This window comes from Kosakonia sp. S42 (assembly GCF_016624785.1).
GTDB classification, from domain to species: domain Bacteria; phylum Pseudomonadota; class Gammaproteobacteria; order Enterobacterales; family Enterobacteriaceae; genus Kosakonia; species Kosakonia cowanii.
Genome location: NZ_JACVTW010000013.1, coordinates 56901 through 109786 on the forward strand (window position 1 = coordinate 56901; position 52886 = coordinate 109786).

At 56.7% G+C, this 52886-nt stretch carries 46 protein-coding genes and 7 tRNA genes (1 of these 53 only partly in view); 10 read left to right on the forward strand and 43 right to left on the reverse strand.

What is annotated here, in order from left to right; translation table 11 throughout:
- The 11 genes from dacA to leuS all read right to left on the reverse strand — a co-directional run.
- A protein-coding gene (gene dacA / locus IAE50_RS15680; RefSeq protein ID WP_023479926.1) for a D-alanyl-D-alanine carboxypeptidase DacA crosses the window boundary here: on the reverse strand, positions 1-160 show its beginning. The gene continues 1052 nt to the left of window position 1, outside the view; the window shows 160 of its 1212 coding nt (coding positions 1-160); it begins with the start codon at positions 158-160; the stop codon falls past the left edge of the window.
- Positions 161-298: 138 nt separating this feature from the next.
- A complete protein-coding gene (rlpA, locus tag IAE50_RS15685) occupies positions 299-1525 on the reverse strand; it encodes an endolytic peptidoglycan transglycosylase RlpA (protein WP_200135149.1) in 1227 nt (408 codons plus the stop codon).
- A gap of 10 nt (positions 1526-1535) precedes the next feature.
- A complete protein-coding gene (gene mrdB, locus IAE50_RS15690; protein ID WP_023479966.1) occupies positions 1536-2648 on the reverse strand; it encodes a peptidoglycan glycosyltransferase MrdB in 1113 nt (370 codons plus the stop codon).
- A gap of 2 nt (positions 2649-2650) precedes the next feature.
- On the reverse strand, positions 2651-4552 hold the full coding sequence (gene mrdA / locus IAE50_RS15695) for a peptidoglycan DD-transpeptidase MrdA (RefSeq protein WP_200135150.1): 1902 nt from the start codon (positions 4550-4552) through the stop codon (positions 2651-2653).
- Positions 4553-4578: 26 nt separating this feature from the next.
- The gene (gene rlmH, locus IAE50_RS15700) at positions 4579-5046 is read right to left on the reverse strand and encodes a 23S rRNA (pseudouridine(1915)-N(3))-methyltransferase RlmH (RefSeq protein WP_200135151.1); all 468 of its coding nucleotides are present in this window, start codon (positions 5044-5046) and stop codon (positions 4579-4581) included.
- A gap of 3 nt (positions 5047-5049) precedes the next feature.
- Entirely contained in the window at positions 5050-5367 is a 318-nt protein-coding gene (gene rsfS / locus IAE50_RS15705; protein ID WP_023479923.1) for a ribosome silencing factor, read from the reverse strand.
- 244 nt (positions 5368-5611) lie between these two features.
- On the reverse strand, positions 5612-6229 hold the full coding sequence (locus IAE50_RS15710; protein ID WP_200580674.1) for an adenosylcobalamin/alpha-ribazole phosphatase: 618 nt from the start codon (positions 6227-6229) through the stop codon (positions 5612-5614).
- Between the two features lie 25 nt (positions 6230-6254).
- Complete coding sequence (gene nadD, locus IAE50_RS15715) at positions 6255-6905, reverse strand: nicotinate-nucleotide adenylyltransferase (RefSeq protein WP_200580675.1); 651 nt, start codon at positions 6903-6905, stop codon at positions 6255-6257.
- Positions 6898-7929 (reverse strand): DNA polymerase III subunit delta, encoded by a 1032-nt coding sequence (holA, locus tag IAE50_RS15720; RefSeq protein ID WP_094420483.1) that lies wholly within the window; start codon positions 7927-7929, stop codon positions 6898-6900. The genes nadD and holA overlap by 8 nt, the downstream gene beginning before the upstream one ends.
- On the reverse strand, positions 7929-8498 hold the full coding sequence (lptE, locus tag IAE50_RS15725) for an LPS assembly lipoprotein LptE (protein WP_200135154.1): 570 nt from the start codon (positions 8496-8498) through the stop codon (positions 7929-7931). Before lptE ends, holA begins: the two co-directional genes overlap by 1 nt.
- Before the next feature lie 14 nt (positions 8499-8512).
- Positions 8513-11095 carry a leucine--tRNA ligase gene (gene leuS, locus IAE50_RS15730; RefSeq protein ID WP_200580676.1) on the reverse strand — a complete coding sequence of 861 codons (2583 nt, stop codon included), beginning with the start codon at positions 11093-11095 and terminating at the stop codon, positions 8513-8515.
- 233 nt (positions 11096-11328) lie between these two features.
- Between leuS and IAE50_RS15735 the strand changes: the two genes are divergently transcribed.
- On the forward strand, positions 11329-11811 hold the full coding sequence (locus IAE50_RS15735; protein ID WP_054804213.1) for a zinc ribbon-containing protein: 483 nt from the start codon (positions 11329-11331) through the stop codon (positions 11809-11811).
- A 42-nt stretch (positions 11812-11853) separates the two neighbouring features.
- On the opposite strand, the gene IAE50_RS15740 is transcribed toward IAE50_RS15735, so the two are convergent.
- The 9 genes from IAE50_RS15740 to miaB form a co-directional block, all read right to left on the reverse strand.
- The gene (locus tag IAE50_RS15740; protein ID WP_023479949.1) at positions 11854-12579 is read right to left on the reverse strand and encodes an amino acid ABC transporter ATP-binding protein; all 726 of its coding nucleotides are present in this window, start codon (positions 12577-12579) and stop codon (positions 11854-11856) included.
- Complete coding sequence (gene gltK / locus IAE50_RS15745; RefSeq protein WP_097407169.1) at positions 12579-13253, reverse strand: glutamate/aspartate ABC transporter permease GltK; 675 nt, start codon at positions 13251-13253, stop codon at positions 12579-12581. The genes IAE50_RS15740 and gltK overlap by 1 nt, the downstream gene beginning before the upstream one ends.
- A gap of 2 nt (positions 13254-13255) precedes the next feature.
- Entirely contained in the window at positions 13256-13996 is a 741-nt protein-coding gene (locus IAE50_RS15750) for an amino acid ABC transporter permease (RefSeq protein WP_200580677.1), read from the reverse strand.
- A 158-nt stretch (positions 13997-14154) separates the two neighbouring features.
- On the reverse strand, positions 14155-15075 hold the full coding sequence (locus IAE50_RS15755; RefSeq protein WP_200580678.1) for an amino acid ABC transporter substrate-binding protein: 921 nt from the start codon (positions 15073-15075) through the stop codon (positions 14155-14157).
- Positions 15076-15679: 604 nt separating this feature from the next.
- Entirely contained in the window at positions 15680-17218 is a 1539-nt protein-coding gene (gene lnt / locus IAE50_RS15760; protein ID WP_200580679.1) for an apolipoprotein N-acyltransferase, read from the reverse strand.
- A 5-nt stretch (positions 17219-17223) separates the two neighbouring features.
- Positions 17224-18102, reverse strand: coding sequence for a CNNM family magnesium/cobalt transport protein CorC (corC, locus tag IAE50_RS15765; RefSeq protein ID WP_023479952.1), 879 nt, complete (start codon positions 18100-18102; stop codon positions 17224-17226).
- A gap of 103 nt (positions 18103-18205) precedes the next feature.
- A complete protein-coding gene (gene ybeY, locus IAE50_RS15770; RefSeq protein ID WP_094420479.1) occupies positions 18206-18673 on the reverse strand; it encodes an rRNA maturation RNase YbeY in 468 nt (155 codons plus the stop codon).
- Positions 18670-19716, reverse strand: a complete 1047-nt coding sequence (locus IAE50_RS15775; protein ID WP_023479981.1) for a PhoH family protein — start codon at positions 19714-19716, stop codon at positions 18670-18672. The genes ybeY and IAE50_RS15775 overlap by 4 nt, the downstream gene beginning before the upstream one ends.
- Positions 19717-19857: 141 nt before the next feature.
- Positions 19858-21282 carry a tRNA (N6-isopentenyl adenosine(37)-C2)-methylthiotransferase MiaB gene (miaB, locus tag IAE50_RS15780; RefSeq protein ID WP_200580680.1) on the reverse strand — a complete coding sequence of 475 codons (1425 nt, stop codon included), beginning with the start codon at positions 21280-21282 and terminating at the stop codon, positions 19858-19860.
- Positions 21283-21455: 173 nt separating this feature from the next.
- Between miaB and ubiF the strand changes: the two genes are divergently transcribed.
- Complete coding sequence (gene ubiF / locus IAE50_RS15785) at positions 21456-22628, forward strand: 3-demethoxyubiquinol 3-hydroxylase (RefSeq protein WP_200580681.1); 1173 nt, start codon at positions 21456-21458, stop codon at positions 22626-22628.
- A 34-nt stretch (positions 22629-22662) separates the two neighbouring features.
- Here ubiF and IAE50_RS15790 read toward each other — a convergent pair whose 3' ends face one another.
- The 13 genes from IAE50_RS15790 to nagB form a co-directional block, all read right to left on the reverse strand.
- Positions 22663-23247, reverse strand: a complete 585-nt coding sequence (locus IAE50_RS15790; protein WP_200135158.1) for a hypothetical protein — start codon at positions 23245-23247, stop codon at positions 22663-22665.
- Between the two features lie 121 nt (positions 23248-23368).
- Positions 23369-23443 (reverse strand) — tRNA-Gln (locus IAE50_RS15795).
- A gap of 34 nt (positions 23444-23477) precedes the next feature.
- Positions 23478-23552: transfer RNA gene (locus tag IAE50_RS15800), tRNA-Gln, on the reverse strand.
- A 44-nt stretch (positions 23553-23596) separates the two neighbouring features.
- Positions 23597-23673: transfer RNA gene (locus tag IAE50_RS15805), tRNA-Met, on the reverse strand.
- A 28-nt stretch (positions 23674-23701) separates the two neighbouring features.
- A tRNA-Gln gene (locus tag IAE50_RS15810) sits at positions 23702-23776 on the reverse strand.
- Between the two features lie 38 nt (positions 23777-23814).
- Positions 23815-23889: transfer RNA gene (locus IAE50_RS15815), tRNA-Gln, on the reverse strand.
- Positions 23890-23912: 23 nt separating this feature from the next.
- Positions 23913-23997: transfer RNA gene (locus IAE50_RS15820), tRNA-Leu, on the reverse strand.
- Positions 23998-24006: 9 nt separating this feature from the next.
- Positions 24007-24083 (reverse strand) — tRNA-Met (locus IAE50_RS15825).
- Between the two features lie 220 nt (positions 24084-24303).
- A complete protein-coding gene (asnB, locus tag IAE50_RS15830; protein ID WP_200135159.1) occupies positions 24304-25968 on the reverse strand; it encodes an asparagine synthase B in 1665 nt (554 codons plus the stop codon).
- 257 nt (positions 25969-26225) lie between these two features.
- Entirely contained in the window at positions 26226-26978 is a 753-nt protein-coding gene (locus tag IAE50_RS15835; RefSeq protein ID WP_023479994.1) for an HAD-IIA family hydrolase, read from the reverse strand.
- A 42-nt stretch (positions 26979-27020) separates the two neighbouring features.
- Positions 27021-28241: an N-acetylglucosamine repressor gene (locus tag IAE50_RS15840; protein WP_042713659.1), complete on the reverse strand. Its 1221-nt coding sequence runs from the start codon at positions 28239-28241 to the stop codon at positions 27021-27023.
- Between the two features lie 9 nt (positions 28242-28250).
- Positions 28251-29399: an N-acetylglucosamine-6-phosphate deacetylase gene (gene nagA / locus IAE50_RS15845; RefSeq protein WP_094420475.1), complete on the reverse strand. Its 1149-nt coding sequence runs from the start codon at positions 29397-29399 to the stop codon at positions 28251-28253.
- A gap of 59 nt (positions 29400-29458) precedes the next feature.
- Positions 29459-30259: a glucosamine-6-phosphate deaminase gene (gene nagB, locus IAE50_RS15850; RefSeq protein ID WP_042713656.1), complete on the reverse strand. Its 801-nt coding sequence runs from the start codon at positions 30257-30259 to the stop codon at positions 29459-29461.
- A 327-nt stretch (positions 30260-30586) separates the two neighbouring features.
- Between nagB and nagE the strand changes: the two genes are divergently transcribed.
- The 5 genes from nagE to IAE50_RS15875 all read left to right on the forward strand — a co-directional run bounded on the left by nagE (position 30587) and on the right by IAE50_RS15875 (position 39452).
- The gene (gene nagE / locus IAE50_RS15855) at positions 30587-32614 is read left to right on the forward strand and encodes an N-acetylglucosamine-specific PTS transporter subunit IIBC (protein ID WP_094420474.1); all 2028 of its coding nucleotides are present in this window, start codon (positions 30587-30589) and stop codon (positions 32612-32614) included.
- A gap of 115 nt (positions 32615-32729) precedes the next feature.
- Positions 32730-33161, forward strand: a complete 432-nt coding sequence (locus IAE50_RS15860; protein WP_200135160.1) for a membrane lipoprotein lipid attachment site-containing protein — start codon at positions 32730-32732, stop codon at positions 33159-33161.
- An 83-nt stretch (positions 33162-33244) separates the two neighbouring features.
- Positions 33245-34912: a glutamine--tRNA ligase gene (gene glnS / locus IAE50_RS15865; RefSeq protein ID WP_076769555.1), complete on the forward strand. Its 1668-nt coding sequence runs from the start codon at positions 33245-33247 to the stop codon at positions 34910-34912.
- Positions 34913-35355: 443 nt separating this feature from the next.
- The gene (locus IAE50_RS15870) at positions 35356-36753 is read left to right on the forward strand and encodes an OprD family outer membrane porin (RefSeq protein WP_200580682.1); all 1398 of its coding nucleotides are present in this window, start codon (positions 35356-35358) and stop codon (positions 36751-36753) included.
- Between the two features lie 41 nt (positions 36754-36794).
- On the forward strand, positions 36795-39452 hold the full coding sequence (locus tag IAE50_RS15875) for a beta-N-acetylhexosaminidase (protein ID WP_200580683.1): 2658 nt from the start codon (positions 36795-36797) through the stop codon (positions 39450-39452).
- A 99-nt stretch (positions 39453-39551) separates the two neighbouring features.
- On the opposite strand, the gene fur is transcribed toward IAE50_RS15875, so the two are convergent.
- From fur to ybfF, 4 genes are all read right to left on the reverse strand, one after another.
- The gene (fur, locus tag IAE50_RS15880; protein WP_023479956.1) at positions 39552-39998 is read right to left on the reverse strand and encodes a ferric iron uptake transcriptional regulator; all 447 of its coding nucleotides are present in this window, start codon (positions 39996-39998) and stop codon (positions 39552-39554) included.
- Positions 39999-40287: 289 nt separating this feature from the next.
- On the reverse strand, positions 40288-40818 hold the full coding sequence (gene fldA, locus IAE50_RS15885) for a flavodoxin FldA (RefSeq protein ID WP_023480004.1): 531 nt from the start codon (positions 40816-40818) through the stop codon (positions 40288-40290).
- Positions 40819-40981: 163 nt separating this feature from the next.
- Positions 40982-41263: a LexA regulated protein gene (gene ybfE, locus IAE50_RS15890; RefSeq protein WP_023479957.1), complete on the reverse strand. Its 282-nt coding sequence runs from the start codon at positions 41261-41263 to the stop codon at positions 40982-40984.
- A gap of 138 nt (positions 41264-41401) precedes the next feature.
- Positions 41402-42166, reverse strand: a complete 765-nt coding sequence (gene ybfF, locus IAE50_RS15895) for an esterase (RefSeq protein WP_200580684.1) — start codon at positions 42164-42166, stop codon at positions 41402-41404.
- A 182-nt stretch (positions 42167-42348) separates the two neighbouring features.
- Here ybfF and seqA point away from each other — a divergent pair, with 182 nt between their 5' ends.
- Positions 42349-42903 carry a replication initiation negative regulator SeqA gene (gene seqA / locus IAE50_RS15900; protein ID WP_076769558.1) on the forward strand — a complete coding sequence of 185 codons (555 nt, stop codon included), beginning with the start codon at positions 42349-42351 and terminating at the stop codon, positions 42901-42903.
- Positions 42904-42927: 24 nt separating this feature from the next.
- Positions 42928-44568, forward strand: a complete 1641-nt coding sequence (gene pgm / locus IAE50_RS15905; RefSeq protein ID WP_023479953.1) for a phosphoglucomutase (alpha-D-glucose-1,6-bisphosphate-dependent) — start codon at positions 42928-42930, stop codon at positions 44566-44568.
- Positions 44569-44781: 213 nt separating this feature from the next.
- Here the strand turns inward: pgm and kdpE are convergent, their stop codons facing one another.
- From kdpE to kdpF, 6 genes are read right to left on the reverse strand one after another with little or no spacing between them, the layout of a single operon-like run.
- Positions 44782-45459 carry a two-component system response regulator KdpE gene (gene kdpE, locus IAE50_RS15910; RefSeq protein WP_200580685.1) on the reverse strand — a complete coding sequence of 226 codons (678 nt, stop codon included), beginning with the start codon at positions 45457-45459 and terminating at the stop codon, positions 44782-44784.
- Entirely contained in the window at positions 45456-48143 is a 2688-nt protein-coding gene (gene kdpD / locus IAE50_RS15915; protein WP_200580686.1) for a two-component system sensor histidine kinase KdpD, read from the reverse strand. The genes kdpE and kdpD overlap by 4 nt, the downstream gene beginning before the upstream one ends.
- A gap of 3 nt (positions 48144-48146) precedes the next feature.
- Positions 48147-48722, reverse strand: a complete 576-nt coding sequence (gene kdpC, locus IAE50_RS15920) for a potassium-transporting ATPase subunit KdpC (protein ID WP_139568544.1) — start codon at positions 48720-48722, stop codon at positions 48147-48149.
- Positions 48723-48734: 12 nt separating this feature from the next.
- Positions 48735-50783, reverse strand: coding sequence for a potassium-transporting ATPase subunit KdpB (gene kdpB / locus IAE50_RS15925; protein WP_200580687.1), 2049 nt, complete (start codon positions 50781-50783; stop codon positions 48735-48737).
- Positions 50784-50803: 20 nt separating this feature from the next.
- A complete protein-coding gene (gene kdpA / locus IAE50_RS15930) occupies positions 50804-52480 on the reverse strand; it encodes a potassium-transporting ATPase subunit KdpA (protein ID WP_200580688.1) in 1677 nt (558 codons plus the stop codon).
- The gene (kdpF, locus tag IAE50_RS15935) at positions 52480-52569 is read right to left on the reverse strand and encodes a K(+)-transporting ATPase subunit F (RefSeq protein ID WP_042713160.1); all 90 of its coding nucleotides are present in this window, start codon (positions 52567-52569) and stop codon (positions 52480-52482) included. Before kdpF ends, kdpA begins: the two co-directional genes overlap by 1 nt.
- Before the next feature lie 105 nt (positions 52570-52674).
- Between kdpF and IAE50_RS26040 the strand changes: the two genes are divergently transcribed.
- On the forward strand, positions 52675-52886 hold a 212-nt coding region (locus IAE50_RS26040), incomplete at its 3' end, for a hypothetical protein (RefSeq protein ID WP_234467207.1).

A 52886-nucleotide genomic window follows, 5' to 3' on the forward strand; every position in this document is an offset into this window, starting at 1 on the left:
AATCGATCAGGATATAGGACTCCGCATCGATCTGCGGAACGCCTGGGATCATGGTTTTAATGTTCAGGTCATCGGCATGCGCAGCGGAGAGGGCAGCTGCGGTCAGCGCCGTGGTGAGCGCCAGGCGCTGCACGAAACGAGCGGAAAAAGTGGTCTTCATGGTCGAACAACGACATCCGTGATGGAGTTAAAAAAAGTGCCTTACTATAGCAAAAGCTATACCGGCAGGCATCTGACTTTGCGCGTGAGAGTGTGAATCATACTTACACAAATTGACAAACTCAGACACCTTTCCTGACTACTGGGCGCGGGTTACAAAAGATTGTAACTGCGCTTCGCTCTGCAGACGCTGCTGCAGTGCGCTGGCCTCAGACTTATTGCTGAACGGCCCTAACTGGATACGCCACACCGCACCATTCTGCGTCACGCGGCCCGGCACGGAGAACTGCTGCGCCAGGCGCTGCTGATACTGCTGCGCGCGGGTCTGATCGCTTACTGCGCCAACCTGCACCACATAGCTTCCGCTGGCCGCTGCGGCGGCGGCAGGCGCACTGGCAGCCGGTGCCGCGCTGTGAACGGTGCCCTGCACCGAACCAGGTGCCGTCACCGGGGAGTTACGCGTTGCAGGCGCAGCCGTCTGTGTAACCGGCTCTGTCTGGTTCACCGGCGTAGCGGCAGCAGGCTGGGTGGTGGTGTTCATTGCGGGCTGCGCGGCCTCGCTGCTCTCCAGCACGCCAGAGGCGAGCGGCGTTTGCGCGCCGAGGAAACCGCCGCTGCGCACCGGGGCACCGGTCGCATCATCGCTTTTCAGCGTATCGTTACTGATCGGCTGCACGTTAGCCTGCGTTTCCGCTGGCTGTGCGGCAATCGGCTGCATCGGCTGGGCTTCGTTCGGCTGCGGCGCAGCGCTCATGCCGCCCCCGCTCAAATCCGGGCGCGCGGGCAGGGCGTAGGTCTGCTGCGCCACTTTGGTACAGGCCATCCCCGGGCCAGAGAGCGAGCCATCCTGCGCGACAATAATCGGATCGATGCGCACTTTGGTGTTATTCGAGGTGTTCAGGCGATCGGCAGAGGCGCGCGACAGCGAGATAACGCGATCGCTGCCGTAAGGACCACGGTCGTTGATGCGCACCACAATCATGCGGCCGTTCGCCAGGTTGGTGATACGCGCATAGCTCGGAATTGGCAGCGTCGGGTGCGCGGCAGTAAGCTGCATCGGATCGAACGCTTCACCGGAGGCGGTCAGGTTGCTGCCCGGCTCGGCGTCATAGATGGCGGCAAAGCCCGCCTGGCTGAAGCGGGAGGGATCCTGCACGATGGTGTAGCGTTTACCGTCGCGCTCATAATCCTGATTCGCCGTGGCGTTAGGTGTTTCATAGCGCGGCTCAGCGCCGCTGATCTCCACCACCGGGCCGTTGCAGACCGCAGGCTGTGGCGCAACCATCGTCTGCTGCTGATTATCATTACTCGTACAGGCCGCCAGTAATCCTGCTGCTATACAGATCCCAGGCCAAAGCTTATGCATTGCGCACCTCTTAAACGTTCTTGGACAACATTTTTCTGTGGGTATGGATCGACATCACGATACCAAACCCGGCCATGAGTACGATGAGGGCGGAACCCCCGTAACTGATCAGCGGCAGCGGAACGCCTACCACCGGCAAGATACCGCTTACCATACCAATATTTACGAACACATATACGAACAGAATCAGCATCAAACCGCCAGCCATCACCCGGCCGAAGGTGGTTTGCGCCCGCGCGGCGATCCACAGCCCGCGCATAATCAACAGCAGGTAGAGCGCCAGCAGGATCAATATTCCTACCAGGCCCAGCTCCTCCGCCAGTACGGCGAAGATAAAGTCCGTGTGGCGCTCCGGCAGAAACTCCAGCTGTGACTGGGTGCCGTGCAGCCAACCTTTGCCGCTGAGGCCGCCGGAACCAATGGCGATTTTCGACTGAATAATATGGTAGCCCGCGCCGAGCGGATCGGTTTCCGGATCGAGCAGCATCATCACGCGCTGGCGCTGATAATCATGCATCAGGAAGAACCACATTATCGGAATAAAGGCGGCGACAAGCAGCGCGGCAATGCCGATTAGCCGCCAGCTCAGGCCGGAGAGGAACAGCACAAACAGCCCGGAGAGCACCACCAGAATCGAGGTGCCGAGATCCGGCTGCGCCGCCACCAGCAGGGTAGGGACGAAGATCAGCACCAGCGCAATGCCGGTATTTTTCAGCGATGGCGGGCAGACATCGCGGTTGATAAAGCGCGCCACCATCAGCGGTACGGCGATTTTGGCAATCTCCGAGGGCTGAAAACGCACCACGCCGAGATCGAGCCAGCGCTGCGCGCCTTTGGAGATAGCGCCGAAGGCGTCAACCGCAATCAGCAGGATAACGCAGAAGACATAGAGATATGGTGCCCAGCCTTCATAGACGCGCGGCGGCACCTGCGCCAGCACGACCATGACCACCAGCCCCATAGCGATTTGGCCGATTTTACGTTCGGTCATGCCGATATCCTGGCCGCTGGCGCTCCAGATAACGATCGCGCTGTAAAACAGCAGCGCGAGAATGATCAGCAGCAGCGCTGGGTCGAGATGGATCTTATCCCAGAACGATTTTTTGTTCGGATTATCCGTCATGATTATTGGTCCTCTGCCGCGGCCGTGGAGGGGTTTTCCGCCGGCAATTCGGTGTTGTTGTCGCCAAGCATAATGTGGTCGAGGATCTGCCGCATGATGGTACCCACGGCCGGACCTGCGCCGCCGTTTTCCAGAATCATGGCGACGGCGACCTGCGGATTGTCGTACGGGGCGAAAGCGGTCATCAATTTATGGTCACGCAGACGCTCGGCAATACGGTGGGCGTTATAGGTTTCGTTCGCCTTCAGGCCGAAGACCTGCGCGGTACCCGATTTCGCCGCCGCTTTGTAAGGCGCGTTGGCAAAATATTTGTGACCGGTGCCGTTAGGGCGGTTCGCGACGCCATACATGCCATCTTTGGCAATCTCCCAGTAGCCGGAGTGAATATCACCCACCGGTGGCTGTGTGGGCTGCTTCCACGGCACTTTTTTGCCATCCTCGACGGTGCTCATTAGCAGGTGCGGCACTTTTACGATGCCGTCATTAATCAGCGTCATCATCGCTTTGTTCATCTGGATCGGCGTCGCGGTCCAGTACCCCTGGCCGATGCCGACCGGGATGGTATCGCCCTGATACCAGGGTTTCTTGAAGCGCTTCAGTTTCCATTCGCGGGTTGGCATGTTGCCGGAGCGCTCTTCCGAAAGGTCGATGCCGGTGTAATGACCGTAACCGAACTTGCTCATCCACTCGGAGAGCCGATCGATGCCCATGTCGTAAGCGACCTGGTAGAAGAAGGTATCGGCGGACTCTTCCAGGGATTTGGTGACATTCAGATGCCCGTGTCCCCATTTTTTCCAGTCGCGATACCGTTTTTCGGAACCCGGAAGCTGCCACCAGCCGGGATCGAACAGGCTGGTATTGCGGGTGATCACCCCGGCGCTGAGCGCGGAGACCGCGACATAAGGCTTAACCGTTGACGCTGGCGGGTAGACGCCCTGGGTGGCGCGGTTAATCAGCGGCGTGTTCGGGTCATTGAGCAGCCCGGAGTAATCCTTGCTGGAGATACCATCCACAAACAGGTTCGGGTCGTAACTCGGCGTTGAGACCAGCGCCAGGATACTGCCGGTGCGCGGATCGGTCACCACGACCGCCGCACGGCTGCCAGCGAGCAAGGTTTCAATATACTGCTGTAGCTTAAGATCGAGCGTCAGGTAGATATCGTGTCCCGCCTGCGGCGGCACCTCTTTCAACTGGCGGATCACGCGGCCCCGGTTGTTCACTTCCACTTCTTCATAACCGGTCTGGCCGTGCAGCACATCTTCGTAGTAGCGCTCGATGCCGAGCTTGCCGATATCGTGGGTTGCGGCATAGTTGGCAAGCTTGCCATCTTTATCCAGCCGCTCGACGTCTTTATCGTTGATTTTCGACACGTAGCCGATAACGTGGGTTAACGCAGAACCATAGGGGTAGTAGCGGCGTTTATAGCCTTTTACTTCCACGCCGGGAAAACGGTACTGGTTGACGGCGAAGCGCGCCACCTGCACTTCCGTGAGGTTGGTTTTCACCGGAATCGAGGTAAAGCGGTGCGAGCGCGCGCGCTCCTTTTTGAAGTTGGCGATATCGTCATCGTTCAGATCGACCACATCGCGCAGCGCGTCGAGGGTTTGCTGCACGTTATCGACCTTCTCCGGCATCATCTCCACCTGGTAGATGGTGCGGTTCAGCGCCAGCGGCGTGCCGTTGCGATCGTAAATAATGCCGCGACTGGGCGCGATGGGCACCAGTTTGATGCGGTTTTCGTTGGAGCGGGTTTGATAGTCCGCAAAGCGGACGATTTGCAGGTTATAAAGGTTGGCGATCAGCACGCCGGAAAGCAGCAATATCCCCGTAAAAGCGACTACTGCCCGGCGCACAAACAGCGCGGACTCAGCCGTATAGTCGCGAAAAGAGTTCTGTAATTTCATCCGCTGCTAAATCCGCCTAAGACTCGTTACTCACGGTGATAAGGATGGTTGGTCGTGATACTCCATGCGCGATACAGGCTTTCGGCAACCAGCACACGCACCAGCGGGTGAGGAAGTGTCAACGCAGAGAGCGACCAACTTTGTTCGGCTGCCGCTTTGCAGGCGGGAGATAACCCTTCCGGGCCGCCGATCAGCAGGCTGACATCGCGTCCGTCCTGCTTCCAGCGCTCCAGCTCATATGCCAGCTGCGGCGTATCCCACGGTTTGCCGGGGATATCAAGGGTGACGATGCGGTTTTTGCCGGCGGCGGCCAGCATCAGTTCACCCTCTTTATCGAGGATGCGCTTGATATCCGCGTTCTTGCCGCGCTTGCCGGCGGGAATTTCCACCAGCTCAAACGGCATATCTTTCGGAAAACGGCGCAGATACTCGGTAAAACCTGTCTGTACCCAGTCCGGCATTTTTGTGCCGACGGCGACGAGTTGCAGCTTCACGCATTAACCCCAGAGTTTTTCCAGCTCGTACAGACGACGGCTCTCTTCCTGCATGACATGGACCATCACATCGCCCAGATCAACCACCACCCAATCGGCGGCGCTTTCACCCTCTACGCCCAGTGGCAGCATGCCCGCTGCGCGGGACTCCTGAACCACGTGATCCGCGATAGAAGCAACATGGCGGCTTGAAGTGCCGGTACAGACGATCATGCAATCGGTGATGCTCGATTTGCCCTGAACGTCAATGGCGACGATGTCCTGACCTTTCAGGTCGTCAATTTTGTCGATAACAAAATCCTGGAGTGCTTTACCCTGCAAGTGTTCCCCCTGGGTGAGTAAAAAATGTACTGGTCATAAACAGCCTGACATTATACCTGAAAGACGGCGAATGTCGGGACAAAAGTCCAGGCTTCGCGACATGAAAAGTGGGCTATCATCCCATCCTGGCCGCGCGATTGCATCGCCAATTTTGTAAAACAATTTCTGCGCGCGGAGAATAGCAGCCTGCGGGGTCCTGTCAATCACCGAATCACTACAGCTTAAAAGATGGATGAAAAAGCGGCTACTTATCGTCAGGATGCCAGACCGCACGGCTGTTTAGCACCCGCAGCGTGGCAAAATCGTCGCGCAGATCCACCCGGCTCCAGCAGCCCTGGTCGATATGGAAATGCCACAGCGACGAGGCGGGCATACTCAGTAAACGGGCAATCAGCAGGCTGATAACCCCCTGGTGGCTGGCAATGAGCACATTTTTCTGGGTCTGTTTTAGATCCTGCAATAGCGTCACTACGCGCTCGACCCTGGCCGAAAAATCCTGAAAACCTTCACCATTAGTCGGAACCGCATGCTGCCAGTCGGTACACCATGCGGCGTAGCGCTCGGGATCGTCGTGCGTTAAATCGCGGTGGTGGCGCATCTCCCAGTCGCCAAAAAACATCTCATTAAGCAGGGGTGTGGTGTGAGTGTCGATATCGCGCGATGCCAGCACGCGCGCAGCCGTCTGCCGGGCGCGATCCAGTTCGCTGCAGAGCACATAATCGAAGGGCACGGCGTGGAGCAGGTCGTGAAGGGTTTGCGCCTGCGCTAATCCTTTTGGCGTTAAGGGCGTCGGGGCATGTCCGCTGTAGAGCCCGGCCACGTTCGCTTCAGTCTCGCCGTGGCGTATTAACCAGAGTCGCATACACTTCTCCTGTTGATCGCGCGGTTTAGCGGTAGAGGCCCTGCTGATGGATGTACTCAAGCACGGCAGCAGGCAGCAGATCGTCGCACGGCTCATCGTGCGCCAGCCGCTGGCGAATACGCGTGGCGGAGATATCAAACCACGGCGTTTCGGCAAGATAGATTTTACCGGCGGGCAGAGTGTGCAGATCCTCTACGCGGGTTGTAAGGTGTGCGTCCAGCCAGCGCTGGTGTGCCTCTTCGCGCATCGTGAGGGCATAACCCGGGCGGCGGCAGACAATCAGGTGGCAGTTATCAAGAATGGTGTCGTAGCGATGCCAGCTATGGAAAGTGAGCAGCGAGTCCTGGCCAATAATAAATGCCAGCGGAGCCTGCTCGCCAGACTCCTGCCGCCACGCCTGCAGCGTATCCGCGCTGTAGGAGGGCTCATCGCGCATCAGTTCACGCTCATCAAGGGTGAAGAGCGGTTTATCAGCGATTGCCAGCTCGACCATGGTTTTGCGCTGCTGGCTGTTCGCCTCCGGCTGCGGGCGATGGGGCGGCACATTATTGGGCATGATCGTCACTTTTGACAGGCCAATAAGATTTGCCAGCGCTTCCACCGGTTTCAGGTGACCGTAATGGACAGGATCGAAGGTGCCGCCAAACAGCGCTTGTAACTGTTTCATATCAACCATCAATAAAGATGTCAGCGAGGGCTTTGTGACAGAGTAGCAGAGAGAGCCCCTCCAGCTCCGCCCAGACCGACTGACCGTAATCCTGCTTGACGATCAGCTCAATACGGCTCAGCAGATGCACTGCCTGGCGAAGCTGATCGGCACTCAGCCGGTTCAGCGCCTCCGTGGTGGTGCCGCGGCGGTTTTGCCACACCCGGTGCTTATCAAACAGCGCGCGCAGCGGCATCTGCGTCATCTGGCGTTTCAGCGTGACCAGCAGCAGCAGCTCGCGTTGCACGGTACGCAGCAGGATCACCGGCTCGCACGCCTCCAGCCGCAGCTGGGTCAGAATATGTAACGCGCGCTTGCTCTTACCGGCCAGCAGGGCATCGACCCAGTGAAACGGTGTGAAGTGCGCGGCATCATTAACCGCCTGCTCGACGCGGGGCAGGGTGAGCTTGCCATCGGGCCACAGCAGCGCCAGGCGTTCGAGCGCCTGCGCCAGCGCCAGCAAATTCCCCTCGTAGCAGTAGCAGAGGAGTTGATTGGCGGCGTCGTCCAGCTCCAGTTTGTTCTGTTTTGCCCGTGCTGCCACCCAGCGTGGCAGGTTCGCCTGTTCGGGCGTCTGGCAACTGACCTGCACCACCTGCGTATTAAGCTGGCTAAGCCAGGCAGCGTTCTCCTGCGCTTTGGTAAGCTTATTGCCGCGCACAATCAGGATCAGATCCTCATGCAGCAGGCCAACCAGCTTTGCCAGCTGTTCGTTCATCGCGGCGTTCGGGCCGTTATCCGGCAGCTGTAACAGCAGGGTTTGTCGGCTGGCGAACAGGCTCAGCGCCTGGCAAATAGAGAAGATGGCATCCCAGTCGGTGCTGGCATCAAGCGAAAAGGTGTGGTGTTCCGTGAAGCCTTGCGTAGCGGCAACCTGCCGCACTGCATCCTGGCTCTCTTGCAGCAGTAACGGGTCGTTACCGAGCAGCAGATAGGCCGCGCGCAGCCCTTCATTGAGCTGTGCGCGGAGTTGTTCCGGATAAAGCCTGAGCATTAGCTACCTGGCGTTGCCGGGGCGGGCTTTACGCGTGAGGATGAAGATATCTCATTTTGCGTGTTTTTTTCGTCCGCCGTGCGCACGCTCGGCAACTGGCGAATAAGCTGCTCTGCGGCTTTGTTGTACATCTCCTGAACGATAATTTCCTGCTCGGCCGCTTTTGCCAGCGCCTTCTGCGGGTTATCGAAGAATGACCGGTACACTTTGGTGCTGATCGGATAGATATCGTGACCCGGGATCAGCACCGATGCGGTAACAGTCAGCACCATCTGATACTCTGCAGCCTGACCATTCTGGAACACGGATGCAGTATCATTCCCCATAAACACCGAGCCCAGACGCAGCGACGGCACATCCTGTCGCGTTGTGCTCTCATCCAGCAGCGTGACGCCATTGAGGCGCAGCTGGCTACGGATAGCGCGGCTCAGCGGTCCATTTGGATCGCCGGAGTTAAAGATCATCGTTTTCATTTCCGGCGGCACCTGAGTTGTGTTGCGCAGATGCCAGCCGCATCCGGCGGTGACGAGCACCGCCAGGGTTACGAACAGTGTTGCCAGATATCGCACGCTTCCTCCCGCGCTTAACCAACGACCAGATTGAGCAGTTTGCCCGGTACATAAATCACTTTACGTACGGTAACGCCCTCAAGATATTTCGCCACCAGGTGCTCCTGGCCTGCGCGTTCACGAACCTGTTCTTCTGTTGCATCAACAGCGACGGTAATTTTACCGCGCACTTTGCCGTTGACCTGAACCACCACCAGCGTGGTGTTCTCAACCATCGCTTTCTCGTCGGCAACCGGCCACGGCGCGTTATCGATGTCGCCTTCACCGCCCAGCTCCTGCCACAGCGTGAAGCTGGCGTGCGGGGTGAACGGGTTGAGCATACGCACCACGGCCAGCAGCGCTTCCTGCATCAGAGCGCGATCCTGCTCGCTCTCCTGCGGCGCTTTCGCCAGTTTGTTCATCAGCTCCATAATCGCCGCGATGGCGGTGTTGAAGGTCTGACGACGGCCGATATCATCGGAGACTTTGGCGATGGTTTTATGCACATCGCGGCGCAGCGCCTGCTGATCGTCATTCAGCGCAGCCAGATCCAGCGTCGCAACGGCACCCTGGGCGGTGTGTTCGTAGACCAGTTTCCAGACGCGTTTCAGGAAGCGGTTTGCCCCCTCAACGCCGGACTCCTGCCACTCCAGCGTCATATCTGCCGGGGAGGCGAACATCATAAACAGGCGCACGGTATCCGCGCCGTAACGCTCTACCATCTCCTGCGGGTCGATGCCGTTGTTTTTCGACTTCGACATCTTGCTCATACCGGTGTAGACCAGCTCATGGCCCGCGGCATCGGTCGCTTTCACGATACGGCCTTTCTCGTCACGCTCGACGATAGCTTCCTTCGGTGACACCCAGTTACGCTCGCCGCTTTCGCCGAGGTAGTAGAAGGCATCTGCCAGCACCATGCCCTGACACAGCAGCTGTTTAGCCGGTTCGTCAGAGGTGACCATGCCCGCATCGCGCATCAGCTTGTGGAAGAAGCGGAAGTAGAGCAGGTGCATGATGGCGTGTTCGATACCGCCGATATAGATATCAACCGGCAGCCAGTAGTTCGCCGCGTTCGGGTCCAGCATCCCTTCGTTGTACTGCGGGCAGGTGTAGCGCGCATAGTACCAGGAGGACTCCATAAAGGTGTCGAAAGTATCCGTTTCGCGCAGCGCAGGCTGACCGTTAACGGTGGTTTTCGCCCACTCTGGATCGGCTTTGATCGGGCTGGTAATGCCGTCCATCACCACATCTTCCGGCAGGATCACCGGCAGCTGGTCTTCCGGCGTCGGCATCACGGTGCCATCTTCAAGGGTCACCATCGGGATGGGTGCGCCCCAGTAACGCTGACGGGAAACACCCCAGTCGCGCAGACGGAAGTTCACCTTACGCTCACCGACGCCTTTCTCTGCAAGCTTGTCAGCAATGGCGTTAAAAGCGGCGTTGAAGTCGAGACCGTCGAACTCGCCGGAGTTAAACAGCACGCCTTTTTCGGTCAGCGCCTGGGCGCTGAGATCCGGCTCGCTGCCGTCGGCATTCAGGATGACCGGCTTGATATTCAGCTGATATTTGCTGGCAAACTCGTAGTCGCGCTGGTCGTGACCCGGTACGGCCATCACCGCGCCGGTGCCGTACTCCATCAGCACAAAGTTCGCCGTCCAGACCGGAATCGCTTCGCCGGTCAGCGGATGAATCGCTTTCAGCCCGGTATCGACGCCTTTTTTCTCCATCGTCGCCATTTCGGCTTCCGCGACTTTGGTGTTGCGGCATTCATCGATAAAGCTCGCCAGCTCCGGGTTGCTCTGGGCAGCCTGCTGCGCCAGCGGGTGACCAGCGGCAACGGCCAGATAGGTCACGCCCATAAAGGTGTCCGGGCGGGTGGTGTAAACGGTCAGCTTCTCATCGCTGTTCTGCACATCAAAGGTGATCTCCACCCCTTCAGAACGGCCGATCCAGTTACGCTGCATCGTTTTCACGGTATCCGGCCAGTGATCCAGTTTATCCAGATCGTTCAGCAGCTCGTCGGCATAGGCGGTGATTTTGATAAACCACTGCGGGATCTCTTTACGCTCAACTTTGGTATCACAGCGCCAGCAGCAGCCGTCGATAACCTGTTCGTTAGCGAGTACGGTCTGGTCATTCGGGCACCAGTTCACCGCAGAGGTTTTTTTGTAGACCAGCCCTTTTTTATAGAGCTCGGTGAAGAATTTTTGCTCCCAGCGGTAATATTCCGGGGTGCAGGTCGCCACTTCACGGCTCCAGTCGTAGCCGAAGCCCAGCATTTTGAGCTGGTTTTTCATGTAGGCGATATTGTCGTAGGTCCACGGTGCAGGGGCGGTTTTGTTTTTCACCGCGGCGCCTTCAGCCGGTAGGCCAAACGCATCCCAGCCAATCGGCTGCAGCACGTTTTTACCCAGCATGCGCTGGTAGCGGGCGATCACGTCGCCAATGGTGTAGTTACGGACGTGGCCCATGTGTAGTCGGCCAGAAGGATAGGGAAGCATCGACAGGCAATAATATTTCTCTTTGCTCTCGTCTTCGGTGACCTCGAATGTGCGCTTTTCTTCCCAGTGACGCTGTACGGTGGATTCTATCTCTTCCGGGCGGTATTGCTCTTGCATGGCAGCCAGTAGTCCTGTTTTTGCTACAGCTACAAATGTAGCGTTAATAGGTGGTTTTTAGTCGGCATAGCATAGCCCAAACGCCAGCCTCAAAACAGCCTTTCCGAAAAGCGCTGGTGAAATAGCCCTTCTCTGCGCCACATCACTTTTTCATCACGCAACAGACGGCTCGGCAGAGGCGGGGGAAATTAACGTCTATCATTAAAATGAATCACTTAACCGGAGGCGAAACGATGAACAAGGTTGCGCAATTTTACCGTGAACTGGTCGCTTCACTGACCGAGCGCCTGCGTAATGGCGATCGCGATATTGACGCATTGGTTGAACAGGCTCGCCTGAGGGTCACACAGACCGGTGAGTTAACGCGAACCGAGACGGATGAGTTAATGCGCGCCATTCGTCGCGATTTGGAAGAGTTCGCCCGCAGCTACAACGAAAGCCAGAGTGAGGTCACCGACGGCGTCTTTATGCGGGTAATTAAAGAGAGCATCTGGCAGGAGCTGGCGGATATTACCGATAAAACCCAGCTGGAGTGGCGCGAGGTGTTTCAGGATCTCAACCATCACGGCGTCTATCACAGCGGGGAGGTGGTCGGGCTGGGAAATCTGGTCTGCGAGAAGTGCCATTTCCATCTGGCGGTCTACACGCCGGATGTGCTGCCGTTATGCCCGAAATGCGGTCACGATCAGTTCCAGCGCCGTCCGTTCGAACCTTAACAGCCAGCGCCTGCCCACATCGCGCGGGCAGGCGTAAGGGAATTAATGCAGGATCTTGGCGAGGAAGTCTTTTGCGCGATCCGATTTCGGATCGTTAAAGAAGGCATCCTTCTCCGAGTCTTCGACGATTTTGCCTTCATCCATAAAGATCACGCGGTTCGCCACTTTACGGGCGAAGCCCATTTCGTGGGTTACCACCATCATCGTCATCCCTTCGTTAGCCAGTTCGACCATCACGTCGAGCACTTCGTTGATCATCTCCGGATCGAGCGCTGATGTCGGTTCATCAAACAGCATCGCTACCGGATCCATGCAGAGCGCACGAGCAATCGCCACGCGCTGCTGCTGACCGCCGGAGAGCTGTGCCGGGAACTTATTGGCGTGTGCCGTCAGCCCAACGCGCTCCAGCAGCTTCAGCCCTTTGTCGCGCGCCGCCGCTTTGTCGCGTTTCAGCACTTTCACCTGCGCCAGCGTCAGGTTTTCGATAATCGACAGGTGCGGGAAGAGCTCAAAGTGCTGGAACACCATACCCACGTGGGAGCGCAGCTCTGCGAGGTTGGTTTTCTTGTCGTTCACTTTGGTGCCGTTTACCAGGATCTCGCCTTTCTGCACCGGCTCAAGGCCATTGACGGTTTTGATCAGCGTCGATTTACCGGAACCCGACGGGCCGCAAACCACCACCACCTCGCCCTTTTTCACTTCGGTGGAGCAGTCGGTCAACACCTGAAAGTGGCCATACCATTTCGAAACATTTTTCAGGGAAATCATTAGACGGTCCTTTTCTTCAGCCAGCTGACCAACAGCGAAGCACTCAAACTGATAACAAAATAGACAGCACCGGCAAACAGGATCATTTCAACTCGAGTCCCGTCGCGATCGCCAATATTCGTCGCCGTGCGGAAGAAATCCGCCAGACTCAGAACATACACTAACGAGGTGTCCTGGAATAAGACGATGCCCTGGGTAAGCAGCAGCGGCACCATGGCGCGAAACGCCTGCGGCAGAATAATCAGCTTCATCGACTGCCAGTGCGTCATGCCGAGCGCCAGCGCCGCGCTCGACTGCCCGCGGGAGATACTCTGGATCCCGGCGCGGATAATCTCTGAGTAGTACGCCGCCTCAAACATCGAGAAGGCGACCATCGCGGAGATAAGCCGGATATCAGTTTTCGGCGACAGGCCCAGCACGTTTTGCAGGAAACCCGGCACGATCAGATAGAACCACAGCAGCACCATCACCAGCGGAATGGAGCGGAACACGTTAACGTAGCTCTTGGCGAACCAGCGCAGCGGGGCGAAAGTGGACAGGCGCAATACCGCCAGCAGTGTTCCCCAGACGATACCGACAACAATCGCAATCGCCGTGATCTTCAGCGTCATCATCAAGCCTGCCACTAGATAGGGCAGGGAAGGGAGAATTGAGTCCCAGTTAAACTCGTACATGATTATTTGCCTCCCATATTGCCCGGCAGGCGAATTTTGCGTTCAACCAGGCTCATCATCAGCATAATGACGCCGTTAATCAATACATAGGCGATGGTAATGGCAGTGAAGGTTTCCCACGCATGCGCCGAGTAATCCAGTAATTTGCTCGCTTGTGCCGCCATATCGACCAGCCCGATGGTGGACGCGATGGCCGAGTTTTTCACCAGGTTCATCATTTCCGAGGTCATCGGCGGCACAATCACGCGATAGGCATTTGGCAGCAATACATAACGGTAGGTTTGCGGCAGCGTCAGCCCCATCGCCAGACCGGCGTTTTTCTGCCCGCGCGGTAGCGACTGAATCGCGGCGCGTACCTGCTCGCAAACACGCGCTGCGGTAAACAGCCCCAGGCAGACCATTGAGGAGACGAAGAACTGAATATCCGGATCCAGTTCCGACTTGTACCACATGCCAATATCTTCCGGCAGCAATTCAGGTACCACTTCATACCAGGTAAAGAACTGCACGATCAGCGGCACGTTGCGGAACAGTTCGACATAAAGGGTGCCAATGCCGGACAAGAAACGGTTAGGGACGGTGCGCAGGATGCCAAACAGGGAACCGACCAGGAAAGCGATAATCCAGGCCGTCACGGAAAGCGCGATGGTGACCTGAAAACCACTCCATAGCCAGCCAAGATAGGTGGTGTTGCCGAACGGGGCCTGTTCAAAGAATATTCCCCAGTTCCAGTCTATGGACATAAATCTACTCCGGAAAAAAAAGGGTAGCAGCGCTACCCTCGAAGATTGTGTGAAGAGCGAGTTTTCGTGTTGAGTGGGGAACGACCACTCAGCATATAGTCTGTCCGTGCTACTTCGACAATCGAGAGGGCAGGTAAACCCGCCCCTAATGGTTGTAATTAGTTCAGAGCTTTGTCATTCGGTTCTTTGAACAGCGCTTTCATGTCGTCAGAAAGATCGAAGTTCAGGTTCATGTTTTTCGGTGGAATCGGGTTTTTAAACCACTTGGTGAACGATTTTTCCGCCGCGCCGGAGGTCTGGTACTGCGCGATGGTTTCATCCATCAACTTTTTAAATTCCGGGTCGTTTTTACGCAGCATACAGCCGTAAGCCTCTTTCGACTGCGGCGTGCCGACGATCTCCCAGTTATCCGGTTTCTTCGCCTTCGCGCGCTCGCCGGCCAGCAGGGCATCATCCATCATAAAGGCCACCGCGCGACCGCTCTCCAGCGTACGGAAGGAGTCGCCGTGATCTTTCGCGCTGATGATGCGCATATCCATCTTCTTCTCGTCGTTCAGCTTGTTAAGCAGGATCTCGGAGGTGGTGCCGGAGGTGACAACCACGGCTTTGCCTTTCAGGTCGGCGAAATCTTTGATCGGGCCGCCTTTTTTGGTCAGCAGACGGGTGCCAACCACGAAAATGGTGTCAGAGAAGGCCGCCTGTTTCTGGCGCTCGACGTTGTTAGTAGTGGAGCCGCACTCAAAATCGAAGGTGCCGTTTTGCAGCAGCGGAATGCGGTTCTGCGAGGTGACAGGAATCAGCTTAACGGCCAGATCCGGCTTGTTGAGCTTCTTCTTCACCGCTTCAATGATAGCGTTGGAGTAGTCTTGTGAATAACCGACAACTTTCTGTGTGTTGTCGTAATAGGAGAACGGTACGGAAGATTCACGGTGACCGACGACGATAACGCCGTTTTTGGCAATTTTATCCAGCGTCGATTGCTGAGCCGCTGCGTCGGCAGGCTTCGCCTCTTCGGCGTGTGCCAGACCGGCGGACAGTCCCATCACCAGCATGGCGGCGGCCAGTTTACGTAATTGCATATCCAGACTCCTTTATCGTCAGTGCGTAAAGCACAGTGATACCCGTTGTGTTGTTGTTATGTGCTGCTACATATTCGTGCAGTGTCGTGTGTGTTTGTTACATTTAGTCTGGCTTAATGTAAAGAATTTGCTGCGGTATTGTTTATTTTTGCGAGGCGCGCCGCACCGTTTAGAGGCAAAAATCTCACATTGCACCAGAATAGTGCTGCGACCGATCCCTGCCGGTGCGACCCGTTTACGCACGGGCAGATTTGGTCGTCACAGGGTAGATATAAGCAAGCAGCATGCCAGTTTGGTGGATGCAGAAGAAATTGCCGGATGGCGGCTTACGCCTTATCCGGCCTACGGGGGAGTGTGAAATTTGTAGGCCGGATAAGCGCAGCGCCATCCGGCAAAGATATGAGGCCACTGCCGGATGGCGGCGCACGCCTTTTCCGGCGTACGGGGAAGTGCAAAATTTTGTAGGCCGGATAAGCGCAGCGCCATCCGGCAAAGATATGAGACCACTGCCGGATGGCGGCGTACGCCTTATCCGGCCTACAAGGGAAGTGCGAAATTTGTAGGCCGGTTAAGCGCAGCGCCATCCGGCAATCTAAGGCAGAAATTAACGACGGCGTTGACGCAGGCCCAACACCAGCGCGGCAAAGCCCAGCAGAACCGTGATAATCCACACCGGCCAGTTACCCATTCGCGCATACGGCGTTAACCCGCTGGTGGGGGTGACTTTCGCCGTCAGCACCTCGCGGGTGAACTGCGGCAGCATCGCCTGGATCTCCCCCTGCGGCCCAATCACGGCGGTAATGCCGTTATTGGTGCTGCGCAGCAGCGGGCGCGCCAGCTCCAGCGAACGCATACGCGCCATCTGGAAGTGCTGCCATGGCCCAATCGACTTACCAAACCAGGCATCGTTGGAGATGGTCAACAGGAAGTCGGTGTCCGGACGGAAGTTATCCCGCACCTGCTCGCCGAGAATAATCTCGTAGCAGATCGCCGCCGTCAGTTTTAAACCATGAGCCGACAGCGGTGCCTGCACATAAGAGCCGCGGCTAAAGGATGACATTGGCAGATCGAAGAAGGGCGCGAGTGGTCGCAGAATCGACTCCAGCGGCACAAACTCGCCAAACGGCACGAGGTGATTTTTATTGTAGCGATCCGTTGAGCGATAGCTGTACGGGCTGCCGGTCCCCAGCGTAATTGCCGCGTTGTAAGTGTCGTAGCGATTCTGTTGATTGAGACGCGCATCAACAATACCGGTGATCAGCGTGGCATTGTTCGCCCGCAGGGTTTTATCCATCTGGTTGAGAAAACCCTGCTGGTTAATCTCCAGATCCGGGATTGCCGACTCCGGCCAGATAATCAGCTGCGACTTGCCCAGCACCTGCTCAGTCGCTCCGGCATAAATCTTCAGCGTATTGAGCAACTCACCCGCGTCCCACTTCATCGACTGCGGAATATTGCCCTGCACCATCGTCACCTGGGTGGTGCGATCTGGCAGCAGCTGATACCACTGAATAAAACGCAGCGGGAAGGGGAGGGCGAAGAGCACAACCGCCGTCGCCAGCGGACGCCAGTTACGGGTTGCCAGCGCCAGCACCAGCAGGCCGCTAACGACCATCAGCAGGATATTAATCGACTCGACGCCGAGTACCGGTGCCAGGCCTTTTAATGGGCCGTCAATCTGGCTGTAGCCAAACTGCAGCCACGGGAAGCCGGTCAGTACCCAGCCGCGCAGGAACTCGGTGATCTGCCACACCACCGGCGCGGCAACCGCCACGCGCAGCCAGCTGGTTTTTGGCCACAGGCGCGCGAGCAGGCCAGCAAACAGGCCGGTATAGAGCGAGAGATAAGCCGCCAGCAGCGCGACGATAAAGACGTTGATGGGGCCAGGCATGCCGCCAAATTGCGCGATGCTGACATAGACCCAGTGCACGCCGCTGCCAAACAGGCCAAGCCCCCAGGCGTAGCCAATCCAGGCGGCCTGTAACGGACGGCGGTTAAGGGTTAAGCCCTGCAGGCCCATCAGGGAGAGAAGCGCGGCGGGCCAGAGGTCATAAGGTGAAAAAGCCAGCGTTCCGCTGGCTCCGGACAGTAACGCCAGCAGCAGACGGACGCGCTGGCGCTCAAACAAGGCGTCAAATACCATTTACATTACTCATCCAGTTTCGGTTGCGGAGAATCATCCGGCATTCTGACATGGACCTGAATAATACGTCGACTGTCTGCCATAGCGACTTTGAATTGGTAACCATCAATGTCGATAGATTCGCCGCGCGCGGGGAGGTGACCAAACGCCTGCATCACCAGACCGCCAATGGTATCGACCTCTTCATCGCTGAAGTGGGTACCGAAGGTGTCGTTAAAGTCTTCAATCGGCGCCAGCGCGCGCACCGTCCAGGTGTGACGGCTCAGCTGGCGGAAATCGATATCCTCTTCTTCGTCATACTCATCTTCGATTTCGCCGACGATCAGCTCAAGAATATCTTCGATAGTGACCAGACCGGAGACACCACCAAACTCATCAATAACGATAGCCATGTGGTAGCGCTGGGAACGGAACTCTTTGAGCATGCGGTCAACGCGCTTGCTCTCCGGTACCACCACTGCCGGGCGTAACACTTTTTCCATGCTGAATGCTTCGGCATCGCTGCGCATAAACGGCAGCAGATCCTTGGCCATCAGAATCCCTTCGATATGATCTTTGTCTTCGCTAATGACCGGGAAACGCGAGTGGGCAGACTCGATAATGACATCGAGACACTCGTCCAGCGTCTGGTTGCGTTTCAGGGTGATCATTTGTGAACGGGGGATCATGATGTCGCGTACGCGCTGGTCCGCAATATCCATTACCCCTTCGAGCATGTCGCGCGTATCTTCATCGATAAGCTCGTTCTGCCCGGAGTCTCGGATCAGAGCCAGTAATTCATCACGGTTTTTCGGTTCGCCGTGAAAGAGCTGGCTGAGTAAAAGGGAGAAGAATCCCTTTTTGCTGTTGGTGTTGTCGCTACTGTGTGAGTTATCGTCGCTCATGGCGTCGTGTGGGTTCTCATGTTGGTTGAATTGTCGCTCGTCACGCGTAAACTCAGCGCCGGACGGCATTTTGTGCCAATGCGCCAGCGAACTGGCGCACAGACTACTCCTTCTCGGAAATGTACGGATCCTCATAGCCCAGAGCAAGCATTATCTCTGTCTCGATCCCTTCCATCTCTTCCGCTTCCTCATCCTCGATATGGTCATACCCCAGCAGGTGTAAGCTGCCGTGGATCACCATATGCGCCCAGTGGGCTTCGAGAGGTTTAACCTGTTCGAGCGCCTCCTGCTCAACCACCTGGCGGCAGATGATCAGGTCGCCCAGCAGCGGCATTTCGATGCCGGGCGGCGCTTCGAACGGGAAAGAGAGCACGTTGGTCGGCTTATCTTTCCCACGATAGGTCAGGTTCAGCTCGTGACTCTCTGCGCTGTCAACCAGACGGATGGTCACTTCCGCTTCCGGCTGGAACTGCGGGATCACCGCATCCAGCCACGCCTGAAACTGTGCTTCATCCGGCAGGCCGTTGTTATCTTCGCAGGCCAGCTGTAAATCGAGGATCACCTGACTCATTTCTGCTCCTGATCCTGGGCTTCGCGCTTACGCTCGGCGGCCAGTTCTGCTTTCCGTTTTTGCTCCGCTTCTTCCCAGGCTTCATAAGCGATAACAATGCGTGCTACCACCGGGTGGCGCACCACGTCTTCGCTGTGGAAGAAGTTAAAGCTGATCTCATCGACATTCGCCAGCACTTCGATAGCGTGGCGCAGGCCCGATTTGGTGCTGCGCGGCAGGTCAATCTGTGTGACGTCGCCGGTGATCACCGCTTTCGAGTTGAAGCCAATACGCGTCAGGAACATCTTCATCTGTTCGATGGTGGTGTTCTGGCTCTCATCGAGAATGATAAAGGCATCATTTAGGGTGCGACCGCGCATATAGGCGAGCGGGGCGACCTCAATGACGTTGCGCTCCATCAGCTTCTCAACGCGCTCAAAGCCGAGCATCTCGAACAGCGCGTCATAGAGCGGGCGCAGGTAAGGGTCGACCTTCTGGCTGAGATCGCCGGGCAGGAAGCCGAGTTTTTCACCCGCTTCCACCGCCGGGCGGGTCAGCAGAATGCGACGCACTTCCTGGCGCTCAAGCGCATCCACGGCGGCTGCGACTGCGAGGTAGGTTTTACCCGTACCCGCCGGGCCAACGCCGAAGGTGATGTCATGATCGAGCACGTTAGCGATGTACTGCGCCTGGTTCGGCGTGCGTGGCTTGATAACGCCGCGCTTGGTCTTGATGTTGACCGCTTTACCGTACTCCGGCACGCTCTCGGCGCTCTGCTCCAGCACGCGCGCTTCTTTGATCGCGAGATGGATCTGGTTCGGCTCGATGTCCTGGGTCTGACCGCGCATCGGCGCAGTGTCGACATACAGCGTGTGCAGAATATCGGCAGCCGCGTTGACGCAAATTTCGCGTCCGGTGAGTTTGAAGTGATTATCGCGGCGGTTGATTTCGATGCCCAGTCGCCGCTCCAGTTGTTTGATGTTGTCGTCAAACGGGCCGCACAGACTTAGCAGACGTGCGTTGTCCGCTGGCTCAAGGGTGATTTCACGCGTATCTATGTTCAAACTGTTCCTCTTTGATATGTGTCGCCATAGCGTCTCTCTGGCAAGTATTTACGGCATAGCCAGAAGTCGCAAGCATCAGACAGCATGTTGGGGTGATCGCGGGGAAAAGCAAGGCCTGCCAGAAATGGCAGGCCTGAGGTTTTACGGCTGATAAGTGCCTACGCCAAGCTCGTTCTCTTTACGGGTACGGGCGATCACCGAAGCCGGAGATTCCGCAACGCGCAGCCCCATCTCCTCTTCGGTACGTACCAGCACGCCGCGCAGGGAGTTGGTATAAACATCCACGATCTCGACGTCGACAAACTTGCCGATCATCTCCGGCGAGCCTTCGAAGTTCACCACGCGGTTGTTCTCGGTACGCCCGGACAACTCCATGATGCTCTTACGCGAAGTACCCTCCACCAGAATACGCTGCGTGGTGCCCAGCATGCGGCGGCTCCAGGCCATCGCCTGCTGGTTAATGCGGTCTTGCAGGATATAGAGACGCTGCTTCTTCTCTTCATCCGACACGTCGTCAACCATATCGGCAGCCGGGGTGCCCGGACGCGCAGAGAAGATAAAGCTGTAGCTCATGTCAAAATTGACGTCGGCAATCAGCTTCATGGTCTTCTCAAAATCATCAGTGGTTTCGCCCGGGAAGCCGACGATAAAGTCGGAGCTGATCTGAATATCGGGACGCGCCTCGCGCAGCTTACGAATGATCGCTTTATACTCCAGCGCGGTATGGGTACGTCCCATCAGGTTCAGTACGCGGTCGGAACCGCTCTGCACCGGCAGATGCAGGAAGCTCACCAGCTCCGGCGTATCGCGATAGACATCAACGATATCGTCTGTGAACTCAATCGGGTGGCTGGTGGTAAAGCGAATACGGTCGATGCCGTCAATCGCGGCGACCAGACGCAGCAGATCGGCAAAAGTGCCGGTTGTGCCATCATAGTTTTCACCGCGCCAGGCGTTAACGTTCTGGCCAAGCAGGTTCACTTCACGCACACCCTGCGCCGCCAGTTGGGCGATCTCAAACAGGATGTCGTCGGAAGGACGGCTCACCTCTTCGCCGCGGGTGTAAGGCACCACGCAGTAGGTGCAATATTTGTTGCACCCTTCCATGATCGAGACAAAGGCGGTCGGGCCTTCGGCGCGAGGCTCCGGCAGGCGGTCGAATTTTTCAATTTCCGGGAAGCTGATATCGACGACCGGGCTGCGGTTGCCGCGCACGGAGTTGATCATCTCCGGCAGACGGTGCAGGGTCTGCGGCCCGAAAATGATGTCGACATAGTGGGCGCGCTGGCGAATGTGATCGCCCTCCTGCGAGGCCACGCAGCCGCCGACGCCAATAATCAGCTCCGGGTTTTTCTCTTTCAGCAGCTTCCAGCGGCCCAACTGATGGAAAACTTTCTCCTGGGCTTTTTCGCGGATTGAGCAGGTATTGAGCAGCAGCACATCCGCTTCTTCCGCAACCTCGGTCAGTTGATAGCCGTGGGTGGCATCCAGCAGATCGGCCATCTTTGATGAATCATATTCGTTCATCTGACAGCCCCAGGTTTTAATATGGAGTTTTTTTGTCATCGACTTGCTCTTGCGTAAGTTCGTATACCCGGAGTATGACGGGTATAAGCCAGGATTGCAGGCCGCGTATTGTAATGCTTTGGTTGCGCCCTGACCAGTATGACGGTTGGCGGGGCGGCAAGAGCGCAAAAATCCGGTAGACTTAGGCCATTCATCTAAAAGGACACTTCGCCATGACAAATCACTCCACAGAGGTCGCTATTGTTGGCGGCGGTATGGTCGGCGGGGCGCTGGCATTAGGGCTGGCGCAACAGGGTTTTGCCGTCACGGTAATTGATAAACAGATCCCCGCGCCCTTTGATGCCAGCGCGCCGCCGGATGTGCGCATCTCGGCGATCAGCGCCGCTTCGGTCGAGCTGCTGCGCGGATTGGGCGTCTGGGAGAGCATCGAGGCGATGCGTTGCCACCCCTACCGACAGCTGGAGACGTGGGAGTGGGAAAACGCCCACGTGCTGTTTGACGCCAGCGAGCTGAAGCTGCCGCTGCTCGGCTATATGGTGGAAAACAGCGTTCTGCAGTACGCCCTATGGCAAGCGTTGCAGGCGCATCCGCAGGTGACGCTGAGCACCGGGACGCTGAGCGGGCGTGAAGCCAGTGATGAGAGGCAAACCATTCGTTTTGAAAATGGCGATACGTTAACGGCACAACTGCTGATTGGCGCGGATGGTGCCAACTCCTGGGTGCGTCAGTCGGCCGGGATCGGGATTCACGCCTGGCAATATGATCAATCCTGCATGCTGATAAGCGTCGAGTGTGAGCAGGAGGCGGGCGAGTCGACCTGGCAGCACTTTACGCCGAACGGGCCGCACGCCTTTTTACCGCTTTATGATCGCTGGGCGTCGCTGGTGTGGTACGACACGCCTGCGCGCATTCGCCAGTTACAGACCCTCTCCATGACGCAGCTGGAGCAGGAGATCGCCCGCAACTTTCCGCCGCGGCTGGGGCGCGTTAAAGCGGTCTCTGCGGCGTCGTTCCCGCTGGTGCGTCGCCATGCGCTGAAATATGTGCAGCCGGGGCTGGCGCTGGTGGGCGATGCGGCGCACACCATTCATCCGCTGGCAGGGCAGGGTGTCAATCTTGGTTATCGCGACGTTGATGCGCTGCTGGATGTGCTGTCGCGCGCCCGCAGCCACGGTGAAGCCTGGGCCAGCCGCGAGGTACTGCAACGCTACCAGACGCGGCGCAGGGCGGATAACTTCATTATGCAGAGCGGGATGGATCTCTTTTATGCCGGGTTCAGTAACGATCTTGGCCCGCTGCGCGTGTTACGCAATATTGGCCTGATGGCGGCAGAGCGCGCCGGAGGGTTGAAACGCCAGGCGCTGAAATACGCCTTAGGCCTGTAAGAAAGCGCGAGCGACAGGCCGCTCGCGCACACTGTTACGGCACCGAGAGCATCCTGTCGAGTGCCGTCTTCACCTGTTTGTTGTCAACGAAATAGGCCTGATAGCCTGTTGTCGCATCAATCTCCTGTAACGCCCATTTCCCTGCGTGCACGTCGCTGATGGCGCGCGCTGTGCGGTAGAGCGGTATCAGCAGCAGAACCAGCATGGTGCCCGCCGCCAGCCCTTCATAACTCACCAGCGGATTGGCGCGTGCCTGGTCGATCAACATCGCGATGGCCGCGAGTTGGATCAGCGCTCTTGCGATAAAACCGCGTATAAAAAACTGGCGCAGCCGCTCAGGCGTGGCGAAACAGGGGTTTTTCAGCGAGGCGCGCTTCTCATGCACCGGAATCCCCTGCACGTAGACCATCCAATCCTCGCGCTCTTTTATCAACGTTGCTTTGCCGTTCTCGCTCAGGATATGCAGGCGCATGGAGACCAGCACCGGAAACAGCAGCCCGATAACCAGAAAATAGAGGATTGGCGCGGTCAGGCCGAGAAATGTTGCAGCAATAACCGCGAACACCAGCAGCAGGTGATAGGGAGAGTAAAACCACAGAGCCGTAGTTTGGTAATTCATGGTGCGCACCGACGGGGGAAAGATGGCTCAAATTAGCATGCCGTTCAGGCGCTTAACAGCTACTGATTGTCAGGAGGCAGAAAACAAAAAAGCCCGCCGAAGCGAGCTTTTTTGTTTTGATTGGCTGGGGTACGAGGATTCGAACCTCGGAATGGTGGAATCAGAATCCACTGCCTTACCGCTTGGCGATACCCCAAAAGTGCGCTTGCCGGAACAAACGTCTTTGAAGTTGGCTGGGGTACGAGGATTCGAACCTCGGAATGGTGGAATCAGAATCCACTGCCTTACCGCTTGGCGATACCCCAACAAATCTTTTTCGGTTTAATGCCTGAGCATTACGCCTTGAATATGGTGGCTACGACGGGAATCGAACCTGTGACCCCAGCATTATGAGTGCTGTGCTCTAACCAGCTGAGCTACGTAGCCAAATTTTACTGCTTACCCAGTCATCGACTGGCTGGGGTACCTGGATTCGAACCAGGGAATGCCGGTATCAAAAACCGGTGCCTTACCGCTTGGCGATACCCCAACGACTAACGCGTTAACACGCAGGAGTCGAAGAAGAGATGGCTGGGGTACCTGGATTCGAACCAGGGAATGCCGGTATCAAAAACCGGTGCCTTACCGCTTGGCGATACCCCATCCGTGCAACGCTTCTTTGGGAATGGTGCGGGAGGCGAGACTTGAACTCGCACACCTTGCGGCGCCAGAACCTAAATCTGGTGCGTCTACCAATTTCGCCACTCCCGCAAAAAAAGATGGTGGCTACGACGGGAATCGAACCTGTGACCCCAGCATTATGAGTGCTGTGCTCTAACCAGCTGAGCTACGTAGCCATCTTTTTTTTCGCGTTACCTTATCGGCGTTGCGGGGCGCATTATGCGTATTGAGCCTGAGAGCGTCAACACCTTTTTCATCGAAAATTGCCGGAATGTGACTGTTTGGTTAGGTTGCGAACAGCATGTCGCTTTATTCAGCAAAAAACGATTTTCTGCGTGAAATCAGCGACACAAAAACAACAGGCCCCGCAGGGCCTGTATGCATAACCATCGCTCATCAGTAGGCTGACTGGTGAACACCAATAGCGCGGCCCGATGGATCGTTCATGGTTTTGAACGCTTCGTCCCATTCGAACGCTTTAGCCGATGAACAGGCCACGGACGGACCGCCCGGCACACACTCGGCGGCACTGGCGACCGGGAACAGCTCTTCAAAGATTTCACGGTACAGATAAGCCTCTTTCGACGAAGGGGTGTTATACGGGAAGCGGTAGCTGGCGGTCGCCAGTTGCTGATCCGTCACCTGCTGCGCCGCCACCTCTTTCAGGGTGTCGATCCAGCTGTAGCCCACGCCGTCGGAGAACTGCTCTTTCTGACGCCACGCCACGCTTGCCGGCAGGTAGGATTCAAAACATTCGCGAAGGATATGTTTTTCCATCTTACCGTTGCTGCCGCACATCTTATCCTGCGGGTTGATGCGCATCGCCACGTCGAGGAAGTTTTTATCGAGGAACGGCACGCGCGCTTCCACGCCCCAGGCGGACATTGCTTTGTTGGCGCGGGCGCAGTCAAACATATGCAGCGCCTGCAGTTTACGTACCGTCTCTTCGTGCAGCTCTTTGGCATCCGGCGCTTTATGGAAATAGAGATAGCCGCCAAACACTTCGTCAGAGCCCTCGCCGGAGAGCACCATTTTGATGCCCATCGCTTTGATTTTGCGCGACATCAGATACATCGGCGTCGAGGCGCGAATGGTGGTTACGTCATAGGTTTCAATGTGATAGATCACATCGCGGATCGCATCCAGACCCTCCTGCACGGTGAAGTGAATTTCATGGTGCACGGTGCCGAGATGGTTCGCCACTTCCTGCGCCGCTTTCAGATCCGGCGCGCCCTTCAGGCCGACGGCGAAAGAGTGCAGCTGCGGCCACCAGGCTTCTGATTTCTCCTGGTCTTCCACGCGGCGGGCGGCGAATTTTTTGGTGATCGCAGAGATAACCGAGGAGTCCAGCCCGCCGGAGAGCAGCACGCCATAGGGCACGTCGGACATCAGGTGGCTCTTCACCGCATCTTCCAGCGCCTGGCGCAGCACCTCTTTGTCGGTAACGTTATCTTTTACGGCGTCATAAGAGAACCAGTCGCGCTGATAGTAGGAGCGGATTTCGCCCTCTTTGCTCCACAGATAGCTGCCCGCGGGGAACTCTTTAATGGTGCGGCAAACCGGCACCAGCGCCTTCATTTCAGAAGCAACATAGAGGTTGCCGTGTTCGTCATGGCCCATATAGAGCGGGATGATGCCGATATGGTCGCGGCCAATCAGGTAAGCATCCTGTTCACTGTCGTAAAGCACGAAGGCAAACATGCCCTGCAATTCGTCAAGGAATGCTGGCCCTTTTTCCTGATAGAGCGCGAGGATCACTTCGCAGTCGGATCCGGTCTGGAAGGCGTAGCGGTCGCCGTACTCTGCGCGCAGCGCCTGGTGGTTATAAATTTCACCGTTAACGGCCAGCGCATGTGTTTTTTGTTGGTTATAGAGCGGCTGTGCACCGGCGTTGACGTCGACAATCGACAGACGCTCGTGGGAGAGAATCGCTTTGTCACTGGCATAAACGCCGGACCAGTCCGGGCCGCGGTGGCGCATCAGACGGGATAATTCGAGCGCTTTTTTACGTAATTCGCCTGCGTCGGTTTTGATATCCAGTACGCCAAAAATTGAACACATAGACTTCTCCGTTAACCTTGAGGGCATTGCTGTAATGTTGTGTGCTTGTAGCCAAAATGCCGCAAAAGACGGGCAGGGCGCAAGCCTTTTAGCGGCAGGAAATGAAAAAGTGCAACGGTGATTAAGGAATGCTGAAAATTGCGTATGTATTGCGCTGGTTTATTGATGATTCTTCAAAATTAAGCGGTGTTTATTAAACGAAGCGGTTTTTTTGTGGCGGCAAAAATAAAAAACCACGCCCAAAGGCGTGGTTACGTTCAGATAACATCAATTTCGGCGACCGAGGGGTAAATCCACGATGGCCTGAACGGCATGCTGTCGATATCGTCGAGCCGCGAGACGCCGGAGAGCACCAGGATGGTCTCCAGGCCGGCCTGGAAGCCAGCCAGAATGTCTGTGCGCAGGTTATCGCCAACAATCACCGTCTGCTCCGAGTGCGCCTGCATGGTGTTCAGCGCGGCGCGAATGATCCACGGGCTCGGTTTGCCAACGTAGAAGGGCTTGCGGCCAGAGATCTTCTCAATACCCGCGCAGAGCGCGCCGCAGGCGGGGTAGAAGCCGCGGCCGTGCGTGTCCGGGTTGGTCGCGATAAAGCGTGCGCCGTTGGCGACGAAGAAGGCCGCGCGGTGCATCATCTCCCAGTTATAGGAGCGGGTTTCGCCGACGATGACAAAATCCGGGTTGATGTCGGTAATGGTAAAGCCAGCTTTATAAAGCTCATGAATCAGTGCGCCTTCGCCGACGACATAGGCTTTTTTCCCCTCCTGGCGCTTGAGGAAGTCTGCCGTTGCCATCGCCGAGGTGTAAAAGACGCTGGCGGGCACATCAATTCCCGCCGAGGCAAAGCGGTTAGCCAGATCCTGACCGGTCTGAGAAGGGTAGTTAGTCAGCAATACCAGCGGCATCTCTTTCTCAAGGATGCGGGTAACAAACTCGGCAGCGCCGGGAACGGCAACGTTATCGTGCATCAGCACGCCATCAATATCGCAGATTACATTCTGAATGGTCATGGAGTGTCCGGATAAAAAAATAAGTGTTAACTATAAACCCTGTCAGTTTTCCAGCAACCGCTGGAGCAGCAGACCGTTCAGCATCGCCCGTTTCACCAGCGCGAAGGCGCCAATCGCAGAGCGGTGATCGAGGGTGGAGGGCACAACCGGCAGATTTTTGCGAAACGCCTTCAGTGACTGCGTGTTAATACAGGCTTCAATGGCGGGCAGCAGGATCTTTTCCGCTTCAACGATCTCGCCGGCAATCACCACTTTTTGCGGGTTGAAGAGGTTAATGGCGATAGCGATAGTTTTACCGAGATGACGCCCGACGTACTCAATCACTTCGCAGGCCAGCGCATCGCCTTTGTTAGCGGCTTTGCAGATAGCCTTGATTGAGCAATCCTCCTCTTTCAGGCGGCTCTGATAACCCTGCTGTAACAGATGGCGGACTCGCTGCTCAATGGCGGCATTGGCGGCAATCGTCTCCAGGCAACCGAAGTTACCGCAGTGGCATCGTTCGCCGAGGGGTTCTACCTGCACGTGACCAATTTCGCCGACGTTACCGTTGCGACCGATAAAGATGCGGCCGCTGGAGATGATCCCGGCACCGGTGCCGCGGTGCACGCGCACCAGAATGGAGTCTTCACAATCCTGGCTTGCGCCAAAATAGTGCTCGGCCAGCGCCAGGCTGCGAATATCGTGCCCAACGAAACAGGTCAATTTGAAGCGTTTTTCCAGCGCCTCAACCAGCGCCCAGTTCTCCACCTGAATATGCGGCATATAGCGGATTACGCCGCTCTCCGGATCGACCAGCCCCGGCAGGATCACCGAAATGGCGATCAGCTCGCGGATTTTACGCTGGCTGGCGTCGATAAACTGGCTGATGGTGTTGAGCAGCGCGTGCTCCAGCGTCTCCTGGGTGCGCTCCGGCAACGGGTAGTGCTCTTCGGCCAGCACCTTGCTGCTCAGATCGTAGAGCGTGAGGGTGGTGTCGTTGCGCCCGAGGCGCACGCCGATGGCCTGAAAATTGCGGGTTTCGGTAATAATGGAGATGGCGCGGCGGCCCCCGGTGGAGGCCTGCTGATCGACTTCTTTGATCAGCCCGCGTTCAATCAGCTGACGCGTGATTTTTGTCACGCTGGCGGGTGCAAGCTGGCTCTGCTCGGCAATCTGTATGCGTGAGATGGGGCCGTGTTGGTCAATCAGGCGGTAAACCGCCGCACTGTTAAGCTGTTTTACGAGGTCAACGTTACCAATTTGAGCTTGTCCGCCTGATGTCATACCGTCTCTTTATGCAGTGGCGACCTCGTTACCATTAACGATGGTCTTGATAATTTCATAATCACGCGTAAATGCGGTCAGGTTCGCCACCTTGCCTGCGGCGAGAGTGCCCAGCTTTTTGTCAACGCCAATGGCGCGAGCCGGGTAGAGCGTGGCCATACGCAGCGCTTCGTCGAGCGCAATACCGACATGCTCGACCAGGTTACGCACCCCTTCGATCATCGTCAGGGCCGACCCACTCAGCGTTCCGTTTTCATCTACGCACAATCCATTCCGGTAGTATATTGTTTTGCCAGCAAAAATGAACTGATCAATATGTGCACCTGCGGGCGCGGTTGCATCGGTAACCAGACAGAGCTTGTCCCCCTTCAGCCGCTTCGCATTGCGAATATTAACGTAGTCGACATGCAACCCATCGGCAATCACGCCACAGTAAACATCTGTGTCATCAAGCACGGCGCCCGCCAGCCCCGGCTCGCGTCCGGTGATGTACGGCATGGCATTATAAAGATGGGTGGCGAAGGTGATACCGGCGCGGAAACCGGCTTTCGCCTCGTTCAGCGTGGCGTTGGAGTGACCGGCGGAAACCACAATCCCCGCGTCGGCAAGCTTGCGGATCACCTCACATCCTGCCACTTCGGGGGCTAAGGTGATTTTTGTGATCACATCCGCGTTTTGACATAAGAAATCGACCAGCGCCGCATCCGGTTTGCGCACGAAGTCGGGATTGTGGGTCCCTTTCTTGATGATGTTGAGCCACGGCCCTTCCAGGTGCAGGCCCAGCGCCTGGTTCGGGTATTTTGCCAGGTAGTCGCGCATCACCTGCACACCCTGCTTCATCAGGTCATCGCTGGTGGTAATCAGCGTCGGCAGGTAGCTGGTGCAGCCGGACTTCTCGTTAGCGCGCTGCATGATCTCCAGCGTCTCAACGCTGACAGCTTCGGCGGTATCGTTAAACTGCACGCCGCCGCAGCCGTTGAGCTGCACATCAATAAAACCAGGGGCGAGGAGGGCACCATTCAGCGAACGTTGTTCAATATCCGCTGGTAGCTCAGCCTGTGGGCAAAGGCGTTCAATCAGGCCATCGGCTACAACGAGCGCATGGTCATCCAAAATTTCATGGCCGGTGAAGATTCGGCAATGAGTTAAAGCATACATAACAACCCCCGGTTAACGATGAGTGCCGCTCCGCAGTGGCCTGCGAAGCGGAAACAGACTTACAGACCTTTAATATTTTCCGCTTCTAACTCGTTGAAGTATTTCAGCGTTTTGACTTTCAGCTCCATCGTGGACGGCTCGTCGCAGACGATGACCGCTTTCGGATGCAGCTGCAGGCAGCTGATGGTCCACATATGGTTGACGTTACCCTCAACGGCCGCCTGCAGTGCCTGCGCCTTAACGTTGCCCAGCACCAGAATCATCACCTCTTCGGCATCGAGCAGCGTGCCAACGCCTACGGTCAGGGCATATTTTGGCACCTGATTAACATCGCCGTCGAAGAAGCGCGAGTTCGCTATACGGGTATCGTGGGTTAACGTTTTAATACGCGTACGCGATGCCAGCGACGACGCCGGTTCGTTAAAAGCGATATGACCATCGTTGCCCACACCGCCCATAAACAGGTGAATTTTGCCGTAAGCGCGAATTTTTTCTTCGTAACGACGGCATTCTGCGTCAATATCGGGCGCGTTTCCATCGAGCAGGTTAATGTTTTCAGCAGGAATATCAACGTGATCGAAGAAATTACGGTGCATAAAGCTGTGGTAACTCTCCGGATGATCCTTCGGCAGGCCTACATATTCGTCCATGTTAAAGGTGACGACATGCTTAAAGCTGACCTGGCCCGCTTTGTGCATTTCAACTAATGCTTTGTAGGCCGTAAGCGGTGTGCCGCCCGTTGGCAGGCCAAGTACAAAAGGGCGATCGGCGGTGGGGTTGAATGCGTTAATGCGGTTGACGATATGGCGGGCGGCCCATTTACCGACCTGTTCAGCTGTCGCCAGGGGAATCAGTCTCATTGTTCACCTCAAAGTTTAATGAAAAGCATTGGCGGTGCGCCTTCTGGCTCAGCGTTAAGCGTAACCTGGTTTCGTCATAAAAAGGGAGCGATCCGCTTTGATATTTTTGATCTTAAAATAAGTTTTTGTTGTTTGCCAGTATTGAGGAGTGGTGATAACGATAGTTAGTGATTTTAATCACAGAAAATGCGTGTTTAATTTGCGAGGCGAATTAATTTTGCAGACACTTCGTCAGGTAGTGGAAAAACAGGCATCAGTTCAGGGTTCGTTACACAATAAAAAACAACTGTTTCAGTGGGCTCACGTTGAGCTCATAGGGGGAATAAAGTGAGTATTTTAGGCTATTTACAGAAGGTTGGCCGCGCGCTGATGGTGCCGGTCGCCACGCTGCCTGCGGCAGCGATTTTGATGGGGGTCGGCTACTGGATCGACCCTGTTGGTTGGGGGAGCCAAAACGCCCTGGCCGCGCTGTTTATCAAATCCGGTTCGGCGATCATCGATCACATGGGCGTGTTGTTCGCGGTCGGCGTCGCTTATGGGATGTCCAAAGATAAAGATGGCGCTGCGGCGCTGGCCGGTTTCGTCGGCTTCCTGGTGTTAACGACCCTCTGCTCGCCTGCCGCGGTGTCGATGATTCAAAAAATTCCGCTGGATCAGGTCCCTGCGGCCTTCGGCAAAATTGAAAACCAGTTTGTCGGTATTCTGGTCGGGATCATCGCCGCTGAGCTTTACAACCGCTTCAGCACCGTCGAACTGCCGAAAGCGCTCTCCTTCTTTAGCGGCCGCCGTCTGGTGCCGATCATCACCTCGTTTGTGATGATTGCTGTGGCCTTTATCATGATGTTTATCTGGCCGGTGGTCTTTAGTGGCCTGGTTAGCTTCGGTGAACATATTCAGAAACTCGGCTCTGTCGGCGCGGGTGTTTACGCCTTCTTCAACCGTCTGCTGATCCCTGTCGGTCTGCATCACGCCCTGAACTCGGTCTTCTGGTTCGACGTGGCGGGCATTAACGATATCCCTAACTTCCTCGGCGGCGCGCAGTCTATCGAAGCCGGTAAAGCGACGGTGGGGATCACCGGGCGTTATCAGGCGGGCTTCTTCCCGATCATGATGTTCGGCTTGCCGGGTGCGGCGCTGGCGATCTATCAGTGCGCGCGTCCTGAGAACAAAGCCAAAGTGCTGGGGATTATGATGGCTGGCGCCTTCGCCGCCTTCTTTACCGGCATCACCGAGCCGCTGGAATTCTCCTTTATGTTCGTGGCGCCGGTGCTGTATGTCATTCACGCCATTCTGACCGGTATCTCCGTCTATATCGCAGCCAGCATGCACTGGATTGCCGGTTTCGGTTTCAGCGCCGGGCTGGTGGATATGGTGCTCTCCTCGCGTAACCCGCTGGCGACCCAGTGGTGGATGCTGATCCCGCAGGGTCTGGTGTTCTTTGTTATCTACTACGTGGTATTCCGCTTCACCATTAAGCGATTCAACATGCTGACCCCGGGTCGTGAACTGGCTGTCGCCGGGGATGAAACCGATGGGCAGGATGTCAATATCAGCGCTAATAGTGAGCAGGATGTCAGCGGCCTGGCGCGTCAATACATTGCTGCCGTCGGCGGCTCGGCGAACCTGACCGGTATTGATGCCTGTATTACCCGTCTGCGCCTTAACGTGAATGACTCTTCTCTGGTCAACGAAACGATGGCGAAACGCCTTGGCGCAACTGGTGTGATTCGTCTTAATAAAACCAGCGTGCAGATTATCGTCGGCTTTGTGGCTGAGAAAATTGCCAACGCGATGAAAACGGCAGGGGATGTCCCGGCAGCGGCAAGCAGCAGCGCAGCGCCGGCTCAGGCCGCGCCAGTAGCCGCCGCAAAACCGCAGGCGGTGCCGAATTCAGTCGTGATTGCTGAGCTCTTATCGCCGGTTACTGGTGAAGTGGTGGCGCTGGAGCAGGTGCCGGACGAAGCCTTTGCCAGCAAAGCGGTAGGCGATGGCGTAGCGGTAAAACCGACCGACAAAACCGTGGTATCTCCGGCAGCTGGCACAATTGTGAAAATCTTCAACACCAACCATGCGTTCTGCCTGGAGACCGAAAAAGGCGCCGAGATCGTTGTCCATATGGGCATTGATACGGTTGCGCTGGGCGGCCAGGGCTTTACCCGTCTGGTGGAAGAGGGCGCAGAAGTGGTTGCTGGTCAACCGATCCTAGAAATGGATCTGGCATACCTCAATGCCAATGCCCGCTCAATGATTAGCCCGGTTGTCGTCAGCAATATTGATGATTTCAGTGGTCTTGTCATTAAGGCGCAAGGCCATGTCGTTGCGGGTCAGACGCCGTTATACGAAATTAAAGGCTGATTGCTCCTGAGTCGGCACATTAGCCTTAAGCGGCGGGGGATCTCCTCCGCCGCTTTTTTTTACCCGCCGTTTAATGAATGCCATACTGGTGGCCGCTATTTTACAGAGGTGAATAATGAAAAGGATTTTATACGCGCTGGTGATAACGACGGCGCTTAGCGGCTGTATCCCGCGTTACGCAACCATACGTCCGCATTATGAAGTGGATGTGCGCAATCCGGCCGGAGAGCCGCTGCCAACAGCGATGATGTGGGTCAGCACCGGGCGTTCCTCACCGGGATACTATCCCGCACCGGAGGAGTTCCGCGCCGACAGGCAGGGCCATATTGATGTTGAGAAAAAATCCCAGTGGGAAAATATGATCTTCTTTCTTCACGGCACCAATTTCTACTCGTGGGGCTGGTGTATTGAAGCGCCCGGTTATCTCCCTCGCAGTGGAAGAGGTGATGAGATCGTCAGCCCTGTGATCCTCACGCCGACCACGCAGGATCTCCGCTGTCGGCAGGCACACTATGCGGAAGAATACCTTTCCCCTGAGCATCAGTGATTTGTATAAGTAAAGGTTGTTTCCTGCGTCCTCTTATTAGATCATATGCCGTTATACGTTGTTTACGCCTTGAGGAACCTGTGATGAGTGAGGCTGAAGCCCGCCCGACTAACTTTATCCGCCAGATCATTGATGAAGATCTGGCCAGTGGTAAACACACCACCGTCCATACCCGTTTTCCGCCGGAGCCGAATGGCTACCTGCACATCGGCCACGCGAAATCCATCTGCCTGAACTTCGGTATCGCACAGGACTATAACGGCCAGTGCAACCTGCGTTTCGATGATACCAACCCGGCAAAAGAAGATATCGAATACGTTGAATCAATTAAAAACGACGTGCAGTGGTTGGGCTTTCACTGGTCTGGCGACATCTGCTACTCCTCAGACTACTTCGATAAGCTGTATAGCTACGCAGTTGAGCTGATCAACAAAGGCCTGGCCTACGTTGACGAGTTGACCGGCGACGAAATTCGCGAATACCGCGGCACGCTGACGCAGCCGGGTAAAAACAGCCCGTACCGCGATCGCAGCGTAGAAGAGAACCTGGCACTGTTTGAAAAGATGCGTGCGGGTGGTTTTGAAGAGGGTAAAGCCTGTCTGCGTGCAAAAATCGATATGGCTTCGCCATTTATCGTGATGCGCGACCCGGTTATCTACCGTATTAAATTTGCTGAACACCATCAGACCGGCAACAAGTGGTGCATCTACCCGATGTACGACTTCACCCACTGCATCAGCGATGCGCTGGAAGGGATCACCCATTCGCTCTGCACGCTGGAGTTCCAGGACAACCGCCGTCTGTATGACTGGGTGCTGGATAACATCACCATTCCGGTTCATCCGCGCCAGTACGAATTCTCGCGCCTGAATCTCGAATACACCGTGATGTCCAAGCGTAAGCTCAACCTGCTGGTGACCGACAAGCACGTCGAGGGCTGGGACGATCCGCGTATGCCGACCATCTCTGGCCTGCGCCGTCGTGGCTACACCGCGGCTTCTATCCGTGAGTTCTGCAAGCGCATTGGCGTGACCAAGCAGGACAACACCATTGAAATGGCGTCGCTGGAATCCTGCATCCGTGAAGATCTCAACGAAAACGCGCCGCGCGCGATGGCGGTTATCGACCCGGTGAAACTGGTTATCGAAAACTACCCGCAGGGCAGCAGCGAAATCGTCACCATGCCGAACCATCCGAACAAGCCGGAAATGGGCACTCGTGAAGTGCCGTTTAGCGGTGAGATCTGGATCGATCGCGCTGATTTCCGCGAAGAAGCCAACAAGCAGTACAAACGTCTGGTGCTGGGCAAAGAGGTACGTCTGCGCAATGCGTATGTGATCAAAGCGGAACGCGTTGAGAAAGACGCCGAAGGCAACATCACCACCATTTTCTGCTCTTACGACGCCGAGACGCTGAGTAAGGATCCTGCCGATGGCCGCAAGGTTAAAGGCGTGATCCACTGGGTTAGCGCGCAGCATGCGCAGCCGGTTGAAATTCGTCTTTACGATCGTCTGTTCAGCGTGCCAAACCCGGGCGCCGCCGAGGATTTCCTCGCCACTATCAACCCGGAATCGCTGGTCATTAAGCAGGGTTTTGCCGAGCCATCGCTGAAAGAGGCGCAGGCGGGCAAAGCGTATCAGTTCGAGCGCGAAGGCTACTTCTGCCTCGACAGCCGCTATGCCACCGCGGACAAACTCGTGTTTAACCGCACGGTAGGCCTGCGTGATACCTGGGCAAAAATCGGCGACTGATTACCTCAATCAGCGATCGCTATTTAAAAACGCCGCTTCCCGCGGCGTTTTTTATTTATTAACCACCGAATTACAATTAATACATATTCGTGCTGAAAATTAATTCCGCCCCCTGTTGGTGTGCTGTTTTTTTTATTCCTGAAACTTTGCAAATGCAGGAATCAGAATAGTAGTAAATCGCTCTTTCCGATAAAGAATTAAATATCGAGTGAATATGGTTTGGTTATTTATTTGCGTGATTTATGAAACGAACTATCATCCTCATTTAATTCTGTGCACTTCGTCATACTCCGTTATTTTTGCTTAAAAACACATTGATAATTCGCAAGGCGAAAAATAGGCTTTGTGCTGTTGTTTATTTAGGGAATATCCGTAACGGCTTCCTGATGTTAATTTTTATCGCCGCCGTGGCGGGGTTTTTTACATTTAAAAGGAATCAATGTATGCGTGCGTTTGCAGGTAAACGGAGTACGCTTTCGCTGGCTATTGCCGCAGTAACCGCCATGTCAGGCCTGGCGCTTCCCGCGCAGGCGCAGGCAAGCGGTTTTATTGATGACTCCACGCTGGCCGGTGGGGTCTATTACTGGCAGCGTGAGCGCGACCGTAAGGATATTCTCAATAATAAATATAAAACGAATCTCTCTCACGCCACGTGGAATGCGAATCTGGATTTCCAGTCAGGCTTTGCGGCAGATATGTTTGGCCTGGATATCGCTGCTTTCACGGCAATCGAAATGGCGGAAAATGGCGATAGCGCTCACCCAAATGAAATTGCTTTCTCCGCCAGCAATAAAGCTTATAAAGAGCGCTGGTCCGGCGATAAGAGCGGAGTCAGCCTCTATAAAGCCGCAGCAAAATTCAAATATGGCGCTCTTTGGGCGCGAGCAGGTTATATTCAGCCCACCGGGCAGACGCTATTAGCGCCGCACTGGAGTTTTATGCCGGGCACCTACCAGGGCGCGGAAGCGGGCATTAGTAATGATTATGGCGATGCCGGTGCGCTGAGCGTCTCCTATATGTGGGCCAATGGATATAAAGCGCCGTGGCATATCGAGATGGATAATTTCTGGCAAAACGACAGAGAGCAAAGGGTCGATTATCTCCATTCGCTCGGCGCAAAATACGACTTCAAAAACAATCTGGTGCTGGAAGCTGCATTTGGCCAGGCGCAGGGCTATGTCGATCAGTACTTTGCAAAAGCCAGCTACCAGCTGGATGTAGCACATCAACCGCTCAGCACCAGCTATCAGTTTTATGGTGCCCGCGACAAAGTTCGCGATCGCGGCATCAACGATCTTTACGACGGCACCGCCTGGCTACAGGCACTAACCTTCGGTTACACGGTCGGGCCACTCGCGCTGCGCCTCGAAGGAACATGGGTAAAAGCAGAAGGCCAGCAGGGCTACTTTTTGCAACGCATGACGCCAACCTACGCTTCTTCCAATGGTCGTCTCGATATCTGGTGGGATAACCGCTCCGACTTCAATGCCAACGGCGAAAAAGCGCTCTTCCTGGGGGCGATGTACGATCTGGAGAGTTACAACTTGCCCGGCTGGCAAATCGGGGCCTCTTACGCCTACGCGTGGGGCGCAAAACCGGCCGAAATGGCCGTGCCGGATGCGTGGTACAACGCCGACTATCGTCTGAAAGAGTCCGCTTACAGCCTCGATGCCATCTATACCCTGCAAGAGGGGCGCGCCAAAGGGACGATGTTTAAGCTGCACTTTACCCAGTATGACAACCACTCTGCTATCCCGAGCTATGCCGGTGGTTACGGCAACATTTTCCAGGATGAGCGAGACGTGAAATTGATGGTCATCGCGCCGTTTACCCTTTTCTAAGTCATTTGTTGCCGGGCATTGGCAACCTTAAGGAACAGAGCATGCATACAGCACGTTTAAGCCTGCTGGCGGGCGCCATCACAGCGCTGCTCAGCAGCGGCGCGGCACTGGCAAGCCAGAGCACGGTTGACGCCATCAGCCAGTTCAATCTGAACTACGCCGTAAAAGATAACTTTGCCGCCCAGCATGGCGTTGATTGCGCGAAGCTCGGCGCTGACTGGGCTTCCTGCAACAAAGCAGTGATCACGCTGACCAACAAAGGCGAGGCGGTGACCGATAACGCATGGGCGATCTACTTCCACAGCATTCGTCCCATTCTGCAAGTCGCGAACCCGCAGTTCAAAGTGACCCATATTATGGGCGACCTGCATAAGCTTGAGCCTACCGGGCAATTTACTGGTTTTCCGGCGAAGCACTCCGTTGAGATCCCGATTATTAATGAGTACTGGCAACTCTTTATTACCGACGTGCTGCCGCGCTGGTATGTCACAGGAGAGGAAGCGACGCCAAAAACCATCGCCAATACCAATACGGAAGATCTTGCCCAGTTCGTCACGCCGCTGGGCGAGCACTGGAAGCGAACGCCGGACGATAAAAATATCCTGATGACCGCTGAAGCGCGCTTTGCGCAAAACAGCGATATCAAAACAATAAACCTCGCCTCGCTGCGCGGGCAGATTGTGCCGACGCCGCGCGAGGTAAAAATCTACGGTCGGGATATCGATCTCAGCCAGGGAGTGAAGTTTGACCTCTCGGCACTGATGCCCGATGCGCAAAACGCCATCAAAGGGCGCTTCGCCATGCTCGGTGTGGAAGAGGGGAGTTATCCGCTACGTACCGAGATTGCCCGTAAAGCGTTCAGGGGTGACGAGGCGATCAACGGTGCCTATCAGTTGCGTATCAGCGAGAAAGAGGCGGTAGTGACCGGTTTTGATCAGAGCGGCGTATTTTATGGCCTGCAATCTCTGCTTTCGCTTCTCCCCGCCCAGGGGTCGATGACGCTCCCCACGCTGATGGCGAAAGATGCGCCGCGCTTCGACTACCGCGGTATTCATCTGGATGTCGGGCGTAATTTCCACAGCAAAGCGGCGGTGCTGCGCCTGCTGGATCAGATGGCGGCTTACAAGCTGAATAAATTCCACTTCCATCTGACGGACGATGAAGGGTGGCGTATTGAGATTCCAGGGCTGCCGGAGCTGACTGCGATTGGCAGCCAGCGCTGCCACGATCTGAGCGAGAAGCAGTGCCTGCTGCCGCAGCTGGGATCCGGGCCGGATCGTGATAACAACGGCAGCGGATACTTTACCCGCGCCGACTACATCGAGATCCTCAAATACGCCAAAGCGAGACATATTGAGGTGATCCCGGAGATCGACATGCCTGCCCATGCGCGCGCTGCCGTAATCTCAATGGAAGCACGTTACGATCGCCTGATAAAAGAGGGTAAGGATGAGAGCGAGGCGAGCCGCTACCGCCTGCTCGATCCGACGGATACCTCTGTTACCGCTGGCGTGCAGTTCTACGATCGCACCGGCTACCTCAATCCGTGCCTGGACTCCTCGCGCAACTTCGTCGATAAGGTGATGGGCGAAATCCTGCAGATGCACAGAGAAGCAGGTCTGCCGCTGCGCACCTGGCACTTTGGCGGCGATGAAGCAAAAAATATCTACCTCGGTGCCGGATATACGGATGTGAATAATCCGCAGCCGGGTAAAGGCATCATCGATCAGAGCAAGCAGGATAAGCCGTGGGCGAAATCCGGGGCCTGCCAGGCGATGATTAAAGCCGGGAAAGTGAGCGATGTTGAACACCTCTCCAGCTACTTTGGCGCAGAGGTAAGCAAGCTGGTTAAGGCGCACGGCATCAATGTGATGCAGGCGTGGCAGGATGGGCTAAAAGATGCCAAAGACGCTTCTGTGTTTGCCACCCAACATGTGAATGTCAACTTCTGGGATGCGCTCTACTGGGGCGGTTTCGATTCCGTCAACGACTGGGCGAATAAGGGCTTCCGCGTGGTGGTCTCCAACCCGGACTACGTCTATCTCGACTTCCCGAGTGAAGTTCACCCGGATGAGAGCGGCTACTACTGGGGGACGCGTTTCAGCGATGAGCGCAAAATCTTCAGCTTCGCGCCGGACAACATGCCGCAGAATGCGGAAACCTCGGTCGATCGGGATGGCAATGCATTCAGCGCTAAATCAGACAAGCCGTGGCCGGGTGCTTATGGGCTTTCCGCTGAGTTGTGGAGCGAAGTGGTGCGCACGGATGAGCAGATGGAGTATATGATCTATCCGCGTCTGGTCGCCGTGGCAGAGCGGGCATGGCATCGCGCAAGCTGGGAGCTGGATTATCAGGCAGGCCGCGAATACAAAGGCGGCGAGACGCAGTGGGTCGATCAGAAGGCGCTTACGGCTGACTGGCAGCGTTTTGCCAACCTGTTAGGACATCGCGAGCTGGCGAAGCTGGATAAAGCCGGCATCCATTATCGCCTGCCGGTGCCAGGAGCGCGAATTGTTGACGGTGTGCTGGAGGTCAACACTCGCCTCCCGGGGCTGGTGGTGGAGTACTCCCTCGATCGCGGCAAAACATGGCAGCGCTACGAAGCGAAATCCCATCCACAGGTTAAAGGAGAAATTCAGGTGCGCACCGTAAGCCCGGACGGCACACGCGTCAGCCGTGTCGACACGCTGAAAGCCTGATCGCTTTCCACCCTGAGCGGCGTAACCTTTTAACGCGCCGCTCAGCCGCAGGCATAAAAAAAGCCAACCTGACGGTTGGCTTTTAACGTTCAGAAGAACTTATTTTGCGTCGTGCGCGTGTTCATCTTCGCGGCAGTCGCCTTCGGCGCAGTGGCCGTAAAGGTAGAGACTGTGGTTCGTCAGGCGGATACCGTGTTTAGCGGCAATTTCGCGCTGGCGCAATTCGATGGAATCATCACTGAATTCGATGACTTTACCGCAGTCGAGGCAGATAAGGTGATCGTGGTGATGCTGCTGCGTCAGTTCAAAAACGGACTTGCCGCCTTCGAAGTTGTGACGGGTGACAATCCCGGCGTCATCAAACTGGTTCAGCACGCGGTACACCGTTGCCAGACCAATCTCTTCACCCATGTCGATCAGACGCTTATAAAGATCTTCCGCACTGACATGATGGTTATCCGGCTCCTGAAGCACTTCCAGAATTTTTAACCGTGGAAGCGTGACTTTCAGGCCGGCCTTCTTTAATGCGGTATTGTTGTCAGTCATGCGGAATCTGTCCTGTTGCTATACGATTCACTTCCTTCTCGGAAGTTATAAGGAATGCACCCGGGCGAATGCGTATCATTATAGAACTGCCATGTATAAATGAAAACTGCAAGCCCTCAAGTAAAGTAAGCTTTTAAAACGTGGTATCGCCGACAACTCCCGGTCGAGCGTAACGCGTTAAGCAGGGCTTATTGTACAGGGATGAATAGGAAAGTTAAAAAAATGTAGCAATTATTTCGATTGCTTTTACCTATTGATACGGCGCAACCAGCAGATTGCGCCATAAAAATCAGGCATTCAGGATTTCATCCAGATGCAGCTCTTCAGAAACCTGCTTCACCCACTTCTGTACGCGCTCGGCGGTCAGTTCTGGCTGGCGGTCTTCATCAATCGCCAGACCAACAAAGTGATCGTCATCCGCCAGGCCTTTTGAAGCTTCGAAATGGTAACCAGCAGTCGGCCAGTGACCCACAATCGTCGCGCCGCGCGGTTCGATAATGTCGCGAATGGTGCCCAGCGCATCACAGAAGTACTCAGCGTAATCTTCCTGATCGCCGCAGCCGAACAGCGCCACTAACTTACCATTAAAATCAATCTCTTCCAGCGTCGGGAAAAAGTCATCCCAGTCGCACTGCGCTTCACCGTAATACCAGGTCGGAATGCCGAGCAACAGGATGTCATACCCTTCGATATCTTCCTTACTGCTCTTGGCAATGTCATGAACATCGGCGACGTCTTTACCAAGCTGGCTCTGGATCATTTTGGCGATGTTTTCGGTGTTGCCGGTGTCGCTGCCGAAGAAAATGCCTGTAATTGCCATGAGTAAAATAACCTCTTGAATCTTAATGAGTATAGGGGGAGCGCTAAGCCCACAGATAAGGGCAATCATAGCAGAACAGAGAAGAACGCGGAAACTGCTATTGCCGCGGACTGCACTGTATGCCACATGAAAAGGGGAATTTGATGATGATTCAGAAGAATCGCTATCCGCGCAGGGCTTTAAGCTGCGCCAGCAGCATCTCTTCGATAAGTTCGCTGCGGCTTATCTCGCGCGCTTCGGCCAGCTCATTTAGGGCTTCCACCGCTTCCGCATTCAGTTTCAGTTCGACGCGCTTAAGCCCGCGAACCTTATCGCGTTTGAGCTGGTTGCGTTTATTAATGCGCAACTGTTCATCGCGCGAGAGCGGGTTGGTCTTCGGCCGTCCCGGGCGACGCTCATTCGCGAAGAGATCTAGTGTCGTACGGTCCGTTTGTTCTTTAGCCATGATATGAATACTACGGGAAAACACGCAATCGGGCCGCTGCCCGGGCTGAATAGCGCGCCATCATACATCACCAACATCGGCACGCCAATGACCGGGCGCGTTGAAACGACCGGTCGCCGCCTTTTTAATCAGTTGGCCTTATTCTGCCAGGTAACGGCGGATGGCACGCAGCACCGCGTCAGATTTTTCTGCATGCACCCAGTGCCCGGCACCGGCAATGACATACGCCCGCGCCTGGGGAAACTGCGCCAGCAGCGCATCGCGGTAGGCATCGGTGACATAAGAGGAGTTACCGCCGCAGACGAAGAGGGCAGGCTTATCCCACGCCGGAATTTTCTCCCAGCCAACAATATTGGCATATTGATCCCACAGCACCGGCACGTTAAAGCGCCACTCACCGTCGACGAAGGATTTCAGTAAAAACTGAACCACGCCCTCTTCATTAAGCTGCTCGCGCATCAGCGCCGCCGCCTGCTGGCGCGACGAAACCTTCGCCTCGCTGACGGCGTTAATAGCGGCAAAGATCTCATCGTGACGGCGCACCTTATAATCCACCGGTGCCATATCAATCGCCACCAGGCGGTCGATGCGATCGGGTGCCAGTGAAGTTAGCGCCATCACCGCTTTGCCGCCCATGGAGTGGCCGATAAAGGTCGCTTTTTCAATCTGATGAGCATCCAGCGTATCAAGCAGGTCCTGCGCCATCGCCGGGTAGTTCATCTCCGGTGAGCGGTGGGAGAGGCCGTGATTACGCATATCCACCTGCAGCACATCGTGATCCTGCACCAGCTCACGGGCGAGCACGCCGAGGTTATCGAGGCTGCCGAAAAGGCCGTGAACCAGCACAATCGGGGAATTGTTGTGCGGATGTTGTGCAGTTTGCGCGCGCGTGTTCAATTTCATGGCAAAGTTCTTTTTTTCACTCCAACGGGTTAGGTTATTATGGTGAACATTCTGCCGCCCGGCTGCAAGGCTAAGCATTACTCTGAGTTTTGCCGCCATCCTGGGGTGTACCTATCCGCTGTTGGGATTTCACTTTATAATCCCAATACTTGTATTCAGATTTTATATAGCACTGGATTAAGATGAAAACGATTGAAGTTGATGATGAGCTCTACAGTTACATTGCCAGCCATACTAAGCATATTGGCGAGAGCGCATCCGAGATTTTACGGCGTATGCTCAAGTTCTCCGCCGCATCATCGTCTCCCTCTGCAGCGCCCGCCGCGCCGGTGAAAGAGACACGCGCTGCCAGCGTTGTCGAAGAGGTGAAACCGGCCAACACCACCCGGGATAAAGTCCGTGCGGTTCGCGAGCTTCTGCTCTCCGACGAATACGCCGAGCAGAAAAAAGCGGTTAATCGCTTTCTGCTAATCCTGTCTACACTCTATTCACTCGATGACAAAGGGTTTACGGAATCCACTGAATCTCTGCACGGTCGCACGCGCGTATACTTTGCCGCTGATGAGCGCACCCTGCTGCAGAACGGCAACCAGACCAAGCCGAAGCAAGTGCCGAACACCCCTTACTGGGTCATCACCAACACGAATACGGGCCGTAAATGCAGCATGATTGAACACATCATGCAGTCAATGCAGTTCCCGGCGGAGCTGATTGAGAAAGTTTGCGGCACAATTTAATCCTTGCATTAAAAGGACGAAGCAATGGCAAACCATCCGCGTGCCGGGCAACCTGCACAACAGGGCGATTTGATTAACGTCGCGCAGCTAACTGCGCAGTACTATGTGTTGAAACCGGAAGTTGGCAATGCTGACCATGCGGTGAAATTTGGTACCTCAGGTCACCGTGGTAGCGCATGGCGTCACAGCTTTAACGAGCCGCACATTCTTGCAATCGCCCAGGCGATTGCCGAAGAGCGTGCGAAAAACGGCATCACCGGGCCGTGCTATGTTGGTAAAGACACCCACGCCCTCTCTGAGCCGGCGTTTATCTCCGTGCTGGAAGTGTTGGCTGCCAACGGCGTTGATATCATCGTGCAGGAAAATAACGGCTTTACGCCGACGCCTGCCATCTCTAACGCCATTCTTGTGCACAACAAAAACGGTGGCGCGCAGGCGGATGGTATCGTGATCACGCCGTCCCATAACCCGCCGGAAGATGGCGGCATCAAATACAACCCGCCAAACGGCGGCCCGGCCGACACCAACGTCACCAAAGTGGTAGAAGATCGCGCTAACGCGCTGCTGGCCGACGGTCTGAAAGGCGTGAAACGTATTTCGCTGGATGCAGCGATGGCCTCCGGTCACGTCACTGAAAAAGATCTGGTGCAGCCGTTTATTGAAGGGCTGGCGGAGATCGTCGATATGGCGGCGATCCAGAAAGCGGGCCTGAAACTGGGCGTCGATCCGCTGGGCGGCTCCGGTATTGAGTACTGGAAACGTATCGCCGAGCACTACAAGCTCGACCTCACCATCGTGAATGATGAAGTCGACCAGACTTTCCGCTTTATGCATCTCGACAAAGATGGCGCGATCCGTATGGACTGCTCCTCCGAGTGTGCAATGGCCGGTCTGCTGGCGCTGCGCGATAAGTTTGACCTCGCCTTCGCCAACGATCCGGATTACGACCGCCACGGCATCGTCACCCCGGCTGGCCTGATGAACCCGAACCACTACCTGGCGGTAGCGATCAACTATCTGTTCCAGCATCGCCCGCAGTGGGGCAAAGATGTTGCAGTCGGTAAGACGCTGGTCTCCTCTGCAATGATCGACCGCGTGGTTAACGACCTTGGTCGTAAGCTGGTGGAAGTGCCGGTGGGCTTTAAGTGGTTTGTGGATGGTCTGCACGACGGCAGCTTCGGCTTCGGTGGCGAAGAGAGCGCGGGCGCTTCCTTCCTGCGCTTTGACGGTACGCCGTGGTCCACGGATAAAGACGGCATCATCATGTGCCTGCTGGCAGCGGAGATCACTGCGGTGACCGGTAAAAACCCGCAGCAGCACTATGACGAACTGGCTGCCCGCTTTGGCGCGCCAAGCTACAACCGTCTGCAGGCTGCGGCCTCTTCCGCACAGAAAGCGGCGCTCTCTAAGCTCTCGCCTGAAATGGTAAGTGCCAGCACGCTGGCAGGGGATGCGATCACTGCTCGCCTGACCGCAGCACCGGGCAACGGTGCGTCGATTGGCGGCCTGAAAGTGATGACCGACAACGGCTGGTTTGCCGCGCGTCCGTCTGGCACCGAAGACGCCTACAAAATCTACTGCGAAAGCTTCCTCGGCGACGAACACCGTAAGCTGATTGAGAAAGAAGCGGTAGAAATTGTCAGCGAAGTGCTGAAAAACGCGTAAATCGCGGCACAGTAAAAAGGCTCCCTCGGGAGCCTTTTTTGTGTCGGATGGCGGCTGACGCCTTATCCGACCTACAACTGCATCAAACGCTAAACCCGAAACCCGTAGGCCGGATAAGCGCAGCGCCATCCGGCAGTCAAACGGTGCGGAAGGCGTAACCCGTAGGCCGGATAAGCGCAGCGCCATCCGGCAATCAGCCGTGCAAATCACGCCTCACAACATAAACCGGTACCCGATCCCGGTCTCGGTCAACAGATGACGTGGGCGCGCTGGATCGCTCTCCAGCTTCTGGCGCAAATGCCCCATATAAATTCGCAGATAGTGGCTGTGCTCAACGGCATTTGGCCCCCATACCTGGCTTAACAATTGCCGCTGGGTCAGCACTTTACCGTTATTATTGAGCAGCACCGCCAGCAGGCGAAACTCAATCGGCGTCAGGTGGATCTCCTCATCGCCGCGCTGGATGCGGCGGCTGGCGAGATCAACACGGATATCACCAAAGGTGATCACCGGTTCGCCCGGCGTGCTGGCGGCATGGCGGCGCAGCGCGACACGCAACCGTGCCTGCAACTCACCAATGCCGAAAGGTTTGCTGAGGTAATCATCCGCGCCGGCATCCAGCGCGGCGATCTTGTCGCTCTCTTCGATGCGTGCCGACAGAACAATAATCGGCATCTGGCTCCACTGGCGCACATCGCGAATAAAATCGAGACCGTCACCGTCCGGCAAACCGAGGTCGAGGATCGCCAGATCCGGCTTGCGCGTTGCCGCTTCAATTAACCCGCGCTGCAGCGTCTCCGCTTCGTGCACGCGCAGCCCCTCAGCTTCCAGCGCGGTGCGCAGAAAGCGGCGGATGGCCTGTTCATCTTCGACAATCAGAACGTTAATCACAGATCCTCGGGTAATTCATCCAGTTGCGGGGGCGTTTCCCGCGCGAGTGTAACATAAAAGCGCGCGCCTCCCTGCGGACGGTTTTGCGCGTCGATGGTGCCGCCGTGCACCTCGACAATCGCCTGGCAAATCGCCAGCCCCAGGCCAACGCCGGGGATGGCCGACTCCTTGGTGCCACGCGCAAATTTTTCAAAAATGGCGTGCTCCTGGCCCGGCGGGATCCCCGGCCCGTTATCCCACACCTCCAGCGTCCAGTCGGTCGGTGTGCTGTGCGATTCAATACCAATCTGTGCACCGGATCCGGCATATTTCACCGCGTTTTCCAGCAGATTGATCAACACGCGCTCAAACAGCGGGCCATCAACATGTACCAGCATCAGCGGGTCGGGTAGCGACAGCGCAATCTGCCGCCCGCCCATCACTGGCTCAAGGGTACGCAGCGCACTGCCGACCACCTCTTCCAGCGTCAGCCACTCACGTTTTAAATTAAAGCCGCCGGACTGGATGCGCGCCATATCCAGCAGATTATTGACCAGCCGGGTGGTGTTAAGCACATGCTGGCGGATCTCGTTGGCCTGCGGGGCATGTTTCGACCCTTCGCTGGCGAGATCCAGCGTCAGGATCTCCGCCTGACCAAACAGCACCGTCAGTGGGGTGCGCAGATCGTGGGAGAGGGCGGCCAGCAGTGAGTTACGCAGGCTCTCGCGCTCGCTGGCAAGCCGCGCCTGCTCTTCGCGCGTCGCCAGCGCCTGGCGCTCAAGCGCATTCGCCACCAGCAGGGTGAAGGTCTCCAGCAGACGCTGCTGCTCGGGGATCATCAGCTGGCGCAGATTCGCTGGCTCGACAATCAGCAAGCCATACACCGTATCGTCATTTTTCAGCGGCAAAATTTGATACGGCACGCCGGGCAGCGTATCGGTACCCGCGCCCGCAGGCTGTCCCTTATCAAAACTCCAGCGGGCGATGGCATCATCCCACGGCGTCATGCCCTGGTTTTCCGTTACCGCCGCCAGTTTACCTTCGCTGTTCGGCAGCAGCAGTTTGCTGCGCGCCTCAAAGGTGGAGTGAATAAACGTTTCGCTGGTGGCGGCGATATCCTGATTATTGCGCCCCGCCGCCAGCGCTTTCGACATCTCATAGAGATGACGCGTGCGCCGCTCACGGTAACGCGCCACCCTTGCCTGGTAACGCACCCCAGCGGTGAGGTTACCAATCACCAGCCCGACGGTCAGCATCACGCCGAAAGTGAGCAGATATTGCACATCCGACACCGCTAGCGTGCCGCGCGGCGAGATAAAAAAGAGATCGAAACTGATCACGTTAATCACCGTGGCGAAAGCCGATGGCCAGCGGCCATAGAACAGCGCCACCAGCACCACGCCCAGCAAGTAGATCATCACCAGGTTGGTGGCCTCAAAGGCCGTCAGCCACTGCAAGGCGATAAAGGTGATTGCCGCGCACAGCGCCAGCGCGACCGCGCAGCCGGTAAGCTGCACGCGCCAGCGGTCGAAAAAGGGGCGCGAATCACCGCTGCGCGCCGGCAGCGGCTGGGTGCTCTCCTGCAGGGCGATAATCACCAGATCGAGATCCGGCGCGCGGCGCGCCAGGCGGTCGGCAAAGGATTCGCGGTGCCACCAGCGGCGGTTATCGCGGCGGCCAATGAGGATTTTGCCGAGGTTATGTTCCCGGGCGTAGCGCAGTATCGCGCGATCTTCCGCCGGGTCGGCGAGGGTTGCGGTCTCTGCGCCCAGCTCCTGGGCCAGACGCAGGGCGCTTAAGATCGCCCGCCGCTGTGACTCCGGTAATTTGTGCAGGGTTGGGGTTTCAACATAGACCGCATGCCAGGCGCTGCCGAGTTTGGCCGCCAGCCTCGCTGCGGTGCGGATCAGCTTTTCATTGCCCGCGCCGTGACCGACGCAGAGCAGAATGGCGTCGCGCGTATGCCACACCTTCTCTTCGCCGAGGCGATCGCGCCAGGCACGCATCTGATCATCGACCCGGTCGGCGGTGCGCCGCAGCGCCAGTTCACGCAACGCAATCAGGTTACCTTTGCGAAAGAAGTGCTCAATGGCGCGCTCCGCCTGGCCGCCAATATAGACTTTGCCTTCGTGCAGCCGCTGGCGCAGATCGTCCGGCGGCAGATCGACCAGCACAATCTCATCGGCGCTATCAAAAAAGGGATCGGGCACCGTTTCGCGCACCTGAATGCCGGTCACGCCGCTGACCACATCATTCAGGCTCTCCAGGTGCTGCACATTGACGGTGGTAAAAACGTCGATGCCGGCTTCCAGCAGCTCCTCCACATCCTGCCAGCGTTTTGGGTGACGCGAGCCGGGAGCGTTACTGTGCGCCAGCTCATCCATCAGAATCAGCGCCGGACGCCGCGCGAGGGCGGCGTCCAGATCAAACTCATGTACCACGCGCCCGCGATGGGCAATGCGCCGCACGGGTTGCAGGGGCAGGCCCGCCATCAGCGCGGCGGTCTCTTTGCGCCCGTGCGTCTCTACCACGCCTGGCAGCACATCCAGCCCCTGCGCCCGTAGCCGCTGCGCTTCCTGCAACATGGCAAAGGTTTTACCCACCCCGGCGCAGGCACCGAAAAAGATCTTCAGTTTGCCCCGGTGTGCCGTAGCGGCATGCTCCAGCAGGCGGTCGGGATCGGGGCGCAACGGCTCATCACTCATGCGTTATTTATCCTTCAGCGCATCCAGCGCCAGATTGAGTTCAACCACATTCACCACCGGCTGACCGAGGAAGTTAACCAGCGGTGTTTCGGTGTATCTATTAACCAAATCATTGACCGTCTGCACCGACAAGCCGCGCGCTTGCGCCACGCGCGGGATCTGCCAGCTGGCCGCCTGCGGCGAGAGTTGACCATCCAGCCCGCTGGCGGAGGTGGTTAACAGCTCCACCGGAATCGCTTTTGGTGAGTGCGGGTTCGCCGCGCGCAGCTGCGCCACGCGTTCGGCCACCTGCTTATCCAGCTCCGGGTTGCTGCCCGCCAGATTACTGCCGCCCGAAGCCATCGGATTATAGGGCGCATCGGCGGTCGCGGAAGGGCGACCGTGAAAATAGCCCGGTGCGGTGAAATCCTGGCCCAGCAGACGGGAGCCGCGCACCGTATCGCCTTGCTCGATCAGCGAGCCGTTCGCCTGGTCGTGAAACCACCACTGCCCAAGGGCGGTGGTCAGCAGCGGGTAAAGCCCGCCGGTAATAAACGTCAGCAGTATTAAAAGCAGAAAGGCGGGACGTAATAAAGCCATCTTTTTCACTCCTTAAACCAGGCCAAACAGCGTGAGCAGCAGATCGATTGCTTTGATACCGATAAACGGCACCAGCAGACCGCCCAGACCGTAAATCCACAAGTTGCGGCGCAGCATCGCCGAGGCGGTCAGCGGCTTGTAGCTCACGCCTTTCAGCGCCAGCGGGATGAGGAACACAATCACCAGCGCGTTAAAGATCACCGCACTTAAAATCGCCGAAGAGGGGGAGTGCAGATGCATCACATTCAGCGCGTTGAGCTGCGGATAGGTGGCCGCAAACGCCGCAGGGATGATGGCAAAATACTTCGCCACATCATTGGCAATACTGAAGGTGGTGAGCGATCCGCGCGTCATCAGCATCTGTTTGCCGATATGTACCACTTCAATCAGCTTGGTCGGGTTCGAGTCGAGATCGACCATGTTCCCCGCCTCTTTCGCCGCCTGGGTACCGGAGTTCATTGCCACCGCAACATCCGCCTGCGCCAGCGCTGGGGCATCGTTAGTGCCGTCGCCGGTCATCGCCACCAGCCGACCTTCGGCCTGGTATTGACGAATCAGCGCCAGCTTTGCTTCCGGCGTCGCTTCGGCGAGGAAGTCATCCACGCCCGCTTCGGCGGCAATTGCTGCGGCGGTTAAGCGGTTATCGCCGGTGATCATCACCGTTTTGATGCCCATCTTACGCAACTGGGCGAAGCGCTCTTTAATACCGCCTTTGACGATATCTTTCAGCGCGATAACGCCCAGTACGTTAGCCCCTTCCGCTACCACCAGCGGCGTCGCGCCCTGGCGGGCCACATTTTCCACCACCATCTCAACATCCGCCGGGAAGGTGCCGCCATTGGCCTCGATATGGCGACGAATCGCATCCACTGAGCCTTTGCGGATCATGCGATCCTGCACATTAATCCCGCTCATGCGCGTTTGCGCGGTAAAGGGGACGAAGGTTGCTTGCAGGCTCTGCATATCCCGCTCGCGCAGGTTAAAGCGCTGCTTGGCGAGGATCACAATGCTGCGCCCTTCCGGGGTTTCATCGGCCAACGAAGAGAGCTGGGCCGCATCGGCCAGCGTCTTCTCATCGACGCCGCGCGCGGGCAAAAAGTCCGACGCCTGGCGGTTGCCGAGGGTGATGGTGCCGGTTTTATCCAGCAGCAGCACATCGACATCGCCCGCCGCTTCGACGGCGCGACCGCTGGTGGCGATCACATTCGCACCCAGCATGCGGCTCATCCCCGCCACGCCAATTGCCGACAGCAGGCCGCCGATGGTGGTCGGGATCAGGCAGACCAGCAGCGCAACCAGCACCGTGACGCTGACCGCCGTGCCGCCGTAAAGGGAGAAAGGCCACAGCGTGGCGGTCGCCAGCAGAAAGACAATGGTCAGCGCCACCAGCAGAATGGTCAGCGCGATCTCGTTAGGCGTTTTGCGGCGCTGGGCACCCTCAACCATGGCGATCATGCGATCGAGAAAGGTCTCGCCTGGGTTAACGCTGCACTGGATCACCAGCCAGTCAGACAGAATGCGCGTGCCGCCGGTCACGGAGGCAAAGTCGCCGCCAGACTCGCGGATCACCGGTGCGGACTCACCTGTAATAGCGCTCTCATCCACCGACGCGCCGCCCTCGATCACCTCGCCGTCGCAGGGAATAATATCCCCCGCTTCAACCAGCACCACATCGCCTTTGCGCAGCTCATCTGCCGGAACATGATCCATCGGTGCATCGTGCTGTGGCGCGCGCAGTTTGCGGGCAAAGACCGTCTTTTTCACCCCTTTCAGGCTGTTGGCCTGCGCTTTACTGCGCCCTTCCGCCAGCGCTTCGGCGAAGTTGGCAAACAGCACCGTCACCCACAGCCAGAGGCTGATTGCACCGGTAAACCACGCGTTACCGACCAAGTGACCGGTTGCCATGGCGATCGCCAGTAGGGTGGTGAGCAGGCTGCCGATCCAGACGATAAACATCACCGGGTTACGCCACTGCACCTGCGGGCTCAATTTGGTTAAGGAACCCATCAGCGCCTGGCGAACAAGGTTCGCGTCAAACAGGGCCAGTTGTTTGCGACTCATAATAGTGGTCTCCGCCAGACTCAAAACTGAAGGTATTCCGCCACCGGACCAAGGGCCAGGGCAGGAATAAAGGTCAATGCGCCAACCAGCAGCACGGTGCCGATCAGCAGGCCGATAAAGAGCGGGCCGTGGGTCGGCAGGGTGCCGGAGCTGGTGGGCTGTATCTTTTTACTCACCAGCGAGCCAGCAATCGCCAGCACCGGCACAATCACGCCGAAGCGGCCGACAAACATGCAGAAGGCGAGCAGACAGTTCCAGAAAGGCGTGTTGGCGCTCAGGCCACCAAAGGCGCTGCCGTTGTTGTTGGCGGCGGAGGAGACGGCGTACAACACTTCACTGAAGCCATGAATGCCGGGGTTGAACATGCCGCTGCGTCCGGCATCGGTCATCATCGCCAGCGCCGTGCCAATCAGCACCAGCGCCGGGGTGACGAGGATTGCCAGCGCGGTCATCTTCATCTCACGGACATCAATTTTTTTACCGAGGAACTCCGGCGTGCGGCCAATCATCAGCCCGGCAATAAACACCGCCAGCAGGACAAACAGCAGCATGCCGTAGAGGCCTGAGCCGACGCCGCCAAACACCACTTCGCCAATCTGCATTAACCACATCGGGATCATGCCGCCGAGTGCGGTAAAGGAGTCATGCATGGCGTTGACCGCACCGCAGGAAGCGGCGGTGGTGACCACGGCATAGAGGCTACTGGCGAGAATGCCGAAGCGGCTCTCTTTACCTTCCATGTTGATGGTGCTGTCGCCGCCGAGCGTCAGGAAGTGCGGGTTACCTAGCCACTCGGCCCGCATCACAATTGCCACACAAACGACAAAGATTATCGACATCGCCCACAGCAGCATCTGCCCCTGACGGCGGTCGCTCACCGCTTCACCAAAGGCGAAACAGAGCGCGGCAGGGATCAGGAAGATCGCCAGCATCTGCACAAAGTTGGTCAGCGCGGTAGGGTTTTCGAACGGATGGGAGGAGTTGGCGTTAAAGAAACCGCCGCCATTGGTGCCCAGCATTTTAATCGCTTCCTGCGAGGCGACCGGGCCCATTGGCATCAGGTGCTGAACCCCTTCGAGAGAGGTATAGGGCTGGTAGGGGAGCAGGTTTTGCAGCGTCCCTTGCTGGATAAAAAATAGGGCGATCAGCAGCGCCAGCGGCAGCAGTACCCAGAGCGTAATGCGCGTCAGATCGACCCACGCGTTGCCCAGCGTCTCCATGCTGCGGCGGGCGAAGGCGCGGATCAGCGCAAACACTACCGCGATGCCGGTGGCGGCAGAGAGGAAGTTCTGCACCGTCAGGCCGACCATCTGGCTAAAGTAACTCAGCGTGCTTTCACCGGCATAGGATTGCCAGTTGGTATTGCTGACAAAGCTGACCGCAGTGTTGAGCGCCAGGTGCCAGGAGAGGCCAGGCAGGTTCTGCGGGTTCAGTGGCAGGATGCCTTGCAGCATCAGCAGGGCAAACAGCAGGGCGAGGCCCAGCAGGTTAAGCCACAGGATCGCCAACAGGTAGTGTCGCCAGCTCATTTCACGGGTGTCGATACCCAACCCGCGCCAGAGCAAGTTTTCCATGGCACCCACGCCCGGCAACGGCTGCCCGGCAATCAGCTTCGCCAGCAGCGATCCAAGCGGACGCGCCAGCAGGAACAGCACCAGCAAAAAGCCGGCAACCAGAAGAAACGCTTGAGCGGCCATTAAAATGCCTCCGCGTTTATCAGGGCGTAAATCAGGTAGCCCAATAACAGGAAAACCAGCACGATGCCGATTAGCACGCCTGCACTCACAGTTCACCTCCGGGGTGATTTAAGGATGTGCAGAGAGGCTAATTTTTCAGGCGCAAAGATTTCGCAAAAATCCCTGGGCGAGGTGTAAAAAAAGTATAAAAATGGATGGAAAATGAACGTTTTGTAGGCCGGATAAGCGCCAGCGCCATCCGGCATTTTCCCCGCCGCACCATTGCCGGATGGCGGCTACGCCTTATCCGGCCTACAAAAGCGAGCCTACAGCGACACCAGCGTTGTTTTTATCTGCGATATGGCAGCGATGGGGGTGTGTCCCCGCTGAAATCGGCGAACCGAAGCGTGAATGACAAGGTCTGGAC

Excerpts from the sequence above, each read along its gene's own strand:
- rlpA (WP_200135149.1), bottom strand. The coding sequence starts at position 1,525 with ATGCATAAGCTTTGGCCTGGGATCTGTATAGCAGCAGGATTACTGGCG.
- mrdB (WP_023479966.1), bottom strand. The coding sequence starts at position 2,648 with ATGACGGATAATCCGAACAAAAAATCGTTCTGGGATAAGATCCATCTC.
- mrdA (WP_200135150.1), bottom strand. The coding sequence starts at position 4,552 with ATGAAATTACAGAACTCTTTTCGCGACTATACGGCTGAGTCCGCGCTG.
- IAE50_RS15710 (WP_200580674.1), bottom strand. The coding sequence starts at position 6,229 with ATGCGACTCTGGTTAATACGCCACGGCGAGACTGAAGCGAACGTGGCC.
- nadD (WP_200580675.1), bottom strand. The coding sequence starts at position 6,905 with ATGGTTGATATGAAACAGTTACAAGCGCTGTTTGGCGGCACCTTCGAT.
- holA (WP_094420483.1), bottom strand. The coding sequence starts at position 7,929 with ATGCTCAGGCTTTATCCGGAACAACTCCGCGCACAGCTCAATGAAGGG.
- leuS (WP_200580676.1), bottom strand. The coding sequence starts at position 11,095 with ATGCAAGAGCAATACCGCCCGGAAGAGATAGAATCCACCGTACAGCGT.
- IAE50_RS15735 (WP_054804213.1), top strand. The coding sequence starts at position 11,329 with ATGAACAAGGTTGCGCAATTTTACCGTGAACTGGTCGCTTCACTGACC.
- IAE50_RS15740 (WP_023479949.1), bottom strand. The coding sequence starts at position 12,579 with ATGATTTCCCTGAAAAATGTTTCGAAATGGTATGGCCACTTTCAGGTG.
- gltK (WP_097407169.1), bottom strand. The coding sequence starts at position 13,253 with ATGTACGAGTTTAACTGGGACTCAATTCTCCCTTCCCTGCCCTATCTA.
- IAE50_RS15750 (WP_200580677.1), bottom strand. The coding sequence starts at position 13,996 with ATGTCCATAGACTGGAACTGGGGAATATTCTTTGAACAGGCCCCGTTC.
- IAE50_RS15755 (WP_200580678.1), bottom strand. The coding sequence starts at position 15,075 with ATGCAATTACGTAAACTGGCCGCCGCCATGCTGGTGATGGGACTGTCC.
- lnt (WP_200580679.1), bottom strand. The coding sequence starts at position 17,218 with ATGGTATTTGACGCCTTGTTTGAGCGCCAGCGCGTCCGTCTGCTGCTG.
- corC (WP_023479952.1), bottom strand. The coding sequence starts at position 18,102 with ATGAGCGACGATAACTCACACAGTAGCGACAACACCAACAGCAAAAAG.
- ybeY (WP_094420479.1), bottom strand. The coding sequence starts at position 18,673 with ATGAGTCAGGTGATCCTCGATTTACAGCTGGCCTGCGAAGATAACAAC.
- miaB (WP_200580680.1), bottom strand. The coding sequence starts at position 21,282 with ATGACAAAAAAACTCCATATTAAAACCTGGGGCTGTCAGATGAACGAA.
- ubiF (WP_200580681.1), top strand. The coding sequence starts at position 21,456 with ATGACAAATCACTCCACAGAGGTCGCTATTGTTGGCGGCGGTATGGTC.
- IAE50_RS15790 (WP_200135158.1), bottom strand. The coding sequence starts at position 23,247 with ATGAATTACCAAACTACGGCTCTGTGGTTTTACTCTCCCTATCACCTG.
- asnB (WP_200135159.1), bottom strand. The coding sequence starts at position 25,968 with ATGTGTTCAATTTTTGGCGTACTGGATATCAAAACCGACGCAGGCGAA.
- IAE50_RS15835 (WP_023479994.1), bottom strand. The coding sequence starts at position 26,978 with ATGACCATTCAGAATGTAATCTGCGATATTGATGGCGTGCTGATGCAC.
- IAE50_RS15840 (WP_042713659.1), bottom strand. The coding sequence starts at position 28,241 with ATGACATCAGGCGGACAAGCTCAAATTGGTAACGTTGACCTCGTAAAA.
- nagA (WP_094420475.1), bottom strand. The coding sequence starts at position 29,399 with ATGTATGCTTTAACTCATTGCCGAATCTTCACCGGCCATGAAATTTTG.
- nagB (WP_042713656.1), bottom strand. The coding sequence starts at position 30,259 with ATGAGACTGATTCCCCTGGCGACAGCTGAACAGGTCGGTAAATGGGCC.
- IAE50_RS15860 (WP_200135160.1), top strand. The coding sequence starts at position 32,730 with ATGAAAAGGATTTTATACGCGCTGGTGATAACGACGGCGCTTAGCGGC.
- glnS (WP_076769555.1), top strand. The coding sequence starts at position 33,245 with ATGAGTGAGGCTGAAGCCCGCCCGACTAACTTTATCCGCCAGATCATT.
- IAE50_RS15870 (WP_200580682.1), top strand. The coding sequence starts at position 35,356 with ATGCGTGCGTTTGCAGGTAAACGGAGTACGCTTTCGCTGGCTATTGCC.
- IAE50_RS15875 (WP_200580683.1), top strand. The coding sequence starts at position 36,795 with ATGCATACAGCACGTTTAAGCCTGCTGGCGGGCGCCATCACAGCGCTG.
- fur (WP_023479956.1), bottom strand. The coding sequence starts at position 39,998 with ATGACTGACAACAATACCGCATTAAAGAAGGCCGGCCTGAAAGTCACG.
- fldA (WP_023480004.1), bottom strand. The coding sequence starts at position 40,818 with ATGGCAATTACAGGCATTTTCTTCGGCAGCGACACCGGCAACACCGAA.
- ybfE (WP_023479957.1), bottom strand. The coding sequence starts at position 41,263 with ATGGCTAAAGAACAAACGGACCGTACGACACTAGATCTCTTCGCGAAT.
- ybfF (WP_200580684.1), bottom strand. The coding sequence starts at position 42,166 with ATGAAATTGAACACGCGCGCGCAAACTGCACAACATCCGCACAACAAT.
- seqA (WP_076769558.1), top strand. The coding sequence starts at position 42,349 with ATGAAAACGATTGAAGTTGATGATGAGCTCTACAGTTACATTGCCAGC.
- pgm (WP_023479953.1), top strand. The coding sequence starts at position 42,928 with ATGGCAAACCATCCGCGTGCCGGGCAACCTGCACAACAGGGCGATTTG.
- kdpD (WP_200580686.1), bottom strand. The coding sequence starts at position 48,143 with ATGAGTGATGAGCCGTTGCGCCCCGATCCCGACCGCCTGCTGGAGCAT.
- kdpC (WP_139568544.1), bottom strand. The coding sequence starts at position 48,722 with ATGGCTTTATTACGTCCCGCCTTTCTGCTTTTAATACTGCTGACGTTT.
- kdpB (WP_200580687.1), bottom strand. The coding sequence starts at position 50,783 with ATGAGTCGCAAACAACTGGCCCTGTTTGACGCGAACCTTGTTCGCCAG.
- kdpA (WP_200580688.1), bottom strand. The coding sequence starts at position 52,480 with ATGGCCGCTCAAGCGTTTCTTCTGGTTGCCGGCTTTTTGCTGGTGCTG.